Origin of the sequence: Vibrio sp. 779(2023), from assembly GCF_033344285.1 — a bacterium.
Lineage (GTDB): Bacteria > Pseudomonadota > Gammaproteobacteria > Enterobacterales > Vibrionaceae > Vibrio > Vibrio alginolyticus.
Map to the genome: position 1 here is coordinate 57,672 of NZ_JAWPOM010000001.1, position 57,671 is coordinate 115,342.

Sequence of the window (57,671 nt, forward strand, 5' to 3'; positions counted from 1 at the left end):
ATATCCAGTTGCAGTGTGATGGTGGTAAACATCTGACCGAGCGCCAATTCATTGTCGACTTTGATGCGTTGGTCGAGCAGTTCATCGCAATCCACTGGAAGTAGTTTTGCGCCGTGTTTTTGGGCTGCATGCTCTGTTGCAAAGTGGAAGCGCTCTGGCCAAATTCGCGCCGCGTCGTTGTCTTTCATCGCGAGCGTCATTTTGCCCTGTTGATCAAATGCAATGATGGCGTTTTGCTGGTTGGACTCCAATGCGATGCCATAACGAAGCCACAAGGTGAGGTGCACTTGGAATAATAGATCGACGTAATCTTGGAACCACGCCAGCGTATCTTGTTGATAGTAATGTTCTGCCAAATGTTCTAAGAACAAGCGGTCGTCAGGCATTGGGCTTGCTAGTGCTGCAACCGGAACTAACGCTTTGTCTTCGCAATGAGTAAGTGGGTACTCACGTACGATGTACGCGAAGGTTTTATCCTCGCCGATGTGTCCACCGTGTTTTTCGTTGCAATGGAACAAGCGACTGTTTAAATCGGCGTCCGTTTGTTCAAGGTGGCTGAGTAGGCGTTCAAACCAGTGGCCGTCATACAGTGTTGAAGGCTTGATTAAGCGAATATTTTTCGTGCCTAGCGATCGCATGATCAGCGGAACCTTGATGTGAATGTGCGGTGCCTCGTTGACGACCACAGTACGAACGGAAAGCGTCGGCGTCACGTCTAGATACGTTAAAGGCGCTTCTATCACACCTTCGGGTAAGGCTTCTAAAGATCGCAGGGTGAGCGGATGTGCAGGGAACAGAACGTGGCTCAGTGCAAAATCAGCAGGAAGCCCCACTTGCTCCATGGTTGGCCAGCAATCAGGTTGTCCGCTGGTTAATGTTACCAGTGATTTTTCAATCGCAATCCAATGCAGAGCAAAGCTTTGTGCGAACTCGGGCGCGTACTTAGCAAGGTCTTCATCGCTCAGGCCAAACTTCGCCCGCGCAGTTGGATAGTACGGATGGTCAAGGTAAGAAGCGATCTGGTCGGCTAGCAGCAGTTTTTGATGCCAAGAACCAAGCTCGGATATTGGTTGAGAAATGTGGTCTGCATGATGATGAAACGCTTGGTCACACAGCGCTTTGTGTTTCTCTGCACATTCCAGTTCTTGAAGGTATCCCGCCAGCAACTCGTGAGAGCTCTCGTGCGCCAGTGTCGTTAGTAGCGCAATCCACTCTTTGTAATGCTGTTGATGCTCGACTTGGCCATTTTTCTCCACCCACCAACCTGGTGGTGTTTCGTCATTGGCGTGACCGTAGCGCCAGTGCTGCATGTAATACGTTGGCGCAACAGGTAAATACAACGTGAAATCAGAGTTGGCAAATATCAGCCAGACTTGCTCGTCTTGAGGAACAATTACCCCTTTTGGCGCGTCTCTACTGAACTTGGCCTTCGACAAAATGCCAAACATGTCTTCGCGCAAGCAAGTGTCGATCAATCGTTGCGTTAGATACAAAGCGTTGTCATTCATGCTGCCACCTCACGAGTCGGAGCTAGATCGAAATTGCTAAGCGCGTTCTGCAGCGCTTGGTCGAGATTTCGCCCTGATGGTGAGACAATCGAAATTCGGGCGAGATAATCCTTATTGGAATAACTCTGTTGGAAGTGTTCTCCAGCGGTTTTTAGTACCTGTTGCTGGGTGATGATATCGTCATCGTGTTGGATGAACGACGTCGAACCTCCGTCAATAACACCACTGTGTTCCGCAACTACGTAGTGCACGTGCGCTGACCCATGAATTTGGTAATCGCCGTCCAATCTTCGACCCAGATGCAGACCCAAAATCGTGCTAAACCAACCGAAGGGAGCGAGATTGTTGAGCAAGAATTCGCGGCCATCTCCAATACTGCGGTAGTTAATTTCCACCAGAACCGGGCCATTTTCCGTAATAATAAATTCGCTGTGGCAAACTCCAAAACCAACGCCGAACGCTTTCAGTTGAGCCAAGCAAGCTTCTCGGTGAGCAATGCCGTTTGGTCCGTTCCAGTCTGCGGCGGTTTCGATAAAGTAAGGCGGCTCAGAGAGCGACACATCAAAACCGCCCACGGCGATAAGTTGGTTACCGTCTCCTAAAGTTTCGAGCGTAACCAACGGTCCTTGAAGAAACTGCTCCACCAGAATGGCGGCGTTTGGGTGCTTTTGCCAAAACGCCTCGCAGTAAGCATCGAGCTCGCTTTGGGAGTCACAGCGCTGTACATCTAAACTTGCCACGCCTTCTTTGGGTTTTGCTACGACAGGGAAGGCCATGCCTAATGCCACATTCGAATGGCGATGCAGCAAACAGCTTTGTGTGTTGGGTAAGGATTTTTCATTTAACACTTGTCGAGTTAAGTGTTTGTTTTTGGCCTTTAACGTGACAGACCAATCTTTGGATGGGAGGCCAAAAAATTGCGCGCAGATGGCGGTGGAAGTTTGTAAGTGATCACTATTGCTGAAAATAGCGTCTGGCTTTAATTCATGCTCCGTGATGGTTTCGATGAGTTCTAATGGGTTGAAGACATCACATTCTAGAATGGTATCCGGATTAAAGTGACTATCATGACTCGCCAACTCTAAATGGCTGAGCTTATGGTCGGTGATAAGAACGACGTGAAGGTCCATCGCTTTAGCTGCAGGCACAAAGCCGTGAGTGACTGCATCGTTAACGACATGACTTACGATAATCATCGTAGATTTCATGAGCTTTCCTAATTTTCTAACATTTTCTTCTAACGTTGATAAAGTCGCTCACGGTCGTCTTCCAATGTGCCTCTCTCGAGACGGAGGGCAGAAGTTTTAGTATTTATTGTTATGATATTTGGTTTTTTTGTTGTTAGTTGTGTTTTTAGGGTAAATAAATATAGAGCATAAAATTAATATTGCAAATAGAAATAATATTTGTTCTTATTTCCATCCGTTGGCTTTATAACAACTAAACGGAATTATGGAATGAATAAATTATTGACCCTGACCCCCTTGGCGGTCGCGATTGGTTCTTCATTAGTAGCACCAAGCGCAGTGGCTTCAGAAGAGACGAACTCAACCCCATCAGCAACTGAAACGATTCAAGTCTTCGGTCATCAGTACGAAGGTTATGCTGAACACATGCCTCAATCAGGCACCAAAACCGATGTGGAATGGCTTGATGTGCCACAAGCGGTATCCGTAGTAACGAAAACAGAAATGCAAGACCGAGGCGCGGTGCGCTTAGTGGATGCGCTAGATGGGGTAGCCGGGGTCAATAACACCTTGGGCGAAGGCAGCCGCGATCAGTTCATGATACGTGGTTTTGATTCACTCAACGATATGTACCGTGATGGCTTGCGAGATGACGGTACGTTGCAGTCTTACCGCAGCTTAGCGAACGTTGAACGCGTTGAAATTGTGAAAGGCCCTGCGGGTGCTTTGTATGGCCGTGGTTCGGCTGGGGGCATCATCAACTTGGTGACGAAACGCGCTAACGGTGAGAATTTTACTCACGTAAACGGTAGTGTAGGCAGCAACAACCAGTATGTTGGTCAGGTCGACAGCTCAATGGCGTTTACAGATAAGGTCAACGGGCGTATTAACTTGGAATACCGTCAAGCCGACTCGTACGTTGATCATGTTGATTCAAACGATTTCTTCATTGCACCGACCATTCGTGTGTTACCAGCGGAAGGTCACACCATTGATATTGACGTGGAATACGCCCATCAAGAACTAGTGCCGTATCGTGGTGTGCCATCAAAAAATGGCAAGCCAGTTGATTTGCCAGTAAGCACTTACTTTGGCGGCACAAACGACTATCAGGAGTCAGACAGTCTCCGTATTGCGGTGGATTACGAATGGCGTCTGAATGATCAATGGGTATGGAACAACCGAGCGGCGTTCAACCATATCGAACTTGAGCAAAAAGGCACGCGTCAGGGCAAAGTGACGGGTAATGAAGTGTCTCAAACCGTTAACAACTTTGGTTACGATCCACGTACTACGACCACTTTACAATCTGAGTTGGTTTGGGAAACCAGGGACAATCAATTGATGGTGGGTGCAGATTTCAACCAGATCGATATCGACCTAACGTTGGCAAGTGACAAAACGCTTCCTCCGCAAAATATCTACGACCCAGTCGTTGGTCCAACGCCTGATCCGGGCTTTAAGCCATTTCGTGACAATACCACCACCACGACAGGTTTGTATGTGCAAGACGTCTATACGTGGGGTGACCTTTCTTTGATCGGTAACGTGCGTTACGACTCGATGGAGCTAGAACAACAAAAAGCGGGCTCAGATAAGGAAAAATTGGATGATGACAAAGTCAGCTACCGTGCTGGTTTGGTATACCGCATCAATTCCGACACATCCGTATACGCCAGTTTAGCGCGCTCTTGGCAGTTACCGTACGCTGGTATCTACATCAATCCAAAATTGGCGGAATTCTTCCACACCGACTTAAAAGAGGTGGGTGCGAAAGCGTACCTTTTGGATAACGCATTAATGTTGAATGCGGCACTGTTCCAGATTGATCAAGAGCAACCACAAACTAACGTGGACGGCGATGTGATCGATAAAATTGAAGTGCGTCACCAAGGTATTGAATTAGAGGCTCGCGGTCAAATCACCAAACAGTGGGACATCTCTGTGGGTTACAGCTACTTGGACGCGGAAGACAAAGCCACAGGCAAAAAGCCGAACGATGTATCAGACCACTTGTTCTCTCTTTGGAGCACTTACCAATTGGATGACAACTGGCGTTTAGGCGGTGGTGTGAAGTACGTGGGCGACCGTTACGCAGGTAACGACGAAGCTGTCGCACTTGGCGATTACACAACGGTGGATTTGATGGCGGCGTACACCACTGGTCGTCATAAAATCCAAGCGAACGCTTACAACATTTTGGATGAGAAATACATTCTTGGCGCAACAAACGGCACGTCTGGCTTAAACCAGATTGGCTACGGCGCACCAGCCGAGTTTATGCTCAGCTACGGATATCAGTTCTAGGCTTTTTGTGCGTAGTTAGCGCCTGTTAGCCAATTTTTACCTCATATTGAGGATGTTTAGCCCCGAGAGCTTACGGGATGTATTCTGCCCGAGGCTCAATTTCTCGCAAAGGAGATCTTAATGTCTTACCAGAATTTGGATGGTAAAGTGCGTGTACGTGCTGGTTTGTCTACCACTTACAGTGTGCTTGCGATTGCAATCGCTTCTGCCACATCCATGAGCGCGGTTGCCGCTCCTGCTAAAACAGAACAAACTACCGCGATGGAAACCGTCGTTGTCACTGGTAGCGTGATTGGTAAATCTGAAATTGAAGACGTCAAAGAGTACCCAGGTGCTCGTACCGTCATTACCCGCGATCAAATCGAGAAAACCGCCGCAGGCTCGATTGATAACGCGCTACAGCGCGTGCCGGGTATTAAAGTTCAGGATGAAAGCGGAACGGGCGTATTGCCCAACATTTCCGTACGTGGTTTGAAAGCAAGCCGTAGTGGTCATGCTCAGTTCTTGATGGATGGTGTACCGCTAACACTTGCGCCATATGGTCACACTGGTCAGTCTATCTTCCCAGCAACACTGTCGATGCTTGATCGTATTGACATTGTACGCGGTGGTGCTGCAGTACAGTACGGCCCAAACAACGTCGGTGGTGTGATCAACTTAGTGACCAAACCGATTCCACACACGTGGCAAACTGAAATCAGTAACCGCCTTACCGTGTTTGATGGCGGTGATGCGCCGCTGAATGATTTTTACCTACGCACGGGCGGCTGGTTAAGCGACACATTTGCACTACAGTTGGAAGGTAACTTCCTAAAAGGTGAAAGCTTCCGTGAAAATTCCGATACGGACGTGAAGAACTTCCAAGCCAAAGCACAGTGGCTACTGAGTGACACTCAAGAGATTCAAGCATTCCTGCAACGTTACGATGCTGAAACGCAAATGCCGGGCGCACTTTCGCCACAAGATTACGAGCAAGATCGTCACCAATCGAAACGTCCTTACGATGATTATGAAGGTAAGTCGACGCGCTGGAGTGTTAAGTACATCCACGATTTGCCATTTGCCGACAGTGCTGAGCTAGAAGTGCTAACGTTTGGCCATAAGTCAGAGCGTCTTTTCAAGTGGGGCTTTAACAGCGCGGGTGGCCATTGGGCGGATCCGGCTCTGCCAGCGACGGACGTTCGTACCTCTCCACGTGAATTTACCGTGTATGGTATAGAGCCAAAAATGGCGATGTACTTTGGCGAAGGTAAATCCGTTACTCAAAACTGGATCGTGGGTACCCGTTATGTTAACGAAGACATCGACTACAAACTCACTCAGACTCCAATCGCCGGTGGTGCAACCAGCGTTCCGCGTGATTGGCATTTAGATACGGACGCGTTTGCTGGATACGTTAGCAACGAAATTGGTTTGTTCAATGATACATTGAAGGTAACGCCTGGGTTGCGTGTTGAGTCGGTTCGAATGACGTTTACCGATCGTGGTAAAAAACAAACGGCAGACAACACCGTGACGGAATGGTTGCCAGGTTTGACGGTGGCATACAACTTAACTGACCAGTGGGTGACGTATGCGAACGCGCAAAAATCACTTCGTGCGCCACAAATTGCCTACATCCGAGGTTTGGGTGAAGAAGGTAGCGAACTGGCTTGGAACTACGAAGTCGGCGCGCGTTACACCCAAGATGCGACCAGCTTTAACGCTGCACTTTATCGCATCGACTTTGAGGATCAATTGCAATGGCAAAGTTCAACGCAGACCTTCGATAACATCGGAAAAACACTTCACCAAGGCATAGAGCTTTCTGCTCGTTACGTGCCTGAAGCACTACCTGCACTGAGTTTAGGCGCAAGCTACAACTATCTAGACGCTACGCTTGAAGAAGAAGGCGCGAATAAAGGTAATCAACTGCCTTACACCTCTAAGCATCAGCTTGGTTGGGATGCAACCTACGCATTTTACGGCATGGACACCACGCTATCGGGCTTCTACTTCAGTGACTCGTATACCGATAACGCCAACACCAGTGCCGAAGATGCAACAGGCGCAACGGGTAAAGTACCATCTTACATGGTGTGGAATTTCAATTTGGGGACGGATTTATACAAAGACGACAAAGGCAAGTTACGCATGAATGTTGCGGTGAACAACTTGTTTGACGAGGAGTATTACTTCCGCGGGATTGATACAAGCCCAGTTGGTCGGTACCCAGCTCCGGGACGCTCTTACACACTGGATCTGAACTATCAGTTTTAAGCGTTTCGTTCACCGAGTTTGAAAAGAAAAGTCGCCAATTTACCTTGGCGACTTTGCCGATCTTAGGTACTGGAAAACACTTAGCACTGGAAAAAAGCAAGATGAAAAATAAAAAACAATTTACGATCAAACACTTTTCAACCGTTTTGCTGATGCTGTTGAGCTCAGTTTTTATGTCATTTTCCGCAAGTGCTCAGGTGCGTAGCGTGCAAGATGAGCAAGGCACTTTTGAGCTAGAAGCGATACCTCAACGTATTGTGGTTTTAGAATTTTCGTTTGTCGATGCATTAGCGGCAGTCGATGTCTCACCGGTAGGCGTTGCCGATGACAACGATGCCACACGAGTTATCCCTGCTGTTCGAGCCAAGATTGAACCTTGGCAATCGGTCGGCATGCGCTCACAACCGAGTTTAGAGGCGATTGCGGTGCTCAAGCCGGATTTGATCATTGCTGATGCAGAACGTCATCGTGCGATTTATCAAGATTTGCAGCGAATTGCGCCAACCTTGCTGCTAAAAAGCCGTGGTGAGACATATCAAGAAAATCTCGAATCCGCACACAAAATCGGCGTGGCAATTGGCAAACAAGCGAAAATGACACAACGAATTGAGCAGCACAAACAGACAATGGCGGAGTTCAAACAGCATTTTGCGACACAAGAAACCATTCAGTTTGGTGTGGTTTCTGACAAAGGGATGTGGCTGCATAGCCCGGTTTCTTACGCTGGGGGCGTTTTGAGTACGCTGGGCATCCAAAGCCCGCTGGCTCCATCTGAGCAAAAAGCGTATATCCCAACCAGTTTCGAACTTTTACTAAAAACCAACCCTGATTGGTTGTTAGTTGGACTTTACTCTCAACCAAATATTGTGGATGAGTGGCGCAAAACCCCATTATTTAAGCTGCTAACCGCTGCGAAAAAACAGCAACTTGTTGAGGTCTCTCCTGAGCTGTGGTCGTTAAATCGCGGCATGTTGGCTGCGGAAGAAATTGCCCGTAATCTTGAAGCGTTATTGGAGCGCTCATGAGTGCGTCGATAATCTCAGAAAGCCCGACTTCGGTTAGAAAACCGCATTGGAAAGCGAGCTTGTTTGTCTGTGCTATGGCGTTGTGTACGCTGTCAGGCTATACCGCCTCAATGATTGGCTGGTCTAACTTTTCTTTGAGCGTTAATGACCTGACAAGCTATTGGTTTGCGTTTGATGAGGGCAATATGCTGCATCAAATCCTCGCGACGTTGCGTGCGCCTCGTGCCTATGCTGGGTTATTAATTGGCGCTTCGCTTGCGGTATCCGGAGTGCTGATGCAAGGATTAACTCGTAACCCTTTGGCGTCGCCATCCATTCTCGGCATTAATGCCGGTGCGGCGTGTTTTATGGCCTTGGCGTCCATCGGCGTACCATTCTTTAGTCAATTGAACCCAATCATCAACGCAGTACTCGGCGCGCTACTAAGTGGTGGTGCGGTCATGTTGTTGGGCGGTTTTTTTTCCGCGCGTTCTCACCCATTGCGTTTAGTGCTAGCGGGCATTGCCATCAGTGCACTGCTGATAGGGTTAACTCGTGCGTCGGTAATTTTGGCGGATGACATGGCTTACAGCGTGTTGCATTGGTTAACGGGTTCACTCTCCGCGGTAGATTCTGAACAGTGGCAGCAACTGTGGCCTTTTGCGACTTTAGGTTTGGTGCTCGCCATGGGCTTAGCGCGAAACTTAAATTTACTCGCGTTGGGGGACGAAGTTGCTGTTGGGCTAGGTGGTAACATTCGTCTTACGCGATTTATCAGTGGTTTAGCGGTTGTGCTGTTGGCAGGAACTAGCGTAGCGATTGCTGGGCCAATTGGCTTTGTCGGGTTGTTAGTGCCGCACTTGGTACGCCCGATTGTTGGTCACAACTATCACATTCTCATTCCGGTTTCCGCCTTGTGTGGCGCGGCATTGGTGACGTGGTCAGATGCTTTATCACGAGCGATTGCTTTTCCGGCTGAAACGCCAGTGGGCGTGATTACCGCGCTGTTGGGCACACCTTGCTTTATCGCGATTGCAATGAGGAAATCATCATGATGAATCAAACCAAACTGTTTGCATTAGTTGGATTGTTGCTGATTGCGTCTTCTCTCACGCTGTTTGTTGGTGCGGCGAACATGTCGGCTCAACAGGTTTTTGCATTACTGTTTTCTTTCTCTGACTCGGACTTTGTGATTCACCAATATCGATTACCGAGAATGTTGCTCGCCATTGGCGTGGGCGCTGGGTTGGGGCTGTCAGGCGTTTTAGTTCAAGGCGTCATCCGTAATCCACTTGCCTCACCAGATTTAATGGGGATAAGCGCCGGAGCAGGACTGGCCGCTACCGCTTGTTTGGTGCTGTATCCGAATGCGCCAGTGGCAATGTTGCCGATGGTCGCCATGGCGGGAGGCTTGCTTGCTGCTGGCTTTATTGCTGTGCTGGCTTACTGGTCGAAACCAACACCAGCACGTTTGGCGCTGATTGGTGTTGCTGTCAGCGCATTTTTAGCCAGCGGTATCGATTTTCTTCTGATTGTGCACCCTATCGAAATCAACACGGCGATGGTATGGCTAACCGGCAGTTTGTGGGGACGAAATTGGCAACAAGTGCCGTTTATTTGGAGTGCTCTATTGCTGCTACTACCATTGGCGTTTTGGCTGGCTTGGCGGCTAGATGTTATGGGACTGGGAGAAGAAAGCGCCACTACACTTGGCACGAAACCAAGACAGATCCAAATTCTTGCGTTGATTGCTGCCGTGCTATTGGCGAGTATCAGTGTGTCTGTGGCAGGCACGATCAGCTTTGTTGGCCTGCTTGCGCCGCATCTTGCGCGTTTGCTGTTTGGCCACAACCACAAGTTGTTGATTCCAGCCGCTGCAACCCTTGGCGCTTTGTTGGTGATTTGCGCCGATGGTTTAGCGAGAGGCTTACAGCCACCAATTGAGCTACCAGCGGGAGTGCTGACATCTGTTATTGGCGCACCATATTTCATTTTTCTTTTGTATCGTTATAGAGGTTGGTAAGCATGTTACGAACGCAGAACTTATCCGTCGCGTACGGCAAACAGACCATCATTCCAGATCTCTCTTTGTCGATTCCTCAAGGTAAAATTACCGCGCTTGTTGGCCCAAATGGTTGCGGTAAGTCGACACTATTAAAAACCTTGGTACGCATCAATAAACCAGCTTCTGGCCAAGTGTTGTATGGCGACAAACCACTAAACAGCTACGGTGATAAACGCTTGGCGCGTTCGTTGTCTTTGCTGCCGCAGATTCTTGTCAGTCCTGAAGGTATTACCGTCAGAAAACTGGTCGAATATGGCCGCTCGCCTTATCTCTCTCATTGGGGCCGGTTAAGTCAACAAGACAAGACCTTAGTCGAGCAAGCAATGCAAGATACTGGCGTGATTGAGTTTGCTGACAAGCCAGTTGAATCGCTGTCTGGCGGTCAAAGGCAAAGAGCGTGGATTGCGATGGTAATGGCGCAAGATACCGACGTAGTGATGCTTGATGAGCCAACCACTTACTTGGATCTTTCTCACCAAGTTGAGCTGATGAAACTCATGAGGCAGATGAACGACAAAGGCAAAACTGTGGTGGTAGTACTGCACGATCTAAACCAAGCGTGCCGTTATTGCGATCATTTGGTGGTGTTGGAAAAAGGTCAGTTAGTCACGCAGGGAACACCGCAAGAGGTACTGACAGAAGGTATGTTGGCATCGGTGTTTGATTTACAAGCGAGAGTATTTAACGACCCAATCTCAGGCACGCCGATGTGTGTGGCGGTGTAGGTCTTACGTCTTTCGAAAGCTATCTGCAATAAAAGCGTCGAGCCATAAAAATAAACCCCGCTAGTTATACATTTGCTAGCGGGGTTTGTTGTTTTTAAGTGCGTTCCTAACGTGGCGTTTAAGCCAGTTTAAACGTCGCTACTTTCGAGTTGAGATCCTCGGCTTGTGATTTCAGCTCAGCAGATTGATTCATCGATTCTTCGGCACCAACCACCAAGTGATCGGTCACATCTTTAATTGACGTGACGTTTTGCGTGATTTCATTGGTTACGTGCGTTTGCTCTTCGGCTGCGGTTGCAATTTGCGTTGCCATATCGCTGATCAACGCAACGGCCGCGTTGATTTCATCCAGAGCCAGTGCTGCGCGATCGGCATCTTCCACCGAACCTTGGGCAAGTTGAGAGCTTGTATCCATGATGGTCACAGCGCGTTGTGTGGTTTGCTGCAAAGTCTCGATCGTCGAGCGAATCTCTTCGGTTGAGGTGTGTGTGCGTTGTGATAGTACGCGAACCTCGTCTGCAACAACGGCAAAACCGCGACCTTGTTCACCTGCACGCGCCGCTTCAATCGCCGCATTCAGAGCCAGTAAGTTGGTTTGTTCTGCGATGTCTCGAATCGTTGATAGTACGGTTGAGATGTCTTGCGCGTGCTGGTTGAGCTCGCCGATGACAACGCTCGCTTGGTTGACTTCAGAAGACAAATTATTGATGGACGATTTGGAATTGATCACCAACTCATGACCATTTTGTGTGCTCGCTGAAGAGTCTTGAGCGGCTTTAGCCGTCTGCTCTGCATGTGCTGCAATCTCTTGCGTTGCCGATGCCATTTCGGTCACAGCGGTCGCCACCATAGTGATTTCTTGTTGCTGATGGTTCAGATCAGAAACCGATTGATTCGCGCGATTCGTGCTCAGCTCCGATTGTTGGCTCAGTTCTTCCGCTTGGTGACGAATGTGACCAATAAGTTGCTGCAAACTTTCAACGAACTGGTTGAAGTTTTCAGCCAGCTCACCAACTTCGTCACGGTTTTCTACTTTGATGCGTTGAGTTAGGTCGCCGCTACCGTTGGCGATTTGCGCAAGCGCATTCGAAACATTGTAGAGCGGACGGAACAAGATGTTACATAGCAGGTTAAACAAAGCCACACAGATAACGACGACGATAGTGGTTGCGATGATTTGATCCCAAACTGCATCGTAAAGTGGGGCAACCAACGAGTTTTGATCTAACACTGTGACCGTTGTGAGTTTGGTACCCTCTATGTGGCGCGCGTAAATCACATATTCGATGCCGTTAATAGAGACGCGACGTTCTGTACCTGAACGTGCGGCTGACGTAATGTCGTTGTTGTTGAGGCCTAGCTTGCTAACCGGTTGATTCAGCAGTTTACCGTTGTTATGAGTGAAAATATTGCCCTGTTCATTGGCAATAAACATATAACCTTCACCCGGTAGGATCACTTGGTTCAGACTGTTCAGGATATCACCGATCTCTACGTCAGCACCCAGAACGACGGTTTGACCATGCAATTGCAGGGCTTTACCGAGCGACACCACATTCGCACCAGTTGCAGCAGCAACGGTCGGGTTATCCATAAAGACTTTCGATGGGTTGGCGATTGCATTGGTATACCAACCCCACTTACGAGGATCGTTATTACCTGGTGGCAAAACCACCCCATTAGCGTTGTCTTGTGACCCGTCCGGGTAAGCGAGGAAAACGTTATCGAACGCGCCAGAGTCTCGGACTTGTTTCAAATGCGTAACCAGAGAACGTTTCTCTGAATCAGAAGAGAGTGAAGTCAGTGCGCGCTCTTTAGAGAGTAGCCAGTCCTTTACGTATTGATTGTAAGATGCGCTAGTGCTTTCTAGTCGCTGTGCGACTTCGACATCGAGCCTGTTTAATGAATCTCGAAAAGACAGCCCCTCTACCAGCACTCCCCCGAGAATGATGGCGGCACTGGCAGAGATTGCCAGTTTGTTTTTTAATGATAGATTTTTGAACATAAAGCGAATAATAGATCTTTGAATAATAGTTGTTGTGTTTTTATTCTCATCAGTGCTCTCTGCGCTGTTGAATATGCAGCAGAAAGTCAGATTCGAATCTGTTCAATAATTATATTTTATTGCTCAAAATAAATACTGACTCCATGTCGCGAATTTGAGTTTTACATCAAATAAGCAAAAGGATTTGGAACGATATTAATTATGTATTTGTAAAGTAAGGATTTGTCGATTTTTGTAAATGAGAATTGATTTCAATAAATGGTGATCTTTATCACATTTGCGTGTCTGATAATCCATTAAAAATGTGAAGGTTATAGCACCGGATATATATTGATTAGCTTAATCATTGTTATGGGCAATCGTTATGCGCAGTATATTGTTAGTCCCCGCGTTATTAGTGTCAGGGTGTGCTCTGATACAACAGTCGACGCCGATTCAACCTGACGCCAACTGGCACGTGGACCAGTTATCGAACGGTATGAAATACCATCTTTATCCAACAGAAGACCAAGAAGTCTCGGTCCGTTTGGTGATGAACATCGGCTCATTCCAAGAAACATCTTCTCAAAAGGGTTACGCTCACTTTGTTGAGCATATGGCGTTTAATGGTAGTGAGCATTTTACCGGTAACGACGTTGTCAAACTTTTCGAGCAATCTGGTGGTAGCTTTGGCGCTGATATCAACGCTTTTACCAGTTATCAGCAAACGTCTTACCAACTTGACCTTGCGAATAATACGAAGCTAGAAGATGCCCTGAAGTGGATGAGAGATATCGGTAACGGACTTGAGTTTGCTCCTGAGCAAGTAGAGAAAGAAAAAGGGGTGATTCTCGGGGAATGGCGACGTGCTAATCCGGATGATAAGTCCTTTTCTATGCATGCTTACCAAGCCTCGATTGAAGGCACTATGTATGGTGAGCATGACCCAATTGGTACTCGCGAAGCGATTCAAAACGCTTCCTCGAGTAAGTTAAAGGCGTTTTACGACAAGTGGTACCAGCCACAAAATGCCGAGTTGATTGTGACCGGTAATATCGACATAGATTCACTGTCCAAGATTATCAAAAGCAAGTTCTCGAACTGGGAAAGTACCTCGGATACGGTAATAGAGAAGCGCCGTGATATTCGAGTGAACAACGAAAACAGAATCTTGCCAAGTAACACGATGGAATCACCAAGTCTTCATTTAGTGATTGAGCGTGGTCTAAGTGGCGGTACGACGATTGAGCAACAACATGAAGTGTGGCGTGATGAAGTCGCAACACAACTCATTCAACAGCGTTTGATCCGTGTACTCAGTGATGCCGCTGAACCTTTTCAATACGCTTATGCAGAGCCCTATTACTCTAACTATCAGCGTATGATGTCGGCAGGGATTTCGTTTGCACCAGATCGCCGCGAACAAATGCACCAGACTTTCATTCGTACCTTGGCGTCGTTGAGAGATTATGGTGCGACTCAATCCGAGTTAGATAGCGTTATGTCAAATTGGCAAGGTGAACTTGCAAATATTGATTCAGATTGGAGTCAGCGTAAGCCAAACAGTTACGCAGAAGCACGTGTTTTTCAAATTGGACAAGACAGTGTCAGCCAATCAAAAGAGAATTATGCCCAGAGTTTGGCAGAATTCATCAACAACGAGAATTTAGAGAGCATTAACACACAATTGGATGCCTTGTTATCTCAGCAGCCAAGCTTTTTTATTGGTTTGGGGAAAAGCGAAACGTCAGAACAGTTCAATGGTGTATTTGCCGCTCTAAACAGTGCCTATCTTCAAACTGGCGAAAAACCGTTAGAGATGTATGACAAAGTGGATGGATTCTTAAAGCCTACCCAGGAAGGCAGCATCACGAGCATGCGTCAGGAAGCGGGTGGTTTTCAAGTCTATACGCTATCAAACGGTGTCGAAGTGTGGTTCCAAAAAGATACTAAAGCGGGTGGTCGAGCGTATATTTATTATGCGAGTCAAGGTGGTAAAGCCGCTGTTGATCCGACGTTGTATGCCGCTTATGAAATCGCAGCAACAACGGCAATACGCAGTGGGTTAGGGGCATTTTCTGGTTCAGAGCTAGATAGCTACTTACGCAAAAACAACATTGCGCTTGGCGCGATGCTTGATGCGACCAGTCACGGAGCGCAAATTACGGCGCCAAATACGCACCTAACTGATGCTTTGAATGGACTATACAACCTAGCGACGGAGATTAAAGTCGACGAGCGCCAGATGGCGGCAGCGAAGCAAGAGTTTAAACAGCAGAGCGGCGCTTTTTTTGAATCACCGATGGGAAAACTGATTCAAAAAGCAAACGGCAATTCTTATTTGCCGGGTAGTCGTCATCGTATAGTGTCCAGTGATGATGTTGAACAAGTGACTTCCGAGCAGATACTAGCGGTGCATGAGCAACTTTTCAAAACCAATGATGGTTTTAAGATGGTTATTGTTGCAAACGTAGAGCCGGAAGAAATTACACCACTTTTGCGTAAATATGTGGCCTCTATCGAAATGAAACCGAGTCGTTCGATTGATTATCACGTTGCGTTTAACCCGGAAGTACCGGAGCGAACTGTGGTTGCGGATGGGCATGAACCTTCATCGTTGTATGTAATGCGTTTGACTAATACGAGCGATTACCAACGTACGGCAAGAGACACGGTTATCGAAGATATTTTGCAACGTATTAGTAATGCACGTGTTTTGGATATTGTGCGAGAAGAGTCTAGCCTTGATTACAGCCCGAGCATTTACACCATGACACAAGATCGCGAACCCATCTCTGATTGGCTCTTGGAGTCTCAAGTCGAGCCCGAAGAGGTGGCACTTTTAGAGAGTAAACTGGGCAAAGTGTTTGATGGTTTAGCGTCAAATATTACCCAAAAAGAAGTGGATACGGCCGCGAAACAACTGGCAGTCGCGATGCAAGGATTGGATGACAATCCAGCACAGAGATCATGGGCATATACTCGTTATTTGGTGCATGATTACGGCGTCGATGTGTTGCTTGACGTTGAGAAAGTGGCTAAGAGTGTGACGTTAGATGAAGTGAAAGCGCATGCAAAATCAGCTTTTGGTCCACAAGCAAAACGCTCGGTGATGGTTTTAAATCCGGCTGAATAATCACGTAGTTTCTGACGAAAATCGTGGCAATAGTAATAAAAAAGACGGCGTGAAAGCCGTCTTTTTTAAGCACTTTAATCAAAGCGTTTTATGCTGATTTACGCGCAAGTCGCTTTTCATTGTTGGTGTTGTTTTCTTTTGTGATCGCACTGTCTTGAGCCTTACCCTTTAACGTTACCACTTCCTTTTCAGGTAATTCGGCTGCTTCACCAAAGAATTTGCCACCAGGTTCAATGCTGAGGTTATTGCTCCAGATCCTACCGCTTACGCGTCCCTTGGCAAGCACTTGAATGTGTTCTGCGTGACAGTTTCCGTCCATCATGCCGTTAATGATCAGCTGTTTAGCGTAAATTTCACCGTTTACTCGCCCGCTTTCTGCGACAACGAGAGTGCCTTCCACGTTAATTTGACCATCGACGATGCCATCAATCTGGACATCGTTTTCTACTTTGAGTTCTCCGCTAAGAGAACAGCCTTTGGCGATGAGAGTTGAAGCTGCTGAGCTACTCGTTGTTCCACTGTTTTGATTAAAGATTCCCATCGTATTCTTCGCTCCTTAGTAAAAATGTCTTCGAAATCATTAAGGCTCCAATCGACAAATGGTTTCGGATTCAGTGCTCGCCCAACAAATCGCACCTCGTAATGCAGGTGAGGGCCAGAAGAGAGCCCACTGTTGCCGGAAATTGCAATCAGCTGCCCTTTTTTGACGAACTGACCACTTTTTACTTTGAACGCTTTCAAGTGCGAATAAGAACTCGAAAAACCGAAAGAATGTTGCAGCCTGAGGAAGTTACCAGAGCCTTTATTACTGCGGCGGGTGACTTCCACTACCCCATCGGCAGGGGCATAAATTTTGGTGCCGATATTTACGGCAAAATCGAGCCCACGATGCATCTTGGCAACTTTTGTCACCGGATGGATACGCTTACCGAATCCGGAAGATAGTCGTACGTTGCCGACTGGAGAGCCACTTGGTATTTGGTTTAATAACACCATGCGAACGTTTGAGGTTATCGCCGCTGCATCGAGCCTAGCATCCAAGTTATTTGTCGAGGTATGTTCTCCAACCCCAAGCACTTTCTCTAATTCACCCAAACGTTCCGAAACAAGTTGTACCCGTTCTTCCCGTTCTGAAAGGTCATTTTCTAGCTCTGATTTAAGTGTTTTCAGTGTGCTGAGCTCTTCACCCATGGTGCGTGAATGCTCTGTCAATTCAGCTTGTTTTAACGCTGCATTATCAACGCGAGTGTACAAGTGATGAATTAAGATTACGGTCGCGGCCAGAGCAACAACAAAAAAAACGAAAAACGTTTTTATGTTGCGTTGCATCCTTTTACTGAAGTACCAATGTCTTGAGCCATTGATAGTTGATATAGAGATCGTCAACTGGTCTTTCATCGTCTTCTATTGCTCGTATTTGGTATACGTCTCGTCACTGAGTTAGTAGGAATGTAAGGAAAACGAGTAGGGACCGCCAGAGGCAAATTGGAAAGAAGTGTCAGGTCGTGAGGCGTTTTCAGATATTAGATAAAAGACTCAATAAAGATTTAATATTCTGCTGATTTTGGTCGTAATTACTCCAAATCGCTTCATTTAACTGAATATTATGATTTTTAAGGCGGTTATCCGAGAAATTGGATTGTGAATATTGCCAATAGCATCCGCACGCAATTCAACTTACTTCACGGTTTGCCTTATAAATGTTGGATAATTTATCAAACCGACATTCATTACATCGATAACTTGTTTATGATAGCGGTTGATATAAAGCACTATTCATTGGCTTTAAACCTAAGCGTTACATTTCGTTTAGGAACACATAACTATGACAACGGAGTTGGTCGTGAAAAAACTACTATTGGCTACAGCAGTGGTCGCAGCAGCAGGGGGCGCTGGCTACCTGTACCAAAACAATACTACCGCGAGTGATGCAGGCTCACTGTTAACGCAAGTTCCTGCAGATTCACTTATGGTGACGTATCAGACAGAACCTTTTAACCATTATAAATACATGAACGCATTCGGTACGGCGAATCAAGGCTCGATTGCAGAACTTTTTGCCGATGAACCACTGTCTCCACAACAGCAGTTTGCAGTTAACTTATTCGATGGATACCTAGAGAGTGCTGCGTCGCCAGAAACATTAAAAGCTTATTTGGGCACCGGGGAAAACATTAATCCTGTGTTGTACACAATTGGTATGGTACCGGTGTACAAAGTGGATATTGAAGACCCTGCCGCGTTATGGAAAACACTGGATCATGAAGAGCAGATGAGCGGCGCTAAGCATGAGTTGGTTAAGCTTGGTGAAGTCGAGTATCGTCGTTACGAGATGACTGATTCAATTGACCCGCAGGACGGTATTGGCTTGGTTGTAGCCGTGGTTGATAACGTGCTTACGTTAACGGTTGATGTTCCGCAACTGGGCGTTCAAAACCCGATTAAAATGGCATTAGGGCTTGAAGCACCAAGTCAAAATATTGCTGACAGTGGACGCCTTGAGGCGTTGCAAGCCAAATACGGTGAAAACAACAACTCTTTTGGTTACTTTGATCATCGCGAAGTGATTAAAGGTTTGACGACGAAAGATGGCAATATGTTTGCTCGTCAAATCAGCACGTTGGATGCAATAGATCCTGAACCAACGATTGAGGAAATGCGTTCACCAGCCTGCCATACTGAGCTTACTCAAGTTGCAGAAAACTGGCCTCAGTCCGTCGCGTTTGCAGAATACAAGATGAAAGGCGATCAGGCGTTCATTAAAGGTTCTTTTGTTGTTGAGTCCAACAATAAAGTGATTCTAGATGCGCTCAAGTCGATTCGTGGTGTATTGGCTGAGTCTAAAAGTGATAAGAGTTTCTTTAGTATGGCGCTTGGTTTAGACATTAATACTCTAGCGCCATCGATTGGTCAGATTTGGGCTGACTTGACCCAGCCTCAATATCAATGCTCTTTATTGACACAAATGCAGCAAGAGATGGGCGGCCAGAATCCAGCAGCCGCTGTAAGCATGGGGTCAGGCATGGTTAATGGCCTTAAAGGGTTAAGCCTGCAAATGTTTGATATCAAAGTAGATACTAATGCTCAGCATGGTGAAGTATTTAGCCAGCTAGATGGTATGTTGTCTCTTTCTGCCAATGATCCAATGATGCTTATTCAAACTGCGCAAATGTTCGTTCCTGAACTTGCTCAATTGCAAATTCAACCGGATAACCAACCTGTTAATGTCAGTGACCTATTAGAAATGCATACTGGCATGAAGGTGGACGTGTTTGCTCGTCTAAACGAAAACCATTTCACCCTTTACAGTGGTGATAGTGCTGCGGAAGCAAGCAAAGAAGTGATGGCGCAATCACTTTCTCCAAATGGCTTGTTCAGCTTTGATTTTGATTCAGAGCGTATTTTGGAAGTGTTAGAGAGTGCGTCGTCAATCACAGGGGAGCCGGTTCCGGATGATGTTGTCAAAAGCTTACAAGGCGAGCTTGTTGGTGGTATGACGATGGACGTGACAGACCAAGGTATTGGTTTTGAGTTTGATTACCGCGGTGCAACTAAACCTGTAACGGTTGCACAGCAGTAACACATTGCGTAGAAAAAGGCGGCTTGAAGCCGCCTTTTGTTATTATGTACCGTATTAAAAAGCGAGTGGGAAGAGCGACGCTTACTCATCTATTTGAGGATGAGAGTATTGCTGATATTCAGGTAACTCTTTTCTTAAATTACTAAATGTCGCCCATGCACTTTCTTTTGAGAGTTTGTTGATCAGCCAGTTTGGCAATAGACCTCCGGGGTCAGCAAACGCCTTGTATTCCACGAGTGTTGTATCGTTTGTGAGTTTTTGTAACTCCCAAGTCGCATCAACCGAGCGAATTCGAACATAACCATTTTGTTCAGCAAGATATGAGTCAGGTGCGCTTTTGATTTCTATCGTGAATCCCAGCTCATCGACCCAGTACTTTGAGTAGGTGACCATATCCCGATTTTTGGCAGGCCATGGTGCTTTAAACTGGGTGTAAACGATGTTCTCGGTGGCCGATATCTGATTTAAAACCCGGCTATGACTGGCATTGTCAATCCAGTTCGGGATATTGTCACTGTCTTCCAGTAGCGTTAAAAATGCACCATAGCTGGTGGGTGTGAACATCCGGGCACGGATCTCAACTAAACCGTCACTATGTTCTCGGGAGTAAATTGTGATTCCATTCTTGTCACTCTCGAACTGCCAGTTCTCGTTGGCGCTCGCATCAGTGCCAGCGGATATCAATGTGGCGAGTGTTAAGGCGCCCATTCTTAAATGCAACATCATGTTAGTATCCGCCAACTTTTCCTAAATTTAAGTTTATACGATTTGTCGTAACTATAAGGACAATAGTATGTTTTTTGTTATCGTTCTGAAGGTTGCTCTGCACTGAAGCCACGTTGAATGTTGGTGAAGGTAAGCGATGCAAATATTACGATAACGATCGCTAGATGCCATGCTTGACTCAATCCAAGCTGCACCAGAGTTAAGCTGACCAATGAGGAGACGACCATTTGTCCACCACCAGACATTGCCGCTGCGGCACCTGCTTGCTTTTTATAAGGTTGCATTACCATCGCTTGTGCACAAGGTAGGGCAATACCATTACCCAAGATCATTAATAGCTGTCCTAGCATCAGAAATAGAGGCTCAACAGGACAGAAAAATAACCATATTGCGGCAGCGAGGTGAAGAAATGGGGTGCAGAGCAGCATTTTTTTATTGCCAATAATTGGCCTTACTCGGTTACAAATCGTGGTACCACATAACATACCCAAAGCGGGAATGAGCGCCCACATCGCGTATTGAGCGGAGGTCATGCCAATTTGATCTTGCATGATAAATGGCATCACAGAGACTGTCGTAATCATTAAGCTGAAGTTTAACCAACTGATACTGGCGAAACTCATAAAGTAACGAGACGTAAGTAAGCTCTTGTATTGGAGTAACATTTTTCGGGGTGACGGAATGACAGAACGTTTTGTGATGGTTTCTGTGAACTTAAAGGCGATGATTACCCAAGCCAGCGAGACATAGCCCAACAGAGAAATAAACACCATACTCCAACCGAAGTGGAAGTTGATAAAGCCGCCAATCACAGGTGCAATAAGTGGCGTGATTGAAGCCGCCATGGCGATGTAAGACATTGCCACTGGGAGTTCATCCCCGCTAAATCTATCTCGAGTCGACGCCCTCGCGAGTACCGCGCAGCATCCTGTACCTAACCCTTGTAAAAAGCGCCCCATCACCATCCCTGTAAATGTGTCACTGAAGAAAATAATTATCAGCAGACCAGACATCGCGATGAGTAAACCGGTAAGTAATACTCTTTTTCGTCCTAAAGCATCTGACACTGGCCCGTAGATAAATTGAGAGGGGCCGAAGCCGAGCAAATAAATACTCACAAGCAGTTGAGCTTGGTCGAGGGAGATGGAAAAGTCTTTTGCTATCCATGGCAAAGAGGGCATAACTAGCCCCATGCTCAACTGGCCAACGCTAATAATAAGACAGGCGAGTAGTATAGTATGAAAGTTGATTGGGCGACTCATGACTGGTCTCCATTCAAACAACCTTTTTGGCGTCGTGAGCTTAAGCCGCCTTCGTCATCCACTTCATTTAGCTTTGCTTTGACCCGCTTCACAGTCGATAGACTGACTTCGCATTGCTCTGCTACGTTTTGCAATGTGTAGCCTTCTAGCAGTAACGTTGCGATCTGTTGGTGTTTGGTTTTGTTTGCGGGGCGGCCGCGAAACTTCTGTTTCCATAATTCTGGCTGCTCTTTAATGGCCTGTCGCCCTTGCTCTGCGGCAAACAGGCGATGTTCAGTCTGCACTTTCCCATATCCAGATAACACTGTGAGTAGTGTTTGAGTCTGAACAGAACCTGGCTCAAAAGTTATTGATTCACATGCAGTTTTCAATGTTACCCCTTTATCGAGTAGCATTTTTATCGTGTTCAATGCTTGACTAAAGTCGCGACCAAATGCGGTCAGCCACCAGAGCACAATCGTATCCCCAGCTCTGACGGAATCGAGCAGTCGTAAGAATGCCTCTCTCTCGGTTGGAGGCATGCAACCACGAACCTTATCCTCAAAATGCTGAGCTTCGGGCGCAAAAGCTTTTAGAGTATTAAGGTGCTCTTGGTAAGCTCGATTTTTTGGCGAATAACGAGTGTAAAGATACGTGGTCATAAGGATTATGAGCCTCTTTTTGTTTGGTTCATATAGTGTAATGGCTCATAAATATACATGGGTTCATTAATGCTTACAACACTAAATGAGCCGTTTGGGAGTCAGAGGCAAATAAAAAAGCCAACCGAATGGCTGGCTATAGCTATTTAAGCTTTTGTTGTCTGGCGCTCGATTAACTTCACTGGCACCATCATTTTTACTAGGCTGCCGTTTTTCGTATTAATTTGATCAACAATGATCTTCACGCACTCGCGAGCGAGGCGACGGAAATCCTGGCGGAACGTGGTTAATTGATAGCTTAACCATTCTGTCTGAGGAATATTATCAAAACCAATGACTTGTAAGTCCTGAGGAATCCTCAACCCGCATTCTATACGGGCGATATCCATGACCGCCATCGCAAGGTTATCGGTTGCACAGAACACCGCTTCAGGCCGATTTTTGTCTGCCAGTATGGCACGGACTTTATCAAGTGAGCTCGCGTAGTCATAGCTGGCTTCAATGATGCGTGGCGTCTTGCCGGTTAGGTCTTCAAATTCAGAGCAGAAGCCGCTTTGACGTTCGTCATTCGTAAAGGTTGGCACTTCTCCCGTCAAATAAACCGCGTTCTTCACGCCACTTTTGTGCAGAAGTTGCGCAGCTTGTTGGCCTGCTTCGTAGTTGTCACTGATAACGTAGCTACTCCTAGTACCTTCAACAACTCGTGCGTATTGAACAATTGGGATATTAAACTCTTCACATTCTTCATAAAGGGACTTATTGAAGGTTGCGGAAGCAGCAATGACACCATCGACGCGATACTGGAAGATATTTGGGATTGAGTGGCCCTCTTCTTCATCCACTTGCCATGGAATCAATACGGCAGAATAACCTTTTTTCTGTAACTCACTGGAAATTAATTGCAGTGTTTTCATATGGATAGGGTAATCCGCATCAGGAAACACCAAACCTATCAATTTCGATTCGTTTGTGGTCAGGCTACGTGCAAAGGCGTTAGGGCGGTAGTTAAGGGCTTTAGCCGCTTCAAAGACTTTTTGCTTGGTCTTTTCGGATACTGAGCTACCCGGAACAAACACGCGCGATACAGTAGATTGAGAGACGCCTGCCATCTTTGCCACATCTTTTGATGTGACTACGTGTTTAATTGATTTCATGAATAAAACTTAGTTGCCAGTAATTGAGGTCATAAGACTAGCATAAATAGGTACGTATTCATAAATGTTCTGACGGGGTATCCTAAGTAGAATAATGGCTTTGGAGTGTTAAAAAGCAAAATGTGGGTTAACCCATTTGGTTTGCTTTGAGCTAGCACTAGATCTAGAGCGTAGATACTGTCCGTTTGTTGGACGTACAGTATCTACGTAAAGAACATTAATTTGCTTGTTTGACTGCAACTTTACGTTTTGGGGAGAGGAGTGAATACCCCATGTATCCGATGCAAGCGGTAGCGACAAGAATAGAGCAGCCACGCATAAAGTTAATCAGCATAGGAGCGTTGTCGGTAAACGCGTTGATCCCCCAAAGCATCACGATCGAGAATACAAACATCACTAGTAAGCCATAACATGGAGCATCGATTTTGCCGGGAACGACATACCAACCATCTTCCTTGATTGGTTTATTTAGACGAGCATATTCCGCTTGCTGGCCTTTCACTGTGTAAAGATGCATTTCATCTTGTTTACCCGTCAGGAGAAGGCTAGCAATGTAAGCGACAACGGCATTCACAAGGACGCCAATCACGCAATACCAAGGCCACGCAATATCGGTCGCAACGGCTACATACCAAATCACCAAGAAGCTAGCAGCAACGCCAATCAACAAGCCTTTTTCCGTAATGTGTTTTGAGTAGAACCCAAGGACAAACATACAGAAGCTTGCACCGACAAAGTAAGAGCCTGCCTTACTCAGCACTTCCAGTACCGAGCCTGTGCTGGTGGCAAACATGATCGCTGGAATGATGACCAAAATCGCCCACGCCACCGTGAAGAAACGCGATACCTTCAAGTAATGCTCTTCCGACTCGTTTTGCTTGTAGAAGCGTTTGTAAAAGTCAGCCACAGAAACGGTCGCCATTGAGTTAAATGCGGAATCGAGACTCGACATACTTGCCGCCAGAATCGCTGCGGCAATGATGCCCATCAAGCCTGGCATTCCATATTCACTCGCATAATGAAGAATGATGGTATTGCCGTTTTCAAACTCTTTACCGTCGTAATAAGCGTTGAACAGGACGCCAAGCAAGATAAAGACAAAGTAAATAAAGAAGGCCACGTAGCCCATCATCAACATTGCCTTTTTCGCATCGCCCATGTTTTTCGCGGCCATACAGCGTTGTACCATCATCTGGTTACCGCCATACACGGTGGTGTGGAACATCGTCATTGCGATAACGCCGGCCCATACCGTCGTTACTTGGCTTAGGTCAAAACTTGTTTGTAGGGCATCTGTCATTCCTTTCGCTTTGAGTTCTGCCATGACCTCCGTCATCGGGGCAGGCATGCCATTCCACACGGCTTCGATGATGATGAATGCGCCAATAAATAAGATTACTGCTTGAATAACATCGGTCCAAATGACAGCCGCTATACCGCCCATTACGGTGTAGATGAGGGCAATTGCAGTGACGATCATGATGCAGTACATCACGTCGATACCAGTAATGAACTCTAAAATCATTGCTGTCGCGTAGAGTACGGCTGCCGAGCTCAATGCTTGTTTGATAAGGAAGATAAACGACAAAGTCAGTCGTGAAGCCTTACCGAAGCGTCGTTCTTGATACTCGTAGATAGAGGTTAAACCGTTGTTGTAGAAAAACGGCATAAACACAGCCACGATGAAGAAGATCACCAGCGGATAATTGAGGTGAATCGCGATAACCGACAGGCCTTCTTTGTAAGACCAAGCTGGCCCGCCAAGGAACGACATGGCACTGACGTAAGTACAAACGACTGAAATACCGATCGCCCACCAAGGGATGTTCTTATCACCCAAGGCGAATTGGCTAGCTGAAGTTACTCGCTTACCAATCACCGCACCCAATACTAGCGTTAGGGCTATGTATCCACCAAGGATGCTCCAGTTAAGTGCGCCAAACTCATGCATAATTAGGTCCTTCTAACTGTTCTTTCATTTGTGCAAACACGTCATAGCCAAGTTGCAGCAGGATATGAACGATGTCGATCGCCACCCAGTTTTCTTTCAGTAAATCGCCTTCGCGTCGCCAAATGTCCATAACGCGAAGTTCGATGTGTTTTCCGGTTGGGGCAAGACCGAGCCATCCACTGTGACCAGTGTGAGTACCATGCATATGTGGCCAACCACCTGTGGATACGTAGTCATTTTTGGCCAAAAAATTGACCTCAATATCGACACTTCGGTCAGGGAAGGCAAACACAAATGGCGCTTGATGGTGGTTACGGAAACCTTTGATACCGCGTGTAGTACCAATACCAGCAGGGCCGTACCACATGAAGTCATTGTGCCAGTAGTTTTCTAAATCCATCGAGAAAAGATCTTTGCCATCAAAACGACCCAAGCAAGACAGCATATCTTCAACCAGCTGGGCGCTCTTTTCACTTTCTTCCAAAGACACAATAGATTGTTGAATACCGTTAGAAGTTGCAGGAGAAGGAACCAAGCCATCGTGACCTAAGCTTTTACGAAGAGGGTTGCAGCCTGCTTGATTCATCGCATCGATGAAGTCTGGAATCATGTATGATTCGGTGATTTGGTCGTTCTCCACACACACCATTTCGGTGTAACGCAAGTAGAGTGTTTTCCCTGTTGCTGGGATGCCAAACAGTGGTTGTTCAAATGTACCGATAAAGTAGCCGGTAGAGTTGTACCAAGTGCGGCCTTCGTATTCGCCGTGCATCACAATTATTGGTCGGCGCTCGGCGTCAGGCAAAGCATTCACAAGTGGTGAGAGGAAAGATTCGTGGGTTGCATCTGGGCCATTAAGATCGTTCACAGGGTGCGCCACGCACCATTTTACGTCAGGGTTCAAAGTTTGCAGAGCGGCCTGTTTTTGCTCGATGTCTGCGGCTTTGAAGTAGTTCTGGTAGAACTGTTCGATGATGTTGAGTGACATGTTGCTTCCTTACTGTCTGTGATTTTAATAAATAGTGTTTAGTCAGCCGTTAGCCTTGTTGTAGCAGGATTTGCTTCCAGATTGCGGTCTCGTCAAACAAAGTGAATTCGCGACGAAGACCCCAAGGGCCAAACTCAGCGTGGCTGATCCCCATGATGTAAACCTCTTTTCCTGAAGGCTTACCAAACATCCCGTATCCCTCATGCTTACCGTGCAAAGACCATCGAATTGCCGCGCGTGGTGACATCATGTCGTCATCTCGGCCAATACGATGGTGAACGGTAAATTGAGCATTTGGGAAAGACGCACGAAGTGCCATCCAAAAATGATCGACTTCCGAGTGTGATAGGGCAGTTTGACCGCCACTGTATTCGCCGATGCAAGCGCGGTCGTACTCTTTCGGTACTATAGAGAACTCGGCATTCATAAGGCTTCTGAGAATTGCTTCGTATCGCTGACCATATTCGTTGTCGTTGCCTACGCCCAAATAAGGTCCAGGAATGTCGACTTCAGGTGTGAACGGAAATGGGCTTGATTCCACGCCACCTTCAAATTCGATTTGTTGGCGTGCAAACTCTTCTGACGTCATACCCAGTTGTTTCGCGATATCGGCTTGATCGCGAACCAACCATTCGTCATTGATTTGGTTATTGATAGCGTGGCAATCTGCGATAATACGGAAACGAATTTTGCGGTTCGAGGCTTGCCCGTAGAAGCCGTTGCCACTGTGTGTTGCAGTAGAGATGATTCGATGAGAAGAAAGCATGCCTTGTTCCGGGGTGCCTGACCAAATGACGTCTTCGCCATATAGCGTGCGATCGGGAAACTCGGCCAGTGTCGCCATTGTTGCACTGATCACCCCTTCGTTTCCTTGAACGATAGAGAGTGGAGTACGCACAACAATGTCGGGAGAGTAGTAGTGTTCTAAGGTGTTTAAACCTCGGTCTTCCCAAATCTCTTTTGTGATACCAAGAATGTAGTCGGGAAAATCACGCCACTTTTCATCGAAGCCAACCATGGCCATAAATCACCTCCGTAATTGAATAATTATGTTTTGATTACGTATTCAAAATATATCATGTTGCCATTTTGTCAACGGATTGTTTTTCGGTTGTTTAAATAGCGTGCTGATGATCAGATTTTTAACAATTGAGCGGAAAATAAACTAAAAAAGTACAGGCGAGATGGAAGCTATCTCTTATCGAGACGTGTTAATAAGAAAGGAGGTCAAAGTTTTTTGTATGAATTTTCTAGTATCTTATTGTTTTTTAATCGCTTAATTTATTTTGATCTGTTTGAATGGAAACAAATGATTAAGCCAAAACTGATAATCATGCAGATCAAGGCACCCAAATAGACTTTATCGCTAATATTCAGCTATTTTGGTGTCAATTATCCTAATATCTTTCAGATTTTCCCTTTGCATACGAATGCTTAAAGGCTTTTTTATTAAATCGGAAGTAGATAACGAATAAGCCACTAGAAAGGTGTTTATCTAGTGGCTATAACAGTCATAAGCGCTCTATGAGTGCAACGATCAGGATAAAAGCGCAGGTAATGATAGCGAGATGGCAGGGATGAAGGTAATCAACATCAAGGCCACTATCATTGCACCAATCCAACCCATGATGGCTTTAGAGAGCGACTCTATCGGTACTTTGCCTACCTGACTTGCCATAAACAGGTTGGCACCCAGAGGAGGCGTAACAAAGCCAATGGCCAAGTTCACGATCATCACGATCCCAAAATGAACGGGATCCATGCCGAGTGCTGACGTAATGGGTAACAGAATTGGCGTGAGAATAACAATGGCTGCCAGCGTTTCCATAAAGGTACCGACAAGCAACAACAGGACATTGATGCAAAGCAGTATCAGAAGTTTGTTTTCAGTAATCGATAGAATGAACTGAGCAATCTCGGTCGGTAGACGTTCTAGGGTCAATATGCGGCCAAACGTCACGGACGCACCCACAATGACGAGTACTGCGCCAACTAACAGTGACGACTCTAGAATGATTTTCACAACTTGCGCTGGTTTGAGCTCTTTATAAACAAACATGCCAAAGAATAAGCCATAGAGCACACCAATGGCGGCTGATTCGGTAGGTGTGAAGATACCGGAATAGATACCGCCGAGAATGATCACGGGGAGTAGCATTGCCCAACTGGCTTCTTTTAGCGCATCAAGACGCTCTGCCCAGGTCGCTTTGCGCTCGTTACCTGTGTAGCCCCGCAATTTTGAGACAATTAGACAATAGCCGATCAAAACCATACCGACGACCAAGCCAGGAATGATGCCCGCCATGAACATCTTAGTGACGGAGACTTCAGCAGTGATCGCGTAGACGATCATCACCACAGAGGGTGGAATAATGACGCCAATTCCGCCGGAGGACGCGATTAAAGCACCTGCAAAGCTGCGGTCGTAGCCTTTCTTCACCATCGAAGGAATCATCGTCAGGCCGATAGCGGCAACAGTGGCAGACCCTGTTCCAGAGATGGATGCGAAGAACATACACGCCACAATGGCCACGATACCAAGCCCGCCAGTAAAGTGGCCAAAGAAGACCTCCGCCACATGCAATAATCGTTTTGAGATCCCTCCTTGGCTCATAAGGTTACCTGCTAAGGTAAAAAGAACGACGGCGAGGAGAGGGAAGGAGTCGAGCCCTGTCACCAAGCCTTGTACTAAAAACTCGATGTTAAGGAATGGCAGGCTTAATATCGCGACCATACTGGCTGCCGCCAGAGCAATACCGACCGGAACGCCAATGAGCAGAAGCAGACCAAAGCTGCCAAACAAAAGTGCAGACGTCATGCGTTAAACTCCAATAGTCGGTTAGAAGTACGATACTTTGCTTTGATATGGCGATAGCGTTGGCGAGAAAAGCGAACTCGTTCATTGCTGGTGGAGCACGCGTTCACACGTTGATAAATGCTTGTCACTAGGCGCGCGCAGCTTAATAGTGCGCAAACTAAAACAGAGGCATACAAACACGCAATAGGAATTTCCATTGCGGGTGCAATCTGACCGAGTTGCAGGCTGCGGTTTATAACCTTAAATCCAAACCAGGCGACAGTTGCACTAAAGGCAAGGTAGATAAGATCAGAAACAATCAAACTGAATTGCGTCCAATTGCCCGGAAGTTTATCGATGAACACACGAATGCGGATGTGCCGATCATCTCGGATACAATAGCTGATACTCAGGTACATCGCCCATACGAATAAATAACGAGCCAGCTCTTCAGCCCACGCGATCGTTGCATCGAACAGGCGTAGGGCGATTTGCAAGCACAGTAAAGTTGTCATCGTTGAGATCGCGATAACGATAAGGGTTGGTTCTAGGTATTTGCCTAGTAAGCGAAACCACTTCATGTTCACCTCCAAAACGAGAAAGCACGACCTGTTGCCAGATCGTGAAAAAGAGTGGGAGTTATAGGCGTTCTATCTCGGCCATCACGTTGTCAAACAAGTCTTTACCCGTTTTACTGCGCAAGTCCTGGTACACGGCCGCATTCATTTTCTCTTTCATGATGCTGCGTACCTCGTCTGGGACGATGTTAACCGTCATGCCTTTTGCTTCGAGCTCTTTGATTACTTCTTGGTTTTGCTTAGCGGCGAGCTCACGCTGTTTTACGATGGTTTCTTTGCTTACTTCACTGATCAGCGCTTGTTGTGCGGCCGGCAGTGAATCCCAAAACGATTTGTTCATGAACAACACGTAGTTGGTGTATATATGGTTAGTTAAAGAGAGGTACTTTTGTGCCTCGTAAAAACGTTCGGCATAAATAGAGTAGATAGCACTTTCTTGAGCGTTAATCAGGCCTTGTTGTAACGAGGTGAAAATTTCTCCCCAAGACAGAGGTGTTGGTGCAGTACCAATAGATTTCCACGCGCTTATTTGAGTGGGGTTAGATGCCGAGCGAATCTTTAGCCCTTTCAGATCCTCAATACTATCAATTGGCTGTTTGTTGTTGGTTACGCTACGAAAGCCGACCTCCATAAAGCCAAGTCCATGAAAGCCTTTTGATTCCATAGCATTCAACAATGGTTGTCCGATCTTCTCACTGTCGAGCGCTTTGTGTGCTTGCTCTTCGCTATCAAAAAGGTAGAACACGTCGAGCACGTTAAACTCTGGGACGTAGGGAGAGAGTAAAACTGACGCACCAAACGTCATTTGTAAGTTGCCTTGCTGCACGAGTTCAGTCGTCTCACGCACATCGCCTAGTTGTCTTGCCGGATAGATTTCAACTTCTATCTCACCGTTTGAGCGAGCTTCCACTTCTTGTTCGAAATAGAGCATTGCTTTGTGTACGGGAGAGGTTTCTTGACTGTCATGAGCAAGACGAATAACACTGGTTGCAAACGTATTCATACTGCTAAATGCAAGCCCCAGTGCGGTAAGTGAAGTAAGGATTGCTTTCTTCATCGTTCTTCCTTGTTTCTGGTATGACCTGCCATGGGCATTCGTCGGCAAGTCACACAACTTTTTATGTTTTTATAAATTAGTTGAGCAATTCATATCCATTTTGCATACGAATCCAAAATAAAACATTAAAGTAACAAGTCAATAACAAGATTGATGAATTGATGAGGTATTAAATAACGATTGGTGAAAATTTAATCGTGATCACAGAAAATGCCTTACTCGAAAGCAAGGCATTTTGTTTTATGAAGAATGAATAAAAATGGATTTATTAAATGGTGCTACTACGTTCGATCAAGGTGCCTTGCTCGAAAAGGTATTCGCCAGTTGCATCCAGGTTGCCGTTGATTCGATTCATCAAGTCTTCAACCGCTCGTTTAACAATTTTGTCGACTGGTTGAGCAATGGTGGTCAAATCATAGCTCGGCCATGCAGACATCGGAATGTTATCTACACCCATCACAGAGAAGTCTTGGGGGATCTTTGCTCCGGCTTGTCGCAAGCCATCCATCACACCCATGGCGAGGATGTCGTTTGCACAAAAAATTGCATCGGGTTTGCTAGTGTGCGACAAGATCGCTTTCGCCGCTTCTAAGCCTGCTTCAAAGCTGTACTTGGCTTGGATAAAGGTTGGTGACGGGGAGCCGAGTTCTTGCAATTTTGAAGAGAAACCCAGCCAACGCTCTTCACTGGTCATGGAGCCAGCATCGCCACTGATATAAGCACACTGTTTTGCGCCTTTCTGCGTTAAATACTCGGCTGCTTGTTGGCCCGCCAAGCGGTTATCAATACCAGAGCTGTTGGCATTAATACCCTCGGCGTAGCGGTTGATCAAGCTTAAATGAACGCCAAACTTTTCGCATTGGGCAAACGCGCGTGAAGTTAAACGGCTGGTGGCGATAACGAGTCCGTCCACTTGGTATTCAATGGCGCGTGAAATGGCGAGATCGAGGTCGTCCTTGTCGATAGGGCAAAGCACAACTTGTCCGCCACGCTTTTGAATTTCGACAGCCAAAGCACGAGATTGCATGTCGTACATTGGGTTTGATTCGCTATCTAACGCAATCGCCACTAAGCCTGAACGATTCGAAATCAGACCTCGGGCGATGGCATTCGGTGTGTATCCGAGCTTAGCTGCGGCATCCATCACCATTTTGCGTTTCTTCTCGCTAATACTCGCAGTCGGGCTGAATGCTCTAGATACCGTCGATTGAGAGACGCCGAGCATCTTCGCGACGTCGATCGAAGTTACTTTCGCTTTAATGGTGATACTCCTTATTTAAGGCCATTGAACCTGCTCATACGTGCTGAGTGTATGGGCTAGGGGATTTCTGTGTCTAGAGCATTACATTGATAAGGCGTAAATATCAGAGAAAACTCAAGAATTCATCACATTTCTCTCTTGTTTGAAGGCATCAATGATCATTTTGTGTTCAGACCCAACACAAAAGAAGCTAACGCCGAGTTCACGCCATTCCCGAGCTTGTTGAGCCGTTGCGACAAACATGCCAACAGGTTTATTGGCGGCTCTGGCCGCTTCGATTACTCGCATACTTGCTTGTGCGACTTTCTCATCATGAACGCTATCAGCACCATAAGCGACAGTGAGATCAACTTGGCCAATGAAGAGCGCATCAATACCTTCAACATTGGCAATCGCTTCAACATTTTCGACCCCTTGAGGGTCTTCAATTTGTGCAATGACAATCGTATTCGCACGGCTGTCTTTTAAGTGTTCAACCATGGGCTTAGTGGCGTATTGCGCTGCTCGACTGGAACCAGCATACCCTCGGCCACCTTCGCCGTAATGGCAGATTTTCGCCAGTTGCGTCGCTTGCTCAGCAGTACAAACATGGGGAATTTGTACACCCGCCGCGCCACAGTCAAGCGCGTTCAAAATGGTTGAAGGAGCGCTGTCTTGTACTCGTACCACGCACGCGAGGTCATTCGCTCTGGCCGCCATGATGCACAGATCAAGCGAGGAACGATCGAAAGGTGCGTGCTCTGCATCCAGTACCACAAAAGGCAACTCTGCCAGTGCCAATACCTCGATAATGTGAGGGTGAGGGGTTTTAACAAATGTACCTAATAGCGTTTCTTTAGTCAGACGTTGCTTAAAATTGCTCATGATTATCTCCTTTGCAAAGGTATGCAAAAACTAACACGGAGAAATGTAAATGATGAGTAAAAATGATGTGATCTAAAACTCATTTTTGATTAAAAATTAAACTCAATCAAGGTCCTTATTACTTGCTTTTATTTGTTTAAATTAATTAATACAAAGGCTTAAGGGTGGTTTTTGTGGTTTGTTGACTTAACTTGTCAAATGTTAATTAAGTGTTTAATCTGATTTTGCATTCGTATCCAAAAGCATAAAAATAACCGTTCGTCAGCCTCAATGTTCAAGGAGAAAACCAATGGCACGCATTTTAAAAAACGGAATCACTGAAGAAGCATCAGCATCAAACGACGCAAAAGTGCGTCAGATTGTTGAAAACATTCTTGCTGATATTGAATCGAAAGGTGATAGCGCTGTACGTGAGTTGTCTGAAAAGTTTGATAACTGGTCGCCGGAGCAATTCCGCCTGTCAGAAGAGCAAATCCAAGCCTGTGTGGATGCGCTTGATGAATCGACTCGTCATGATATCGAGTTCGCTCAGCAACAAGTTCGAAACTTTGCTCAAATTCAACGTGACTCAATGAAAGACGTCGAAGTAGAAACCATGCCTGGTGTGGTACTGGGGCATAAGAATATTCCAGTAAACAGCGTGGGTTGTTACATCCCTGGCGGTAAATACCCATTGGTTGCATCCGCTCACATGAGTGTACTGACGGCGAAAGTCGCGGGCGTAAAACGTGTTATTGCTTGTGCGCCACCGTTTAATGGCCAGCCGAATGTGGCGATTGTCGCTGCGATGGCAATGGCGGGTGCGGATGAAATCTATTGCTTCGGTGGTGTTCAGGCGGTAGGTGCAATGGCTCTGGGGACGGAGACTATTGCACCGGTCGATATGATTGTAGGGCCGGGTAACGCATTTGTAGCAGAGGCAAAACGTCAGTTGTTTGGTCGCGTCGGTATCGATTTGTTTGCAGGCCCAACGGAAACCCTAGTCATTGCCGATGAGAAAGGCTGTGACCCGGAATTGGCAGCGGCGGACTTGCTTGGTCAGGCCGAGCACGGTTACAACTCTCCAGCTGTCTTGTTGACTAACAGCGAGACATTTGCACAAGAGACCATCAAAGAGATTGAACGTCAGTTAACCATTCTCCCAACGGCGGAAGTTGCGGGTAAAGCGTGGGCAGATTACGGGCAAGTGATCGTATGCGATAGCTACGAAGAAATGGTGGAAGTGGCAGACGATATCGCTTCTGAACACGTTCAAGTGATGACGGAAGATCCTAAGTACTTCCTGGATAACATGACCAACTACGGTGCCTTATTCCTAGGTCGTGAAACCAACGTTTCTTACGGCGATAAATGTATTGGTACCAACCATACACTGCCAACGAAGAAAGCGGCGCGATACACCGGTGGTCTTTGGGTAGGTAAGTTCATTAAGACTTGTACTTACCAGCGTGTAACGGAAGCGGCATCCCTAAAAGTCGGTGAGTACTGCTCTCGCTTGTGTGCACTAGAAGGTTTTGCTGGCCACAAAGAGCAAGCGGATATTCGTGTGCGCCGTTACAAAGGCAAAGTGGAAGAGGCGTAATATGTCGAAACTTGCCTTAGTCACAGGCGGCAGTGGCGGACTGGGTGCCGCCATTTGTCGCAAGCTAGCTGAATCGGGATATCGCGTAATTCTGACTTACAACAGTAATCAGAAAGCGGCCGAGGATGTGCTTTCCTCGCTGCCACGTAACGAGCATCTAGCATTCAAATTGAACGTGGCAGATTCTAGTGCGATTGAACAGCTTAAACATCAAGTCAGTGAAATAAGCGACAAGCTGGATTTGTTGGTCAACTGTGCGGGGATGACGAAATTCGTCGCGCACTCTGATTTGCAAAGTTTAGATGACCAGCTGTTTGACCAAATTTTCCAAGTGAACGTCCGTGCGCCTTTTGCCATGGTTCGAGCGTTTGAGCCTTGGCTCAAGCAAGCCAATGGTTGTGTGGTGAACATTACTTCTATCGCGGCACAGACTGCGATGGGCAGTAACATTGCTTATTGCGCGAGTAAATCTGCCGCAGAAAACATGACCCGTTCTTTAGCTCGCGCTCTGTCTCCCGAGGTTCGAGTTCTGGCTGTTGCTCCAGGGCTTGTCGACACTGAGTTTGTCAAAGGCTTGGATGACGCATGGCGTAATCAACAAGAACAATCCACACCGCTTAAGCGTTTAGCCAATGATGAAGAAGTCGCTCAAGCCGTGTACGCCGCGGCAGATCTTCTGACCTTCTCGACAGGCAATACCATCGCGGTTGATGGTGGGCGACCTTTAGGTCTGTAACACACTTTCGGTTTGTAACTAACAATTCAAAGGCTAGGTCCAAACAAGGACAACAAGGATTTACAATGACTCTACAATCTAAAATGAATAATAATCTGGTCCGCTACATGGAACTGATTCCGGGTACGAGTGCGTTTATTGATGCGCGCACGCCAGGCAGTGATCTGAAAGATAACTTCTGCATTATCGGTGCTGGGGTGGCAGAAAGCAGTCGTCAACATGTTCATATTCGCGATACGGCGGGCTTTAACATTGGTGCCGCAGGCCAACCGCCGGGCATCAAAAATTCGTTGCACTCTCATCGTACCGCCGAGCTTTTCTTGGTGTTCAAAGGTCAGTTCCGTTTTTATTGGGGGAACGATGGAGAGCATGAGGCGGTGTTGTCTCACGGTGACGTCATCTCGATTCCAACCAATCTCTTCCGTGGATTTGAAGTGGTTGGCCGCGATTACGGCTTTATGTTCTCGGTACTTGGCGGCGACGATTCAGGTGGCGGCGTTATTTGGCATCCAAACGTTATTAAAGACAGTCAAGGTTATGGTTTATACCTCAAAGCCGATGGCACACTCGTGGACACTATTAATGGCGACCCGGTGCCACAAGAATCAGAATTGATGCCGCTGCTTACCGAAGAAGAGCTCGCGACCTTCGATACCTACACCGCAGAAGAGATGATGCCATTTGTCGCTCTGCAAAAAGATTATCGTGAAATCAAAGGCGATTTCGGCGGAAGCAACGTGAAACAATACGCCTTAACGGGTCATCCTTTGGCGAGTTATGACTTCCAAGTAAAGAGTGAAGATGAAGTGAGCATCATGGCTTATGAGCTTTCTGAAGGTGGCTCGATTCCTCAACACTGCCGAGAAGAAAAACAAGTACTTATCAACTTTGATGGCGATACAGAGGTGGTCCTCACGCATCAAGGCGAACAAGCTAATGTTGTTTTAACGCGCGGTGATGTGCTGAATGTTCCAGAAGGTGCGTCATACTCACTGACGAACTTGCGTGGTAATAGTTTGACGTATTGCATTCTTGGCTCTGATCAACCAAAGCCGCTGGCAGGAGAATAAAATGACGCAACCCACCTCGTTAGTTTGGCTACCCGGACTACTTTGTGATGGCACATTGTTTGAGGAAGTCAACCGAGCGTTGCCAAGTTGGGTTGAGCCTTCATGCCCGACGCTGGCTTCATTGCCGTCAATGGAACAGCTGGCGCAGAGAGTGTTGCAAGACGCACCGCAGGAGTTTGTCTTGGGTGGCTTATCAATGGGTGGGATTCTTGCCTTTGAGGTGTACCGTCAAGCGCCAAACAGAGTCAAAGGCTTGATCCTCATGGATACCAATGCAGCAGATGAAAAGCCAGAGGTGACACAAAAGCGTGATGCACTGGTTAGCCGTGCGTTAAGTGGTGAGTTTGAACGCATTACGCCTGACACTCTGATGCCTGTGCTGATTCATCCAAGCCGTTTGCAAGACAAAGCGTTAACTGAGCGTATAGAAGGCATGGCGGTCAATGTAGGTTTGGAGGCATTTGAAGCACATGCTAAAGCGTTAGCAACTCGCCCGGATGCTCGACCTTTATTGGCGGACATTCAAGCTCCTACGTTGGTGATAACAGGTAAAGAAGATAAGCTTTGTCCGCTAGACAATCATCTGCTCATGGAGAGATGCATCCCAAACGTCACACTTCATGTTATCCCTGAGTGTGGGCATCTATCTACGCTTGAGCAGCCTTTAATTATTAGTGAAGTGATGGCTACTTGGCTTCAAGATAACTTTGCTTAGTGTTGATAAGAACTTCATCACTCACCACCTTAAGGTTACTTGGGTATAGGTGGTGAGCGATGAGTATTATCAGAAGTAGTAGCGAATACCTGCCGCGAATTGATCATCACGGTTTTCGAATTTGCTGCCATCGTACTGATCTTTACCTAGGTCGAACTGGTATTCAGTCCAAACTAGGAATTTGTTCTTCTGGAAGTGGTATTCAAGACCAGGGATCAGCAAGTTACGCTCGTAACCTTGTGTCTCGTCACCACTATCCTCCATGTAGTTGTAGTTCAACGTTGGGCGCAAGCCGTTGTCGAAGTGGTAGTAAGTGTAGATTTCGCCACCTAGGGTATCGAACATTACGTCCGTACCGCCTTGGCTCACTGCTTCCCAGTTTTCGCCAACGTGGAAAGTCGCACCTGCGTAGAAGCCACCGTTGCTGTAGTTTGCGCCCAATAGCATGATGCGCATGTTGTCGCCGTTTTCTACGCCAACCACGCTTGCGTCTAGATCCGCAACTTCATTTTGATGGTAAGCCGCACCCAGTGTTACGCCATCAACGGGTTTGTAAGTGATCGAAGCACCCATGCCGTTTTTCAGTGAGGCTGTCGCATTGCTTGCTAGAGCAACATCTTCACGCGTGGTCTGGTAAGTAAAGCCGTAGCTCACTTTTTCATTAATTGAATTACGGTACGTAATTGAGTTTTCCGCACGACCAGCACCGGATGCGATACCCCAGTCAGCTAGGTTGTAAACACCTGAGCCACGAGTACCGAATACACGACCTAAATCGGTGTACCATGCTACGTCGTAGAAGGTAGACCACTGTTTAGTACCCGCAGCAATCTTGCCGTATTTTTCGTGATCAACACCTGCGTATAGCAAGCGGTCGTAAATGTTGTCGCCGTTCGCGCCAGAGTTGTAGCCCCATTCCGCGTGACCGAAACCAGTCCAGCCGTTATCCAGACCCATTTGGCCTTTCAAACCGAAACGTGAGCTGCCGCTGTTCCATTCGCCGTTGTCATCACCGCCACGGTCTTGGTAGCGAAGATCGAAACGGCCATCGATGGTTAGGCTGTCGCCAGCGTCATTAACAAAAGTGTGTGCAGCAAAGGCTGAGCTAGAAGTAAGCGCTGCTAAAATCACTGCAGAAAGGGTCGACTTTTTCATCATCAATCTCATTATTCAGGGCGCAGAAAGCCACCGTGCGTTCATGCCCGTTTTGAATAAGGGTTCTATCTTGAGGTTGTGCCCCATCCTTGAGGCACGAGTTAGGAGCATGTCGCCTGAACCGAGAGGGGATTCAGGCAACATAAAGGCGGGTTGACAATCCGCCCCTAGGACTTCTTATAGAGAAGGGTTTAGGATCTGTTGAGTACGCTCGAACACGTCTAGACCTTGCTGTTTTAGCCAGTAAGGAAGGTCGATCAGTACCCAGTTCTCAGATAGCTTGTCGCCGTCACGGTAGTAAACGTCAACCACTTGCATGTCTGCACGTACTTCACCACCTGTCATACCTAGGAAACCACCGATAGGCGTGTTAGATAGGTTTGGCCAGCCGAAGAAACAAGAGAAGTTACCTTCTGCGAAACGACATACGTGGCCGTTAAACTTCTTGTCTTTTAGGTTGTTACGGAACGGCAATTGGTGCTGCTGTTGGTAACGAGGGATTGTATAAGACGCACCGATACCACATGGACCGTACCAGATCATGTCTTTAGACCAGCTCTTCTCAAGAACTTCTGGTGGGCAACCCATAGCGCCGCTGTCGTTTAGTGCAGATAGGTCATCAACCATCTTGTTCACTAGTGCTAGTGTTGCTACGCCTTCTTCTGGTGCTGCGTCTTCGAACAGTAGACCATCGTGGTTACGAGGACCAGGGTATACGAAGTGCTTACCTGTTGATGGTGGCAGTGGGTAACAACCCGCTTGGTCCATTGCACCTAGAAGGTCTAGGAATAGGCCAGTCTTAGTGATCTTGCCGTTTTCAACACAGTTAAATTCTGCGTAACGGATGTTCATGATTTTGCCAGTTGGGCGCATGCCTAGGTATTCAGCGTCGAATAGACCCATGAAGTGACCCATGCTCATTACCCAGATTTCACCTGATGTTACTTCGTTCTCACCACCGATGAAGATGTCTTGACGACGCTGCATGCGAGTCATTGATTTCATCAAAGGAGCCCAGAAAACGTCAGCCGCTGCTTGAGCGCCTTGTTGCTCACGGAATGGGTAAACACCACGCCATAGGTAATCTTCTGACGTGTGTGCTTTTAGTACTTCTGCCACGTTCTCGTGAGTTGCGTTTTCCATTGCGCTGAAGTATTCACGTACAACGCGTTTCGCTTCTTGATATTTAGACATAATAAACTCTCTTATTTGCTGTCGAGTCGGCTTTGGGAACAGGACTCGAAATTAAGTTTTTTCATCCGGCCGGGGAGCCAGCCGGAGTTTTTGAAATTCAGTTACGCTTTTGCTGCTTCGGCTTTTTTGCTCTTATCGAACACGCCGCCTTTTAGTGTCTCTGGCAGTGATAGCCATAGAAGACCAGCAAGGATCCATACGATTGGTGAACCCCACATTGCGGTTTGTAGGTCGGTACGTTCTTGGATGAAGATAAGTACCATTGGTGCCCACATACCGAGGATACGACCGCCGTGGAATAGCGCCGCGCCGTAGCTACGTAGGTGTGCTGGGAACAGTTCTGAGAAGTAACCACCCCATACCGCTGAAGAAGACAGACCGAAGTTGTAAATCAGACCAAGTAGAGCCAGCATGTTTAGGCCGCCAATCACCATGTCGCCAGGTGCAACAAAGAAGATTGAAACCATGATGCCCGCTAGGATGAAGCCAAATGCGTTCACCTTACGACCGAATTTGTCAGCTACCCAACCCCAGAACCACGCACCAAACAGTGAACCAAATGCTGAGATAGAGAAGATGAGACCGATGGTTGCACCGTCGAACATACGTACATCACGTAGGTAAGTGGTTACGAAGCCACCAAAGAATTGGAAACCGTAGAAATTAAGGCCAGCCAGTAATAGACACGTTAGAGTGATCTTACGGTAAGGCTTGCTTAGCATTTCGCCCCAAGAGCCTTTTTTCGCTGGTGCATCTGATTCTTCTGCTTTTGCTTGCTCTTCTTCACCGTAAGCGATCACTTTGCTGTCGCTAGGTAGTACAAAGATCATGACAACAGCGGCTGCCAATGGTGGGATACCACCAACAAGCATTAGGCTTTCCCATGGTGCATCAATGCTTGCAATAAATGCTGCATACGCACCCATTACCATCAGTGCTACAGAGAACATAGAAGACGCGAATGCCGTCAACTTACCACGTACCGTTGGCGTAAATAGGCCGATCATTAGGCTTACTGCCACGGTGAAGTAACCACCCAGTGACAAACCAATGATGAAACGCATTGCTGCCCATGTTGTGTAGTCGGTGAACATCATATTGATGATCGTTGCGCCACCGTTTAGGGCTGTGATGGTAATAAGAGTGGATTTCTTACCAAATTTTGTTGCGAACCAAGCACAGCTCAATGCACCGATAAGTGCACCAACCGACTGCCATGTATAGAACTGGGCAGTGTCTGACAGGCTAATACCATCATACGCTTCAACGATGTATGGGCGTACGTAGTCAATAATTACAAAGTTATAACAATAGAAAAAGTAACCAACCAGTATCGCTAGATAGGCAGCTACCCTTTGAATCATAGGAACTTCGCTCATGTGTCTTTTGGCATTCATGACCGATAAACCTCTATTTCACTTAGGATTTGTTGCTATTCAAACTTAAAGAATACGATCTTATTGGGATCATCTTCGATTTCGTGTCGTGGTGAATCATAGTTTTTTTAAGGTCATTAGATCCGTGATCAATATCAATTTTAAAATGAATGCGTACCCAATAAGTGGTTTTTAGTGATGGGAGTCTCATTAAATCGGTCTTTTTGGCATTTTTGAATATATAACCGTCTATATTGGTGATTATAGTCACAGTTATGGCGGGATTATCGTTTAGATATGCTTTTTTAAAGTAATATCCAAGCACAAATAATTAGCACCCAGAATTATGGAAGCCCTGAAATGGTTACGTACTCAAGTTTTGTGGTGATTGCGTTATACGTGTTAATCACCATATTAATCAGCTATTTAGTGAATAAGCGCTACAACAAGGGTGGCGACTTTTCCACGGGTGGAAAGCAATTTGGCTGGTTTACGGCGGGTGTTTCGATACTTGCGACTTACATTAGTGCGATGACGTTTGTAGGGATGCCTGGTTGGGTTTATAGCTCTGGCATGGAAGCGATGAGTATTCACCTTAACTATCCCATCGTTATCTTTTTCACCGTCATTTTCTTTGTGCCTGTCTTCTATAAGCTGGGTCTGACTTCGATTTATGAATACCTTGAGCACCGCTTTGGGGTGTATGCAAGAACCATCAACTCGATTGTGTTCATTGTGGTTCAATGTATCTCTGCGGGTGTGATTTTGTATGCCGTGGCGCTGATCTTAGTGCAAGTTCTGCCTATCAGTATTTCTGAAGCCATTATCTACATTAGTATTTTCACCGCTTGCTATACCTATGCGGGCGGGATTTCCACGGTTATCTGGACCGATATGTTGCAATCTGCAGTATTGGTGGCGGGCAGCATCGCCATCTTTGCCATTCTAATGACAGAGATTAATGCGGCAGATTACCTTTCTCGTGATCACCTGAATATCATCAACTTAGACTTTGATTTGGGCGTGGATACCACACTCTGGGCTGGCGTGGTTGCCGTGAGCTTTTTGCATTTGAGTGTGTACGGCACCAACCAATTGATCATCCAACGCACGTTAGCGACGAGATGTGAAAAGACGGCGCAGAAGTCGATGCTGTTGTGTGGTTACGGTGCGTTTTTCGTGTACTTGTTCTTCGCGGTACTCGGTGTTCTTTTGAGTGTTTTCTATCAAGATCAATCGTTTGAAAACAGCAACGAAGTGATTTTGGATTTTGTATTCAACCACACTAACCCTATTGTGGTTGGTTTGATCATTTCCGCATTGGCGGCGGCCGCAATGTCGACGCTGGACTCGACCTACAACTCGATGGCGACCGTCGCAACGTTCGATATCTACAAGAGTTTCGTTCGCAAAAGTGCCGATGAAGAGCACTACGAAAAAGTCGCAAGAAAGATGAGTTTGCTCGCTGCTGCTATGGTGGTAGTGCCAGCTCTTCTGGCTGTATCGAATGAATCGGTACTCAAAACCATCGCTAGTCTGACTTCCATCTTTGTTGGTATCCGTCTGGGTTCATTCGTGCTTGGTTTATTCTGGGCGAAAGCCAATGAGAAAGGCGTGATCGTTGGCAGTATCATGAGTGTGATTGCGGTGTTTACTGCAATGTATCTCGACGTGGCTTGGCCGTGGTTCGCGCCAATTGGTACGTTCGTCTTCCTTTTGTTTGGTGTGTTAGTGAGCCGTCGTTGGGGCGCTGTGACTGCCGAGCAACAAATCTTTATCAATAATCAAAAACATCTTTTTGCAAAGCCAACCGCAAGCCATTATGGGCTGTTGGTGTTCGCCGTGACGACCATCGCTGCTTGTATGGTTCTCCCTGATTGGCTTTATGCTGCATTGTCGTAATAGGTAAGTTTATGCTGTCCATCTTTGATATTTACAAGATTGGTGTGGGCCCTTCTAGCTCTCACACCAATGGTCCAATGATCGCGGGTTACCACTTCACTCGTTTGATTGAATCGAACTTGGCAAAAGTGGTTCGTATTCAGGTCGATTTATACGGCTCACTCTCGTTAACGGGGATTGGTCACCATACTGACCGTGCAACCATTTTGGGTCTGTTGGGTAACAAACCAGATACCATCAAAATCGCTTCTGCGAATAAAGCGATGCGCAAGGCGATTGAAGAGGGCATGATGTCTGTCGATGGCCGTCATGAAATCGAATTCAATTACAAAACGGACATGTTGTTCCATGAAGAGAACCTTCCTCTGCATGAGAATGGCATGACGATTACTGCGTTAGATGCGCATGGCAATCAGGTTGGGTTTGAAACTTACTACTCTATCGGTGGTGGTTTCATCGCAACGGCGGATGAACTGCAAAATGGCAGTGCGACTGCACCCGTAGAAGTAGAGTTCCCATTCTCCAGTGCAGACGAAATGTTGGCACAGGCTGAGAAGAATGGCATGAGCCTCGGCGGCATGATTCTGAAAAACGAACAAGCATTTCAGGATATGGAAGCCATTAATCAACGCGCAGAACAGATCTGGCGTGTGATGACGCGTTGCATGGAGCGCGGTTTCGAGACAGAAGGTATCTTGGATGGCGGCTTGAACGTGACCCGCCGTGCGCCTAACTTGCTGAAGAAGCTTGAAGCAAATGCAGCAATTGAAAACGATCCAATGGAAATCATGGATTGGATTAACCTGTTTGCTTTTTCTGTGAGTGAAGAAAACGCGGCTGGTGGACAAGTCGTAACGTCGCCAACCAATGGTGCGGCGGGTGTGATTCCGGCGGTATTGATGTATTACCATCGCTTCATCAAAGAGCTGGATACCAAACAGCTTAAAGACTTCCTTGCTGTATCCGGTGCGATTGGCATTTTGTACAAAACCAATGCGTCTATCTCGGGGGCCGAAGTGGGTTGTCAGGGCGAAGTTGGCGTGTCTTCTTCCATGGCGGCAGCTGGCTTGACCGCGCTACGCGGTGGCAGCAATGAGCAAATTTGTATTGCGGCCGAGATCGCCATGGAGCACTCACTAGGCATGACTTGTGACCCAATTGGTGGCTTAGTGCAAGTACCGTGTATTGAGCGTAATGCAATGGGCGCAATGAAAGCGATCAATGCATCTCGCATGGCATTAAAGCGTAACAGTAAATGTTTGATCTCGTTGGATAAGGTGATTGAAACCATGTACCAAACGGGCAAGGACATGAACAAGAAATACCGCGAAACGTCACTGGGTGGATTGGCTTTGATCCACCTAGCGCCGCCTTGCGAATAATGAGTTAGGCAAATCTAACCAACAAAAAGCCGAAGCACTGAGATGCATCGGCTTTCCTTTTTTGGAGCGTTTATAACTTAGCTATGCGTTTGCTCACCTTTTGGTGTGCTTTGGTTTGGTTGATAGTGCAAAATCACCATCGAGGTGGGTGACAGCAAGACTTCGCCTTCAGCATGTCCTGGGTTGAGATTACGTACGTTTGTATCACAGATCGTCACCCATTCTTGCTTTCGCTCATTGGGGAGCTTAAAGCGAGCTGTGGCGTTAGTTTGGTTGATGAGGTAGACCAGCTCTTGTCCTTCTTTACCGATACCAAGGTGAAGTGCGACAGAGCTTAAACGGTTCCAATCATCGTGCTCCATTAAGCGACCGTCTGTACGGCGCCAGAAAATACGGTTGTTATTGCGATTCTCGCCACTGAAAGCTCGGATAAATGGCACCATGTATTGATTTCGGTTGGCGACCATTTGTGACATCCATGCTTTGAAATGTTGCTTACGTTCTGTCTCTTCCCAGTTCAGCCAACTGGTTTCGTTGTCTTGGCAATAGGCATTATTGTTACCGCCTTGGGTGTGAGACAGAACATCAGCAGTGAGAATGTGTGGGATACCGAAGGCAAACAGCAAGCTAGCAATAAGGTTGCGTTTTTGCTTCTCACGCGTGGCGATGATCATCAGATTTTCCGTCTCGCCCTCAACACCGTAGTTTTCTGAACGATTGTCACCGTGACCGTCGCGATTTTCTTCGCCATTGGCTTCGTTATGTTTGTGCTTGTAAGACACTAAATCTTGCAGTGTGAAGCCATCGTGATACGTGATGTAATTTACGGTGAGTTTGTATGGCCAGTTCGCTGCACTATAAATGTCACGAGAGCCCATTAATCGAGTGGCAAACTCTTTTAAATAGCCTTGATCACCGCGCCAAAAACTGCGGGAAATATCACGCAGTTTGTCATTACATTCGTTCCAACCAAATGGAAAGTTACCCACTTGGTAGCCATTTGGACCAATATCCCAAGGCTCGGCAATCAATTTGGTTTCACGCAAAATTGGGTCTTGCGCAACGGCTTTAAAGAAAGCTGCTTCTGGGTTGTAATCATCGCCCTGTCGACCTAACGTTGCAGCCAAGTCAAAACGGAAGCCATCGACTTTAAATTCGCTAACCCAGTAGCGCAATGTATCCATCACAAGGTTTAAGGCTGGTTGGTAGGTGAGATCCACTGTATTTCCGCAGCCAGTGTAATTGGCGAAGTGGTTGCCATGTTTGATGTAAAAACAGGAGTCGAGGGCTTTCAGGTTGAAAATTGTAGGCCCTTCACCACCTTCAGCAGTGTGGTTGTAAACCACGTCGAGAATCACTTCGATGCCGTTTTTATGCAATTCGCGAATTGTTGTTTTTAATTCCGTAACGGCGTCTTGTTCTGCGTAGCGCGGATCGGGCACCATAAAGAGATAAGGGTTGTATCCCCAATAATTGACCTTTTCCAACTCTAGTAGGTGAGGCTCATGCATGCATGCTGCGACAGGTAGCAATTGCAGCGTGTTGATGTTTTGTTGTTCGTAAAAGGCCAGCATTTCAGGTGATGCAAGACCTAAGTAGCGCCCCCTCAGCTTGTCCTCAACCTCTGGGTGGCGTTGGGTAATCCCTTTGACGTGCGTCTCAAACAACACCATCTCTTCTCTGGGTATACGCGGGTGATCCGTGTTTTGCCAGTCAAAATCATCTTCGATAACGACGCACTTCGGCATATCGAAACTTTTGGCTGGAGAGTAGGGAGGGTGATAGTGGAGGGCTTTATCTATTGATTTTGCGTACGGATCAGAAATTAACAGTGGCTCGTCCTTGTGGGAGACAAGGTAACCGTATTTTTGCCCCGGCTTAATATCTGGAATAAAAGTATGACGTATGCCAGCGTATTCATTCGGTAAACCGTGAAGCTCGTAGCTGCCATCGTCTGCAAACAATGCCAGTTGAATGTCTTTTACGCCTGGAGCATGAATAGAGAAGTTACAGCCTTCTTTATTCAATGTTGCGCCCAGGGGGTAGGGGCGAGAGAGAAGTCGTGTCATCGGAGATACTTTATTTAATATTTATTGCTACCTTTAGGAAACTATAAGTTAAAAACTTTGTCTTACTAAGGTCAACCACCCTAAATATAAAAATATTCGTGTAATTTAATTACTTTATGTGACGGCTTAGAGTCAAAAATATGAAATGGCTATCACTTTGTAGCGGCTCAAAACCGAACAAACTTACTAATTCCTCCCTAGATTGGTGATCTGACTCGAAAAAACACCATTCGGTAAATTTTCTACTCCCTTCTCATCCCCCTTAAATTAGTTTAGGGCGGAGGAAGTCATCCTTGTACGCCTCGGGTAATCTCACAACTGTTGAAACAAACGGGGATTCGTTCCCATCTTACCTCTCTTTCTTTAGGTGTGTTTTTACTGCCTATATTCACCTAAAAGAGTGAGCAGGGAAGACAGAATTATAAATACCCTTAATGGAGTTAAGAATGAAAAAAGTAAGTGTAATTGCTGCTGCTGTTGCTGCAACTTTAGCTGCTGGTTCTGCGTTTGCAGTGGATTTTAACGGTTACATGCGCGCTGGTACTGGTATCAGCGGTAATGGTAATGGTGACCTTGCTGTAAACAAATTTGGTATTGGTCGTCTGGGTAACGAAGACGATAACTACTCTGAGTTTGGTTTGGCGGAAGAGTTGAAAATGGGTGACCAGACTTGGCGTATCGAATCTATGATTGCTTCTGGTGCTCCTGGTGCGAATGGTTGGGAAGATGCTGATTTTAACGTTGCTCAGTTTGCTGTAAAAGCTAAAGGTCTGATTGCTTCTGATAAAGACGCAACTATGTGGGCTGGTAAAACTTACTACCAGCGTAAAGATATCCACATCACTGATTTCTATTTCCTAAACACTTCTGGTACTGGTGGTGGTATCGAAAACCTCTCAGTAGGCAACCAAAAACTATCTCTAGCATTGATTCAAGATGGTGAAACTTCAGATTCAACGGGTTACATCTTTGATGCTCGTTTAGCGAACATCGGCCTTTGGGATAATGCTGCTCTTGAGTTGGCTGTTGCTTACAACTTTGCGACAGATTCTAACGATGCAAAAGAAGAAGCGGATGACGGCGTATTGGCGTCTGCGATTATCCATCAAGGTATGAGTAACGGTTTTAACCAAACAGTATTTCAATACGGTACAAATGGTTACGGTGTTCAAGCTGCTAACTTCTGGGGATCTGGTGCTTATTACGCGCGAGGTACAGAGGCATTTAATGATGCATCAGGCTTCCGTTTGATCAACTGGGGTGTAATGAACCTAGCTGAGAACTGGGAAATGGGTCACCAACTTGCTTACCTATCAGGTAGCGACATTGGTGGTCAAGCTGCTGGCGCTTACACAGGTAAAAACTTCGATATTGATCAATATTCTGTAGTTGTTCGTCCTATGTACAAGTGGAACGATACAATGCGCACAGTATTCGAAGCGGGTTACAACTCTGGTGAGAAAATCGCAGATAGTGGCCTAGCAAAAGAAGATTTTGGTAATGCTAAATTCACAGTTGCTCAAGCTTGGGCTATGGGTGACAGCTTCTGGGCTCGTCCAGAACTACGTGTATACGGAACTTACTTGCTAGATACTGAAAATGACAATGCGTTCAACGGTGACGATACAGAGTTCGTATTTGGTGTTCAAGCTGAGGCTTGGTGGTAATCAAATAAACTCTTAGTTATCTAGCTGTCCTAGTCAAATAGCCGACATCAGTCGGCTATTTTTCTAAGGGTTATTGAAAAGTTAGACGTTTCATTAAAGTCACTCTAAGATGCTTTAGTGCCAAAACCTTTAGAAAAATAACTAGAAGGAAAAAGTATGTACTTCCGTGCCCTCATGTTAAGTGGATGTGTAGCGCTTGCTGGCTGCCAATCCACTGAAGTTATCGAACAAGTTCAAGTTGCTCAAATGCAACAAGTTGACACACTCTCTGAACTTCAATCGGTAAAAATGAAGCTTCCTAGCTCTGCCATTATTGATATCACTGCTCAAAGCCAAGTTCTGAAGTATCAGAATATCGATAGCCGTGTCGCTGTGTTTGAGCTTCCAGCAGATCGTGGTGAGTTTGCTATTAAAATCACCAGTCTAATCGAAGAGACGGCTTTTGTACCAAGAGCAGTTATTGTCGATAAAAATGGTAGAGAGCTCGAAAATTATGATAAAACTGAATTTGAGTACAAAAAACCTCGCCTGCATCTTGGTAATCGCTTGGCTGCCGAAAAAGACTTTTTCCCCCCAACGGGATTAGATTCTGTTTATCTTATTATTTATACAGATAAAGCCGACCTTGGCGGGTTTACCGAAGTGATTCACCCCGCGCGTTTGGACGCTGAGGGGAGAGGTAACTACTTACCAGAAGTAAAAGATATTCCAATTCCTAACAGTGATACAGGTAAGATTGAAGTCTCGATTGACCGTGTGAGTTTCTTCTCAATCGGAACATCAAGTAATGAACCAGCGGCGGCTCCAATTGCGGCTAAGGCGGTTGAATCAGTACAGCCTGAAACACAAACTTACTACCACAACGCAATTAAAGCGGCCGTAAAAGCAGATGATATCCCTAAAGCTCTGAGCTTACTTGATGAAGCAAAAGCGTTAGGAATTGAAGGTGCGCAAGAAGTATTTGTAAAAGCAGTTAATAGTAAATAGATAATTTTAAAAAGCCGGCTAAGATAGTCGGCTTTTTTATTACGCATTTAGTTATCTTTTTCACATATTATATTATTCCTATTTAAAATTTATTTTATTTCGATCCATAATATATATGTTCTAATTTAATTAGTACTTGGTCTAATAAAAATAAGGATATAACGTGAAAAAAATAATTATAAATACAGCATGTACTTTAGCTGCTGTGTCTATCTTGTCTGCTTGCTCGTCCACATCATCAGAAAATACAACCCAAGGTGAAGTAAATAATGCGGTTGCGTTTACGAGCACGCAGATTGATATGATGACAAATTGTAGTTTGCCGGATTCAGCCGAATCTGGCCCATTGTCTAAAGACATTTTTGTTGTAGGTAGTTTCCCAAATGCAGATTGGAAGCACACTGCCGAGCGCAAGCTGACCTATAAGGGGAACAATGTCTATCAAGTGATTACCGATGAAATTTCAGGTAATTATAAAATGCAGTATGCCGCTGAACAATGGAAACCACAGTTTACTGCCAAAGGTAAAAAATTATCGGTCGGACAATTAAATGAACTGACTTACGGTGGTTACGGTACAGATACAAAACTAGAAATTAAAGAGCCTGGTAAATATCTTTGGAGTTTAGAATTTACAGATGATGGCTCACCTTATTCAATTATGGTAAATAAGTGCCAATAATATTCCATTCAATTATTTAAAATCTATTTTTATTTATTAACCCCTGCATGAAACAAATGTCGGGGTTAATTTTATTACTCAAATGTCAGTAGTTTATTTGAGTAAGTTAGGGAGAATAAAATGCGTAATATCCTACGTAACCATCGCCTGTCTCGATCGTTGCTTGCGTTAAGTGTGATTGGTGCTTTATCTGCGTGTAATTCTTCTGGTGGTAGCGACACTAATAGCAGCACTCCGCTACCGGATACCAGTTATGCTTGCCAAGCCAATGTCATGGCGCAAAGTAACCAACTTCGTACTTATCAAATCATGGTAGAGAGTTTTGTGGATGGTGATGCGAGCATTGGTCACGGTACAGGTTATGGCACCAGCCATCATAACGGCGATTTGCAAGGAGTGATTGATTCACTCGATTACATCCAAGATTTAGGGATGAACGCGATTTGGTTGACGCCAGTTTTTGAATCGGAAGCGATAGCGGGCCAAGAACACCTGGATGCCACGGGCTACTTTGCAACGGATTACTTCACCATTGATCCACGTTTTGGTGATTTAGAAACGGCGAGAACCTTGGTCGAGGAAGCACACAAACGCGGCTTATACGTGTTTTTTGATGGTGTATTTGGTCATCACAAAGATGGTTTGATCAAACCATCTCCTTCCGGTTTGTTGCCATCGGGATCGAGCAATCCCGTTGATTACCCGGCCAGTCTCGATTTCTACAAAGAAGTGGCAACGTATTGGATCAAAGAACTGAAGATTGACGGCTGGCGTTTAGATCAAGCCTATCAAGTTCCGACAGACGCTTGGACACAAATTCGTAAAGCCGTCGATGAAGCCTCACAAAGTGTGACGTACACCAATAGCAAAGGCGAACAAGTGAATCCGTTGGGTTACATGGTGGCAGAGATTTGGAAAGGGGAGTCTGAAATCGCGAATGAGGCGTATGGATCGAACAGCGATCCAGCATTGTGCTCTGCGTTTGACTTCCCTATGCGATATCGCCTCGTTGAAACTTTGGCCGTGAATGAGAGCGGCGTGGGTGGTCGCGGTGCGGATTGGTTAGACAACGGCTACAGCACACACAACCAATATCCAACACATGCGCAGCCGAATTTGATGATCGGCAACCATGATTTAGTGCGCTTTGGTGACTTGTTACAGCGCGGAAATTTAGCGGATGTGAATGATGCAGAATATTGGTTACGCCATAAAGCCGCGTTTGCTTTCCAAGCGGCGTACACCGGGCCAATCACGTTGTACTACGGTGATGAAATCGGGGATCAAGTGGATGGTTTTGCCGTAAAAGAAGACAACAGCACCTGCGCCATTCAAGGTTTGTGCGATGATCACGTTGCGCGCAGCAGTGCGAAAATTGAAGGCGTGACGGCGACGCTTGATGCAAACCAAGCCGATCTCAAATCTTATGTGACATCGCTGATGACAATGCGCGATGCGCATCCTGCACTTTATCAGGGGTCACGCACGAATTTAGTTGCGAGTAACGGCAGTTATGTGGACTTGAAACAATCTGGTTCGGACAAAGTCTTGTTTGCGCTAAATACCTTAGAGAGCGCTAGAAGCGTCACTCTTACTCAGGAGAGTGTTGGTACTGGTGAGTTGGTGGATTTGCTTACGAAAGAAAAAATTACTCCGAGCAATGGTCAATATCAACTTCCGATGTCGCCATTACAAGGGCGATTCTTTGCGGTAAAACCTTAAGGAATTATCCAGAATTGATGCTCACCAGTTGAGCTGACCACAAGCTTTCTTATAAACAAGCCAAGTGTTGTTGCTGACCCCCATAGGCGCACACTTGGCTTTTTTCTGTCTGTTTTACTTTTCCCTTAATGGTTTTACGACGATGTAGCCAACAAGTAGCTTCGCTTTTTGTATTGGCGTTTGTTTTCAGCAGGTGAATATTTGTGAGATAAGCTGCACATTAAAAAGTAAATTAACACTTGTGCAACGTAAAAATGTGACTGAAGGATTACTTATGCCCCACTAATATGTTTATCGTGTTTGGGATTTATATAACTAATGGAAAAGTATAATGAAATCCATAACGAACTCCCTCTGTCTCCTTGCTGCTGTTAGCTCTCCGTTTGCATATAGCCAAATTATCAACGGTGACTTTGAGCAGTGGAATGGCAATGTACCTACGCAGTGGTCAGAGATTGACGCGGGCATTACAGTGTCGCCAAGCAGCGAGCAAATCAAATCGGGTGGTCTGGCTGCCCAGGTCGTCGTGAATACAGGTACCCAAAGCAACACCGACTTTTTGCAAACCATTAATGTGGAGCAAGGGAAAACCTATCCGTTTTCTGTCTCGGTTTATCATACCGAAGGAAATGTAAAAGCACGTCTGGTGGTTGATGGTTATCACAATTACTCGAACCCACAACAGATAAACCAGTGGCAAGAGCTCGCGCACAACTACACAGCGAGCTCGAACAAGACCATCAACGTCGGTTTGCGTTTTTACGATGAAGCCAGTTTTGATGGCTCAGAAGTTGTCTACGTCGATAATTTTCAACCGACTGAGACAAGCACGCAGCCTCCCGTAGAGAGCAGTAGTGATCACCAAGTGGTCTTGACTCTCACGACCGACAACTATGGCTCTGAAACGAGTTGGACGCTGAAAAACAGCCAATCCGCAGTGCTGTTCTCTGGTCAGGGTTATGAGTCGGCAACCACCGTTGAAAAAAGCATGTGTTTAGCCGACGGTGATTACCAGTTCACCATTCAAGATGAGTATGGTGACGGCATTTGTTGTGGAAGTGGCGCGGGTTCGTACACGTTGATGGAAGGAACCAAGACTCTTGCTTCTGGCGCTGAGTTCGCCAAAAGCGAAACCACTGATTTTACGTTAGGTGACACCACCACGACTCCACCAGTGGTTGATGGGTATTATCAAGCCGCGTCTGGCAAGACAGGCTACGCACTCAAAACGGCGTTGTTTAACATCATCAATAATCACTCCAGCCGTGGCTATTCAGCGATTTGGACTTTGGTAAAAGACGTAGATTTGGATAACTACTACGAGAAAGACGGCTCCATTCTTGATATGTATTCAGAGAAGCCTGCGGGCAACGATGCAGTGAGTTTCACGAAAGTAACCGACCAATGCGGTCAATACAGTCAAGAAGGGGATTGCTACAACCGTGAACACTCGTTCCCGAAAAGCTGGTTTGGTGGAAAAGTTGAACCGATGAACTCAGACGGTCACCATTTGTTTGCCACCGATGGTTATGTAAACGCCAAACGTAGCAACTGGCCATTTGGCGAAGTGGGCACCTCGACTTATGTTTCCAGCAATGGTTCTAAGCTAGGTCAAGCGAGCACAGCACTGGGTTATTCAGGCACCGTGTTTGAGCCGATTGATGAGTTTAAAGGCGATTTTGCGCGCGCGTATTTTTACATGGCAACCCGTTACGAGAACGTGATTGGCAATTGGGAGAACAACACGAGCAACTCTGACGCGGTGTTGGATGGCACCAGTACGAACGTATTTGAACCTTGGATGCTAAACATGCTGAAACGTTGGCACAAAAATGATCCTGTTAGCGCGAAAGAAATCCGTCGCAATGACTTGGTGTTTGAGTTCCAAGGAAACCGCAACCCGTTTATCGATCATCCTGAATTTGTTGAGCAAATTTGGGGGAATTAACGCGCAATTGGTTTCAACATTGCGAGTCAATCTCACGGCGAACCATTGAGAATAAGAAAGGGGAAGCATAATGCTTCCCCTTGTATTTACGGATGTTGTGAAAACTGGAGAACTCAGTTCTTCGTGACGGTTACGATTGGCGCTGACTGGTCAGCCGCATTGAAATGGAAGTTGTAATTTCCTGCTTCTGCAATCGCAATTTTCAGGTTTGCACTACCGCCACCGACTTCCATCGTTAGCGCTTTACCAAGCTCAACACTGCCTTCGCCACCGAAGTTGGTGTCTGCTGCCCAGTCTGCGCTCGCAACTTTCATCTCGTAGTTGCCCGCCGCTAGGTCAATGTCTAGCGAATAAACGTCATTTGCAACATAGCTGAACTTCGCTGTTGAGTCTTGTGCTGGAGCATCCCATGTAGTGATAGTGCCACGTAAGTAAAGTGCTGTTTCACCGAATGTTGGTGCATCTGCTGATTTGGTCACTGACACGACCGGTTTTTCTACGCTTTCATCTTGAACATGCAGCGCGTTCAGAGTGAAGTTGTACTTACCTGTTTCAGCAACAGACAGCTTACAGTTACCTTCTGAACCTAAGTCTAGTGAACCAGAAGCTATATTCGCAATATCACAACCGATGTTTGGATTTGCCCAACCAGAGTCCGCGAATTTGAACTCGTGTTCACCAGCTTCAAGAACGCCAGTTACAGAGTACATACCGTTGCCAATAAAGGTCATCGCCCAATCACTGCTATCAGACCACTCGTTCATCGTGCCTTTCACGTAAACAACGGTTTCGCCGTAAGGAGGAATGCTCGATACGTCTTTGTTATCCGTGTTTACTGGTAGGCCAGCACCTTGTGCGCCGTTTTGTGGCTGCACGAATACCGCTGTTGTCAGTGCTGGTACTGTGAACGTTTCATTGGTGAAGCTTGCACCTTTCACGATGTCATCCGCAGAGTTTTGTTGAACTTCATGTAACTCGAAACCAGTTGCGCCAGCAACTTTGAAAGACTTCTCAGTTGATGTTGAGTTCACAACGGCCACGACAGCATCGTAGTTCGAATCTAAATCGGCACCTGCTGATTTACCATCGTCGATAGACATAACGATCAAGCCTTCCACTTGGTCTTTACCAACGTTGCGGAAGTCAACACGGTTCATGACTTCTTGAGCGGTATCTAAGCGGAACAGTTCACTTGAACTACGGATTTTTAGTAGTTCTAGGAATTGTTGTTTGGTTAGCTCAATGTCGGTTGCATCTGGCTTCGCTGTCGTATCAGAAACGATCTTCTTGATCAGCTCCCAGTTTGCGCCGTCTTTGTCTTCACGAGGCAGACCTACGTTCCAGTTGTTGTCACTGCCGTCGAAGAAGACGCGGTTGAACCAGTCACCAGAATCGTAAGAGTCGCGCTGCATGGATTTAGAGCGCAATAGCTCAGAACCCATGTGGATGAATGGAATGCCTTGACCAAGCATCACCGTTGATAGGGACACAGACTGCATACGTGCACGCTCGGCAGATGAAGTGCCTGTCGCAATCTTGTAGGCGTTGTTATCCCACAATGTTTGGTTGTCGTGCTTAGACACGTAAGAGATGTTCTCTGATGGCACTTTTGTGTAGCCTGCAGGCGCACCATTGTAATCAACGTTCTTACCCAGTTTGGTTTCGCCTTTGTAATCAAGAAGGATGTAGTCAGCCAAGTTACCAGCCATACCTAGACGAACCAGATCTTGGTTGTGTAAACGACCATTCACCGATTCTGCGTCAGTTTTGGTTTCTTCGTTAGGGTAAGCAGCATTACCAAAGCCTTGGTTAAAGCGAAGTGGGTGCTTACCTTCTGAATCTACACCGCCATCAAACGGGCTTCCGCCACGAACTGCGTCACGCAGACGATCAGAGAAAGTACCGATTTCTGTCCCTGCCATGTTGACTTGTGTCGCCTGATCGAAGCGAGCGTTTTGCGCGACTTCACCAAAGTCCCAACCTTCGCCGTAGAACAGAGTATTCGGATCAATTTCACGGACTTTTTCAAGTGCGTAAACCATCACATCTTTCGGCTGGTGGCCCATAAGGTCAAAACGGAAACCATCGACTTTATAGTCATCCGCCCATACCATCAATGAGTCAACCATTAGTTTACCCATCATCAAGTTCTCGGTTGCGGTGTTATCACAACAGGTTGAGTTTTCGACGCCGCCAGTGTTGACGTTTAGGCGGTGGTAGTACCCAGGGACAATCTTATCCAGTACTGATTTTTCGTTCACACCAGATGCATTTGTGTGGTTGTACACGACGTCCATGACCAGTTTCAGATCCATTTTATGCGTCGCTTGAACCATTTCGCGGAACTCAAGAATACGCTTAGACCCGTTAGGATCGGTCGCATAACTGCCTTCTGGCACGGTGTAGTGGTAAGGGTCATAACCCCAGTTGAAGCTGTCTAGCATGCGAAGATCGTTCATCAACGCTTGTGCTTTGCCCGTTGTTGGGTCGTAGCTATTTAATACCTCTTCAATTACTTTGCCGTCATCTTCGGTCTCACAAATGGAGGCTTCTGGCTTGATGCCACAAAGTTTACCCACGGTGTCGGTGATATCGACTCGCTGGTCAGCGTCTTCATCCACGGTTGCAATATCAAATGCTGGCAAGATATGTAGCGTTGTTAGGCCAGCATCTTTTAAAGCTTGTAAGTGAGATACAGACTCACGCTCAGGTTCTGTAAGCGCCAGATATTTGCCATCAAGACTTGGTGTGCCTTTGCTGTCGTTAAAGCTGAAATCACGAATGTGTGACTCGTAAAGGACGTGGTCTTCGTCTTTTTTAACCGTTGGGCGTGCGTAGTTTTTCCAATCTTGAGGCATTAAGCTTGGATCATCTAAATCAACCACTTGTGAGTATCGTGAGTTCTTAGACAAGCTCATTGAATATGGGTCTGTTACCAAACGCGTTTCAACGACGCCAGTTGTTGGGTGGTATACCTTAACTTGGTAGCGATAGTATTTGTTGACAACGTTGCTTTGTGCCTCAGAAACCCAGATACCTGTTGCTGGGTCTTCCGTCATGGCAACGGTCGCTTCTTCTGCTAAGTTTTCATCGTAGATTATCAGATCAACATCTTGGGCAGTTGGTGCCCATAGTTTGAAGGTTGCGGCACCGCCTTCCACAATCGCACCGAGTTCTTGACCGATCGCGTTACCTGTCTTGGAATCGGCAAACACCGCATCCAAAACGCCCGGTTTTTGCACTTCAGTTGCAGAAATGACGTCACCATTTGCGTTGTAAGCCACCATAACGATTTGTGACTTCAGGATCGTACGCAAGGTCGCGTCATCGACATCGATACCCGCAGCTTGAAGGCTAGCAAGGTGACGGAAGCGTGATTTCAGACCATCAGACAACTCACCAGCCTTTGTCAGCTCAACCGCTGTACCGCCAGAGATTTGCTTATCTTCATCCATTTTGATGTCATTGCTAAGGCTGTAGAACAGCTTCATGGAATCCGCATTGGCCGCCGCTTCCCACGCGATGGTGTTGGCGTCTAACCAATGGGCTTTTTGACCATCAATATCAACAGGGCGCTCTTCTATTGGCTCGTAGTAAAGTTCACTGCTGCCGTGGAAGCCAAACAAACCTTTCGATTCGCCGATTTTCGTCAACTCTACTTTTGAGTTTGCGCTGCCGAACGCTTTCTCATCACCTTTGTGCAGAATGAAGTTCATGCATTCGTGTGGGTCAGAGGCATCTGGGTTCACTTTCAGTACGTAGTAAGCACCGTAGGTGTCGTTGATGCCATCGAATGGGTGTGGCGCAGACCAATCCGTTCCTGTTCCCGGAATGCCCATTGCGTCTAAATCTGTGCTGGTACAGCCCTCACCGTTCCATAGGTGCAAGCCCCAACCTTCGTAGTCGCTTGCTGTTGAAGCTGATGCTACATCACGTTTGTAATAAATGACGACTTCGTTCTCTCCCGCAGGGTACAAGCCTGAGCCAGGGTTCGTCGTATCTTCGTTCGTGCTATCACTACCACAACCGCTGATTACCGCGACGGAAATCAAAGGCAGTACGGTTTTGGCAATTGTTGATAATTTAAATGTCTTATTGTCCACGTTTACAAATCCATTGTTATTGAATTGATATTGAGCTGCGCGCTGCCTTCGCTGACTCAATCATCAAGAAGGTTTTGCACACGCTAGAAAGGCAGATGCCAAAAAAGGAAATGTTCAATTAGATGCTAATACACTGAATCATCAGCAAAATGTGAGAGCAGGCTGTTAAGTTTTTTACAGGTGCAAATTTTCTGTCACAGTCGATTTTGTTCACAAATTAAATAATAAAACAGGCGCATAGTGAGAGATTCTGCACATCATTAAAATGTAAATTTTTATGGGATGAGTAAGGGGGGATGATAGGGGATGAGAATGTCTCAGCCCCAAAACCGTGATTAAGTTCTATA

41 protein-coding genes (1 of these 41 only partly in view) are annotated in these 57,671 nt (G+C 46.4%); 19 read left to right on the forward strand and 22 right to left on the reverse strand.

Annotated features, from left to right (window positions below; genetic code table 11):
- On the reverse strand, positions 1-1,508 hold the 5' portion of the coding sequence (locus tag R8O70_RS00275) for a siderophore biosynthesis protein PsvB (protein ID WP_005383472.1). Its footprint begins 325 nt before the window's first position; 1,508 of the gene's 1,833 nt are visible here — the first part of the coding sequence; the start codon lies at positions 1,506-1,508; the stop codon falls past the left edge of the window.
- Positions 1,505-2,716, reverse strand: a complete 1,212-nt coding sequence (locus tag R8O70_RS00280) for an ATP-grasp domain-containing protein (protein WP_005383468.1) — start codon at positions 2,714-2,716, stop codon at positions 1,505-1,507. The genes R8O70_RS00275 and R8O70_RS00280 overlap by 4 nt, the downstream gene beginning before the upstream one ends.
- A 249-nt stretch (positions 2,717-2,965) precedes the next feature.
- On the opposite strand from R8O70_RS00280, the gene R8O70_RS00285 reads away from it, so the two are divergent.
- From R8O70_RS00285 to fecE, 6 genes are all read left to right on the forward strand, one after another.
- Positions 2,966-5,002: a TonB-dependent receptor gene (locus R8O70_RS00285; RefSeq protein ID WP_005383467.1), complete on the forward strand. Its 2,037-nt coding sequence runs from the start codon at positions 2,966-2,968 to the stop codon at positions 5,000-5,002.
- Positions 5,003-5,122: 120 nt separating this feature from the next.
- On the forward strand, positions 5,123-7,261 hold the full coding sequence (gene pvuA, locus R8O70_RS00290) for a TonB-dependent siderophore vibrioferrin receptor PvuA (protein WP_054578603.1): 2,139 nt from the start codon (positions 5,123-5,125) through the stop codon (positions 7,259-7,261).
- 101 nt (positions 7,262-7,362) lie between these two features.
- The gene (locus tag R8O70_RS00295; RefSeq protein ID WP_054578604.1) at positions 7,363-8,286 is read left to right on the forward strand and encodes a Fe(3+) dicitrate ABC transporter substrate-binding protein FecB; all 924 of its coding nucleotides are present in this window, start codon (positions 7,363-7,365) and stop codon (positions 8,284-8,286) included.
- 74 nt (positions 8,287-8,360) lie between these two features.
- Positions 8,361-9,320 (forward strand): FecCD family ABC transporter permease, encoded by a 960-nt coding sequence (locus R8O70_RS00300; protein ID WP_372430187.1) that lies wholly within the window; start codon positions 8,361-8,363, stop codon positions 9,318-9,320.
- Positions 9,317-10,288, forward strand: coding sequence for a FecCD family ABC transporter permease (locus tag R8O70_RS00305; protein ID WP_005383459.1), 972 nt, complete (start codon positions 9,317-9,319; stop codon positions 10,286-10,288). Before R8O70_RS00300 ends, R8O70_RS00305 begins: the two co-directional genes overlap by 4 nt.
- 2 nt (positions 10,289-10,290) lie before the next feature.
- Positions 10,291-11,055, forward strand: coding sequence for a Fe(3+) dicitrate ABC transporter ATP-binding protein FecE (fecE, locus tag R8O70_RS00310; protein ID WP_054578606.1), 765 nt, complete (start codon positions 10,291-10,293; stop codon positions 11,053-11,055).
- A gap of 118 nt (positions 11,056-11,173) precedes the next feature.
- On the opposite strand, the gene R8O70_RS00315 is transcribed toward fecE, so the two are convergent.
- Positions 11,174-13,060, reverse strand: a complete 1,887-nt coding sequence (locus R8O70_RS00315) for a methyl-accepting chemotaxis protein (protein WP_054578607.1) — start codon at positions 13,058-13,060, stop codon at positions 11,174-11,176.
- Between the two features lie 364 nt (positions 13,061-13,424).
- On the opposite strand from R8O70_RS00315, the gene R8O70_RS00320 reads away from it, so the two are divergent.
- Positions 13,425-16,175, forward strand: a complete 2,751-nt coding sequence (locus R8O70_RS00320; RefSeq protein WP_054578608.1) for a M16 family metallopeptidase — start codon at positions 13,425-13,427, stop codon at positions 16,173-16,175.
- 88 nt (positions 16,176-16,263) lie between these two features.
- On the opposite strand, the gene R8O70_RS00325 is transcribed toward R8O70_RS00320, so the two are convergent.
- Complete coding sequence (locus R8O70_RS00325) at positions 16,264-16,716, reverse strand: bactofilin family protein (protein WP_080773744.1); 453 nt, start codon at positions 16,714-16,716, stop codon at positions 16,264-16,266.
- A complete protein-coding gene (locus R8O70_RS00330) occupies positions 16,620-17,573 on the reverse strand; it encodes a M23 family metallopeptidase (RefSeq protein WP_005374721.1) in 954 nt (317 codons plus the stop codon). The genes R8O70_RS00325 and R8O70_RS00330 overlap by 97 nt, the downstream gene beginning before the upstream one ends.
- Before the next feature lie 427 nt (positions 17,574-18,000).
- Between R8O70_RS00330 and R8O70_RS00335 the strand changes: the two genes are divergently transcribed.
- A complete protein-coding gene (locus R8O70_RS00335; RefSeq protein WP_017634495.1) occupies positions 18,001-19,755 on the forward strand; it encodes a hypothetical protein in 1,755 nt (584 codons plus the stop codon).
- A gap of 81 nt (positions 19,756-19,836) precedes the next feature.
- Here R8O70_RS00335 and R8O70_RS00340 read toward each other — a convergent pair whose 3' ends face one another.
- The 12 genes from R8O70_RS00340 to R8O70_RS00395 form a co-directional block, all read right to left on the reverse strand.
- The gene (locus R8O70_RS00340) at positions 19,837-20,481 is read right to left on the reverse strand and encodes an START domain-containing protein (protein WP_017820098.1); all 645 of its coding nucleotides are present in this window, start codon (positions 20,479-20,481) and stop codon (positions 19,837-19,839) included.
- A 77-nt stretch (positions 20,482-20,558) separates the two neighbouring features.
- Complete coding sequence (locus R8O70_RS00345) at positions 20,559-21,743, reverse strand: multidrug effflux MFS transporter (RefSeq protein ID WP_017820099.1); 1,185 nt, start codon at positions 21,741-21,743, stop codon at positions 20,559-20,561.
- Positions 21,740-22,384 carry a recombinase family protein gene (locus tag R8O70_RS00350; RefSeq protein WP_054578609.1) on the reverse strand — a complete coding sequence of 215 codons (645 nt, stop codon included), beginning with the start codon at positions 22,382-22,384 and terminating at the stop codon, positions 21,740-21,742. Before R8O70_RS00350 ends, R8O70_RS00345 begins: the two co-directional genes overlap by 4 nt.
- Positions 22,385-22,530: 146 nt before the next feature.
- Positions 22,531-23,538, reverse strand: a complete 1,008-nt coding sequence (locus tag R8O70_RS00355) for a LacI family DNA-binding transcriptional regulator (RefSeq protein ID WP_017820101.1) — start codon at positions 23,536-23,538, stop codon at positions 22,531-22,533.
- A gap of 217 nt (positions 23,539-23,755) precedes the next feature.
- Positions 23,756-25,489: a sodium:solute symporter family transporter gene (locus tag R8O70_RS00360; protein WP_054578610.1), complete on the reverse strand. Its 1,734-nt coding sequence runs from the start codon at positions 25,487-25,489 to the stop codon at positions 23,756-23,758.
- Positions 25,482-26,477: an ester cyclase gene (locus tag R8O70_RS00365; RefSeq protein ID WP_054578611.1), complete on the reverse strand. Its 996-nt coding sequence runs from the start codon at positions 26,475-26,477 to the stop codon at positions 25,482-25,484. The genes R8O70_RS00360 and R8O70_RS00365 overlap by 8 nt, the downstream gene beginning before the upstream one ends.
- A gap of 49 nt (positions 26,478-26,526) precedes the next feature.
- The gene (locus tag R8O70_RS00370) at positions 26,527-27,501 is read right to left on the reverse strand and encodes an ester cyclase (RefSeq protein WP_053307979.1); all 975 of its coding nucleotides are present in this window, start codon (positions 27,499-27,501) and stop codon (positions 26,527-26,529) included.
- A 513-nt stretch (positions 27,502-28,014) separates the two neighbouring features.
- Positions 28,015-29,295, reverse strand: coding sequence for a TRAP transporter large permease (locus R8O70_RS00375; protein ID WP_054578612.1), 1,281 nt, complete (start codon positions 29,293-29,295; stop codon positions 28,015-28,017).
- Entirely contained in the window at positions 29,292-29,855 is a 564-nt protein-coding gene (locus R8O70_RS00380) for a TRAP transporter small permease (RefSeq protein WP_054574865.1), read from the reverse strand. Before R8O70_RS00380 ends, R8O70_RS00375 begins: the two co-directional genes overlap by 4 nt.
- A 58-nt stretch (positions 29,856-29,913) precedes the next feature.
- A complete protein-coding gene (locus R8O70_RS00385) occupies positions 29,914-30,909 on the reverse strand; it encodes a TRAP transporter substrate-binding protein (RefSeq protein ID WP_054578613.1) in 996 nt (331 codons plus the stop codon).
- Between the two features lie 268 nt (positions 30,910-31,177).
- Positions 31,178-32,134: a LacI family DNA-binding transcriptional regulator gene (locus R8O70_RS00390; RefSeq protein ID WP_025768661.1), complete on the reverse strand. Its 957-nt coding sequence runs from the start codon at positions 32,132-32,134 to the stop codon at positions 31,178-31,180.
- A gap of 150 nt (positions 32,135-32,284) precedes the next feature.
- Positions 32,285-33,034 carry an HpcH/HpaI aldolase family protein gene (locus R8O70_RS00395; RefSeq protein ID WP_054578614.1) on the reverse strand — a complete coding sequence of 250 codons (750 nt, stop codon included), beginning with the start codon at positions 33,032-33,034 and terminating at the stop codon, positions 32,285-32,287.
- Positions 33,035-33,323: 289 nt separating this feature from the next.
- Between R8O70_RS00395 and hisD the strand changes: the two genes are divergently transcribed.
- From hisD to R8O70_RS00415, 4 genes are all read left to right on the forward strand, one after another.
- Entirely contained in the window at positions 33,324-34,616 is a 1,293-nt protein-coding gene (hisD, locus tag R8O70_RS00400) for a histidinol dehydrogenase (RefSeq protein WP_005374756.1), read from the forward strand.
- 1 nt (position 34,617) lies between these two features.
- Positions 34,618-35,352 (forward strand): SDR family NAD(P)-dependent oxidoreductase, encoded by a 735-nt coding sequence (locus tag R8O70_RS00405; RefSeq protein ID WP_025768659.1) that lies wholly within the window; start codon positions 34,618-34,620, stop codon positions 35,350-35,352.
- Positions 35,353-35,417: 65 nt separating this feature from the next.
- On the forward strand, positions 35,418-36,422 hold the full coding sequence (locus R8O70_RS00410) for a cupin (protein ID WP_025768658.1): 1,005 nt from the start codon (positions 35,418-35,420) through the stop codon (positions 36,420-36,422).
- Position 36,423: 1 nt separating this feature from the next.
- Positions 36,424-37,137 carry an alpha/beta fold hydrolase gene (locus R8O70_RS00415; RefSeq protein ID WP_258625384.1) on the forward strand — a complete coding sequence of 238 codons (714 nt, stop codon included), beginning with the start codon at positions 36,424-36,426 and terminating at the stop codon, positions 37,135-37,137.
- A 69-nt stretch (positions 37,138-37,206) separates the two neighbouring features.
- Here the strand turns inward: R8O70_RS00415 and R8O70_RS00420 are convergent, their stop codons facing one another.
- The 3 genes from R8O70_RS00420 to R8O70_RS00430 all read right to left on the reverse strand — a co-directional run bounded on the left by R8O70_RS00420 (position 37,207) and on the right by R8O70_RS00430 (position 40,883).
- Entirely contained in the window at positions 37,207-38,292 is a 1,086-nt protein-coding gene (locus R8O70_RS00420; protein WP_017820111.1) for a porin, read from the reverse strand.
- Positions 38,293-38,469: 177 nt separating this feature from the next.
- Complete coding sequence (locus R8O70_RS00425; RefSeq protein WP_005374772.1) at positions 38,470-39,486, reverse strand: nuclear transport factor 2 family protein; 1,017 nt, start codon at positions 39,484-39,486, stop codon at positions 38,470-38,472.
- A gap of 101 nt (positions 39,487-39,587) precedes the next feature.
- A complete protein-coding gene (locus tag R8O70_RS00430) occupies positions 39,588-40,883 on the reverse strand; it encodes an MFS transporter (protein ID WP_005374774.1) in 1,296 nt (431 codons plus the stop codon).
- Between the two features lie 339 nt (positions 40,884-41,222).
- Here R8O70_RS00430 and R8O70_RS00435 point away from each other — a divergent pair, with 339 nt between their 5' ends.
- Positions 41,223-42,764, forward strand: coding sequence for a sodium:solute symporter (locus R8O70_RS00435; RefSeq protein WP_258625386.1), 1,542 nt, complete (start codon positions 41,223-41,225; stop codon positions 42,762-42,764).
- An 11-nt stretch (positions 42,765-42,775) separates the two neighbouring features.
- Positions 42,776-44,146, forward strand: a complete 1,371-nt coding sequence (locus R8O70_RS00440; protein WP_086047207.1) for an L-serine ammonia-lyase — start codon at positions 42,776-42,778, stop codon at positions 44,144-44,146.
- Between the two features lie 77 nt (positions 44,147-44,223).
- On the opposite strand, the gene glgX is transcribed toward R8O70_RS00440, so the two are convergent.
- Positions 44,224-46,215, reverse strand: a complete 1,992-nt coding sequence (gene glgX, locus R8O70_RS00445; protein ID WP_115386844.1) for a glycogen debranching protein GlgX — start codon at positions 46,213-46,215, stop codon at positions 44,224-44,226.
- 446 nt (positions 46,216-46,661) lie between these two features.
- On the opposite strand from glgX, the gene lamB reads away from it, so the two are divergent.
- The 5 genes from lamB to R8O70_RS00470 all read left to right on the forward strand — a co-directional run bounded on the left by lamB (position 46,662) and on the right by R8O70_RS00470 (position 53,221).
- Entirely contained in the window at positions 46,662-47,882 is a 1,221-nt protein-coding gene (gene lamB, locus R8O70_RS00450; RefSeq protein ID WP_053307973.1) for a maltoporin LamB, read from the forward strand.
- A gap of 156 nt (positions 47,883-48,038) precedes the next feature.
- Positions 48,039-48,869 carry a MalM family protein gene (locus R8O70_RS00455; RefSeq protein ID WP_053307972.1) on the forward strand — a complete coding sequence of 277 codons (831 nt, stop codon included), beginning with the start codon at positions 48,039-48,041 and terminating at the stop codon, positions 48,867-48,869.
- A gap of 163 nt (positions 48,870-49,032) precedes the next feature.
- The gene (locus R8O70_RS00460; protein ID WP_225466189.1) at positions 49,033-49,551 is read left to right on the forward strand and encodes a glycosidase; all 519 of its coding nucleotides are present in this window, start codon (positions 49,033-49,035) and stop codon (positions 49,549-49,551) included.
- 120 nt (positions 49,552-49,671) lie between these two features.
- The gene (locus tag R8O70_RS00465; RefSeq protein ID WP_213972098.1) at positions 49,672-51,273 is read left to right on the forward strand and encodes an alpha-amylase family glycosyl hydrolase; all 1,602 of its coding nucleotides are present in this window, start codon (positions 49,672-49,674) and stop codon (positions 51,271-51,273) included.
- Between the two features lie 331 nt (positions 51,274-51,604).
- On the forward strand, positions 51,605-53,221 hold the full coding sequence (locus tag R8O70_RS00470; protein WP_258625387.1) for an endonuclease: 1,617 nt from the start codon (positions 51,605-51,607) through the stop codon (positions 53,219-53,221).
- Between the two features lie 113 nt (positions 53,222-53,334).
- Here R8O70_RS00470 and pulA read toward each other — a convergent pair whose 3' ends face one another.
- Positions 53,335-57,324: a pullulanase-type alpha-1,6-glucosidase gene (gene pulA, locus R8O70_RS00475; protein WP_318183987.1), complete on the reverse strand. Its 3,990-nt coding sequence runs from the start codon at positions 57,322-57,324 to the stop codon at positions 53,335-53,337.
- Between the last annotated feature and the right edge of the window lie 347 nt (positions 57,325-57,671).

What these genes read in the sequence shown, in the direction of transcription:
- R8O70_RS00350 (WP_054578609.1), bottom strand. Translation starts at nt 22,384, where the DNA reads ATGACCACGTATCTTTACACTCGTTATTCGCCAAAAAATCGAGCTTAC.
- glgX (WP_115386844.1), bottom strand. Translation starts at nt 46,215, where the DNA reads ATGACACGACTTCTCTCTCGCCCCTACCCCCTGGGCGCAACATTGAAT.
- R8O70_RS00390 (WP_025768661.1), bottom strand. Translation starts at nt 32,134, where the DNA reads ATGCTCGGCGTCTCTCAATCGACGGTATCTAGAGCATTCAGCCCGACT.
- R8O70_RS00365 (WP_054578611.1), bottom strand. Translation starts at nt 26,477, where the DNA reads ATGTCACTCAACATCATCGAACAGTTCTACCAGAACTACTTCAAAGCC.
- R8O70_RS00420 (WP_017820111.1), bottom strand. Translation starts at nt 38,292, where the DNA reads ATGAAAAAGTCGACCCTTTCTGCAGTGATTTTAGCAGCGCTTACTTCT.
- R8O70_RS00395 (WP_054578614.1), bottom strand. Translation starts at nt 33,034, where the DNA reads ATGAGCAATTTTAAGCAACGTCTGACTAAAGAAACGCTATTAGGTACA.
- R8O70_RS00345 (WP_017820099.1), bottom strand. Translation starts at nt 21,743, where the DNA reads ATGAGTCGCCCAATCAACTTTCATACTATACTACTCGCCTGTCTTATT.
- R8O70_RS00300 (WP_372430187.1), top strand. Translation starts at nt 8,361, where the DNA reads ATGGCGTTGTGTACGCTGTCAGGCTATACCGCCTCAATGATTGGCTGG.
- R8O70_RS00335 (WP_017634495.1), top strand. Translation starts at nt 18,001, where the DNA reads ATGACAACGGAGTTGGTCGTGAAAAAACTACTATTGGCTACAGCAGTG.
- R8O70_RS00280 (WP_005383468.1), bottom strand. Translation starts at nt 2,716, where the DNA reads ATGAAATCTACGATGATTATCGTAAGTCATGTCGTTAACGATGCAGTC.
- R8O70_RS00340 (WP_017820098.1), bottom strand. Translation starts at nt 20,481, where the DNA reads ATGATGTTGCATTTAAGAATGGGCGCCTTAACACTCGCCACATTGATA.
- pvuA (WP_054578603.1), top strand. Translation starts at nt 5,123, where the DNA reads ATGTCTTACCAGAATTTGGATGGTAAAGTGCGTGTACGTGCTGGTTTG.
- R8O70_RS00325 (WP_080773744.1), bottom strand. Translation starts at nt 16,716, where the DNA reads ATGGGAATCTTTAATCAAAACAGTGGAACAACGAGTAGCTCAGCAGCT.
- hisD (WP_005374756.1), top strand. Translation starts at nt 33,324, where the DNA reads ATGGCACGCATTTTAAAAAACGGAATCACTGAAGAAGCATCAGCATCA.
- R8O70_RS00295 (WP_054578604.1), top strand. Translation starts at nt 7,363, where the DNA reads ATGAAAAATAAAAAACAATTTACGATCAAACACTTTTCAACCGTTTTG.
- R8O70_RS00315 (WP_054578607.1), bottom strand. Translation starts at nt 13,060, where the DNA reads ATGTTCAAAAATCTATCATTAAAAAACAAACTGGCAATCTCTGCCAGT.
- lamB (WP_053307973.1), top strand. Translation starts at nt 46,662, where the DNA reads ATGAAAAAAGTAAGTGTAATTGCTGCTGCTGTTGCTGCAACTTTAGCT.
- R8O70_RS00465 (WP_213972098.1), top strand. Translation starts at nt 49,672, where the DNA reads ATGCGTAATATCCTACGTAACCATCGCCTGTCTCGATCGTTGCTTGCG.
- R8O70_RS00385 (WP_054578613.1), bottom strand. Translation starts at nt 30,909, where the DNA reads ATGAAGAAAGCAATCCTTACTTCACTTACCGCACTGGGGCTTGCATTT.
- R8O70_RS00470 (WP_258625387.1), top strand. Translation starts at nt 51,605, where the DNA reads ATGAAATCCATAACGAACTCCCTCTGTCTCCTTGCTGCTGTTAGCTCT.
- R8O70_RS00320 (WP_054578608.1), top strand. Translation starts at nt 13,425, where the DNA reads ATGCGCAGTATATTGTTAGTCCCCGCGTTATTAGTGTCAGGGTGTGCT.
- fecE (WP_054578606.1), top strand. Translation starts at nt 10,291, where the DNA reads ATGTTACGAACGCAGAACTTATCCGTCGCGTACGGCAAACAGACCATC.
- R8O70_RS00410 (WP_025768658.1), top strand. Translation starts at nt 35,418, where the DNA reads ATGACTCTACAATCTAAAATGAATAATAATCTGGTCCGCTACATGGAA.
- R8O70_RS00405 (WP_025768659.1), top strand. Translation starts at nt 34,618, where the DNA reads ATGTCGAAACTTGCCTTAGTCACAGGCGGCAGTGGCGGACTGGGTGCC.
- R8O70_RS00375 (WP_054578612.1), bottom strand. Translation starts at nt 29,295, where the DNA reads ATGACGTCTGCACTTTTGTTTGGCAGCTTTGGTCTGCTTCTGCTCATT.
- R8O70_RS00455 (WP_053307972.1), top strand. Translation starts at nt 48,039, where the DNA reads ATGTACTTCCGTGCCCTCATGTTAAGTGGATGTGTAGCGCTTGCTGGC.
- R8O70_RS00330 (WP_005374721.1), bottom strand. Translation starts at nt 17,573, where the DNA reads ATGAAAGACCAGTTGACGATCTCTATATCAACTATCAATGGCTCAAGA.
- R8O70_RS00440 (WP_086047207.1), top strand. Translation starts at nt 42,776, where the DNA reads ATGCTGTCCATCTTTGATATTTACAAGATTGGTGTGGGCCCTTCTAGC.
- R8O70_RS00370 (WP_053307979.1), bottom strand. Translation starts at nt 27,501, where the DNA reads ATGGCCATGGTTGGCTTCGATGAAAAGTGGCGTGATTTTCCCGACTAC.
- R8O70_RS00430 (WP_005374774.1), bottom strand. Translation starts at nt 40,883, where the DNA reads ATGAATGCCAAAAGACACATGAGCGAAGTTCCTATGATTCAAAGGGTA.
- R8O70_RS00285 (WP_005383467.1), top strand. Translation starts at nt 2,966, where the DNA reads ATGAATAAATTATTGACCCTGACCCCCTTGGCGGTCGCGATTGGTTCT.
- R8O70_RS00355 (WP_017820101.1), bottom strand. Translation starts at nt 23,538, where the DNA reads ATGAAATCAATTAAACACGTAGTCACATCAAAAGATGTGGCAAAGATG.
- R8O70_RS00360 (WP_054578610.1), bottom strand. Translation starts at nt 25,489, where the DNA reads ATGCATGAGTTTGGCGCACTTAACTGGAGCATCCTTGGTGGATACATA.
- R8O70_RS00435 (WP_258625386.1), top strand. Translation starts at nt 41,223, where the DNA reads ATGGTTACGTACTCAAGTTTTGTGGTGATTGCGTTATACGTGTTAATC.
- R8O70_RS00425 (WP_005374772.1), bottom strand. Translation starts at nt 39,486, where the DNA reads ATGTCTAAATATCAAGAAGCGAAACGCGTTGTACGTGAATACTTCAGC.
- R8O70_RS00415 (WP_258625384.1), top strand. Translation starts at nt 36,424, where the DNA reads ATGACGCAACCCACCTCGTTAGTTTGGCTACCCGGACTACTTTGTGAT.
- R8O70_RS00380 (WP_054574865.1), bottom strand. Translation starts at nt 29,855, where the DNA reads ATGAAGTGGTTTCGCTTACTAGGCAAATACCTAGAACCAACCCTTATC.
- R8O70_RS00305 (WP_005383459.1), top strand. Translation starts at nt 9,317, where the DNA reads ATGATGAATCAAACCAAACTGTTTGCATTAGTTGGATTGTTGCTGATT.